The sequence below is a fragment of the Ensifer sp. EB106-03-01-XG145 genome (genome assembly GCF_058792075.1).
The window spans coordinates 1-53,096 of sequence record NZ_JBYTEC010000018.1; the positions used below are offsets into that span (position 1 = coordinate 1).

Annotated in this window: 61 protein-coding genes and 3 pseudogenes; 36 read left to right on the forward strand and 28 right to left on the reverse strand. The window is 62.5% G+C overall.

Features of this window, described 5'->3' with window-relative positions:
* Positions 1–359: 359 nt before the first annotated feature.
* The 3 genes from AC3WWH_RS27945 to AC3WWH_RS27955 all read right to left on the reverse strand — a co-directional run bounded on the left by AC3WWH_RS27945 (position 360) and on the right by AC3WWH_RS27955 (position 2,269).
* A complete protein-coding gene (locus AC3WWH_RS27945) occupies positions 360–581 on the reverse strand; it encodes a hypothetical protein (RefSeq protein ID WP_057253966.1) in 222 nt (73 codons plus the stop codon).
* A gap of 148 nt (positions 582–729) precedes the next feature.
* The gene (locus tag AC3WWH_RS27950) at positions 730–999 is read right to left on the reverse strand and encodes a hypothetical protein (RefSeq protein ID WP_057253968.1); all 270 of its coding nucleotides are present in this window, start codon (positions 997–999) and stop codon (positions 730–732) included.
* Between the two features lie 253 nt (positions 1,000–1,252).
* Positions 1,253–2,269, reverse strand: a complete 1,017-nt coding sequence (locus AC3WWH_RS27955; RefSeq protein WP_058323335.1) for a glycosyltransferase family 2 protein — start codon at positions 2,267–2,269, stop codon at positions 1,253–1,255.
* 216 nt (positions 2,270–2,485) lie between these two features.
* Here AC3WWH_RS27955 and AC3WWH_RS27960 point away from each other — a divergent pair, with 216 nt between their 5' ends.
* The 4 genes and pseudogenes from AC3WWH_RS27960 to AC3WWH_RS27975 form a co-directional block, all read left to right on the forward strand.
* Positions 2,486–3,193, forward strand: a complete 708-nt coding sequence (locus AC3WWH_RS27960; protein WP_058323276.1) for an FkbM family methyltransferase — start codon at positions 2,486–2,488, stop codon at positions 3,191–3,193.
* 130 nt (positions 3,194–3,323) lie between these two features.
* Positions 3,324–3,680 carry a hypothetical protein gene (locus tag AC3WWH_RS27965; protein WP_058323277.1) on the forward strand — a complete coding sequence of 119 codons (357 nt, stop codon included), beginning with the start codon at positions 3,324–3,326 and terminating at the stop codon, positions 3,678–3,680.
* A gap of 242 nt (positions 3,681–3,922) precedes the next feature.
* Positions 3,923–4,339 (forward strand): hypothetical protein, encoded by a 417-nt coding sequence (locus AC3WWH_RS27970; protein ID WP_058323278.1) that lies wholly within the window; start codon positions 3,923–3,925, stop codon positions 4,337–4,339.
* 448 nt (positions 4,340–4,787) lie between these two features.
* A pseudogene (locus AC3WWH_RS27975) lies at positions 4,788–4,910 on the forward strand (entericidin); the annotation flags it as partial.
* Between the two features lie 187 nt (positions 4,911–5,097).
* Here the strand turns inward: AC3WWH_RS27975 and AC3WWH_RS27980 are convergent.
* Genes AC3WWH_RS27980 through AC3WWH_RS27990 form a run of 3 tightly spaced genes read right to left on the reverse strand, consistent with a single transcriptional unit; the run spans position 5,098 to position 6,223 of the window.
* A complete protein-coding gene (locus tag AC3WWH_RS27980) occupies positions 5,098–5,502 on the reverse strand; it encodes a heme-copper oxidase family protein (RefSeq protein WP_058323279.1) in 405 nt (134 codons plus the stop codon).
* Positions 5,503–5,537: 35 nt separating this feature from the next.
* Positions 5,538–5,801, reverse strand: a complete 264-nt coding sequence (locus AC3WWH_RS27985) for a hypothetical protein (RefSeq protein WP_156433152.1) — start codon at positions 5,799–5,801, stop codon at positions 5,538–5,540.
* A complete protein-coding gene (locus AC3WWH_RS27990; protein ID WP_058323281.1) occupies positions 5,798–6,223 on the reverse strand; it encodes a hypothetical protein in 426 nt (141 codons plus the stop codon). Before AC3WWH_RS27990 ends, AC3WWH_RS27985 begins: the two co-directional genes overlap by 4 nt.
* A 248-nt stretch (positions 6,224–6,471) precedes the next feature.
* Between AC3WWH_RS27990 and AC3WWH_RS27995 the strand changes: the two genes are divergently transcribed.
* Positions 6,472–6,720 carry a hypothetical protein gene (locus AC3WWH_RS27995; protein ID WP_057253978.1) on the forward strand — a complete coding sequence of 83 codons (249 nt, stop codon included), beginning with the start codon at positions 6,472–6,474 and terminating at the stop codon, positions 6,718–6,720.
* A gap of 374 nt (positions 6,721–7,094) precedes the next feature.
* Here the strand turns inward: AC3WWH_RS27995 and AC3WWH_RS28000 are convergent, their stop codons facing one another.
* The gene (locus AC3WWH_RS28000; RefSeq protein ID WP_057253980.1) at positions 7,095–7,742 is read right to left on the reverse strand and encodes a S24 family peptidase; all 648 of its coding nucleotides are present in this window, start codon (positions 7,740–7,742) and stop codon (positions 7,095–7,097) included.
* 1,116 nt (positions 7,743–8,858) lie between these two features.
* On the opposite strand from AC3WWH_RS28000, the gene AC3WWH_RS28005 reads away from it, so the two are divergent.
* From AC3WWH_RS28005 to AC3WWH_RS28020, 4 genes are all read left to right on the forward strand, one after another.
* Positions 8,859–9,635, forward strand: a complete 777-nt coding sequence (locus AC3WWH_RS28005; protein ID WP_156433153.1) for a hypothetical protein — start codon at positions 8,859–8,861, stop codon at positions 9,633–9,635.
* On the forward strand, positions 9,556–10,092 hold the full coding sequence (locus AC3WWH_RS28010; RefSeq protein WP_156433154.1) for a hypothetical protein: 537 nt from the start codon (positions 9,556–9,558) through the stop codon (positions 10,090–10,092). Before AC3WWH_RS28005 ends, AC3WWH_RS28010 begins: the two co-directional genes overlap by 80 nt.
* The gene (locus AC3WWH_RS28015) at positions 10,082–10,759 is read left to right on the forward strand and encodes a helix-turn-helix domain-containing protein (protein WP_058323284.1); all 678 of its coding nucleotides are present in this window, start codon (positions 10,082–10,084) and stop codon (positions 10,757–10,759) included. The genes AC3WWH_RS28010 and AC3WWH_RS28015 overlap by 11 nt, the downstream gene beginning before the upstream one ends.
* Before the next feature lie 104 nt (positions 10,760–10,863).
* Positions 10,864–11,466, forward strand: coding sequence for a hypothetical protein (locus AC3WWH_RS28020; RefSeq protein ID WP_058323285.1), 603 nt, complete (start codon positions 10,864–10,866; stop codon positions 11,464–11,466).
* Between the two features lie 159 nt (positions 11,467–11,625).
* On the opposite strand, the gene AC3WWH_RS28025 is transcribed toward AC3WWH_RS28020, so the two are convergent.
* Both AC3WWH_RS28025 and AC3WWH_RS28030 read right to left on the reverse strand, forming a co-directional pair.
* A complete protein-coding gene (locus AC3WWH_RS28025; protein WP_058323286.1) occupies positions 11,626–12,096 on the reverse strand; it encodes a nucleoside deaminase in 471 nt (156 codons plus the stop codon).
* A gap of 235 nt (positions 12,097–12,331) precedes the next feature.
* The gene (locus AC3WWH_RS28030) at positions 12,332–12,796 is read right to left on the reverse strand and encodes a cupin domain-containing protein (RefSeq protein WP_057254440.1); all 465 of its coding nucleotides are present in this window, start codon (positions 12,794–12,796) and stop codon (positions 12,332–12,334) included.
* A gap of 342 nt (positions 12,797–13,138) precedes the next feature.
* On the opposite strand from AC3WWH_RS28030, the gene AC3WWH_RS28035 reads away from it, so the two are divergent.
* Positions 13,139–13,945 carry a class I SAM-dependent methyltransferase gene (locus tag AC3WWH_RS28035; RefSeq protein ID WP_058323287.1) on the forward strand — a complete coding sequence of 269 codons (807 nt, stop codon included), beginning with the start codon at positions 13,139–13,141 and terminating at the stop codon, positions 13,943–13,945.
* Between the two features lie 116 nt (positions 13,946–14,061).
* Here AC3WWH_RS28035 and AC3WWH_RS28040 read toward each other — a convergent pair whose 3' ends face one another.
* The 3 genes from AC3WWH_RS28040 to AC3WWH_RS28050 form a co-directional block, all read right to left on the reverse strand.
* Positions 14,062–14,712: a glutathione S-transferase family protein gene (locus tag AC3WWH_RS28040; RefSeq protein ID WP_057253992.1), complete on the reverse strand. Its 651-nt coding sequence runs from the start codon at positions 14,710–14,712 to the stop codon at positions 14,062–14,064.
* Positions 14,713–14,803: 91 nt separating this feature from the next.
* Positions 14,804–15,187: a nuclear transport factor 2 family protein gene (locus AC3WWH_RS28045; RefSeq protein ID WP_113398947.1), complete on the reverse strand. Its 384-nt coding sequence runs from the start codon at positions 15,185–15,187 to the stop codon at positions 14,804–14,806.
* A 250-nt stretch (positions 15,188–15,437) separates the two neighbouring features.
* Complete coding sequence (locus AC3WWH_RS28050; protein WP_057253994.1) at positions 15,438–15,890, reverse strand: Lrp/AsnC family transcriptional regulator; 453 nt, start codon at positions 15,888–15,890, stop codon at positions 15,438–15,440.
* Positions 15,891–16,001: 111 nt separating this feature from the next.
* Between AC3WWH_RS28050 and AC3WWH_RS28055 the strand changes: the two genes are divergently transcribed.
* Positions 16,002–16,625: a LysE family translocator gene (locus AC3WWH_RS28055; protein ID WP_058323288.1), complete on the forward strand. Its 624-nt coding sequence runs from the start codon at positions 16,002–16,004 to the stop codon at positions 16,623–16,625.
* A gap of 15 nt (positions 16,626–16,640) precedes the next feature.
* On the opposite strand, the gene AC3WWH_RS28060 is transcribed toward AC3WWH_RS28055, so the two are convergent.
* Positions 16,641–17,591: an alpha/beta hydrolase gene (locus tag AC3WWH_RS28060; RefSeq protein ID WP_058323337.1), complete on the reverse strand. Its 951-nt coding sequence runs from the start codon at positions 17,589–17,591 to the stop codon at positions 16,641–16,643.
* 492 nt (positions 17,592–18,083) lie between these two features.
* Between AC3WWH_RS28060 and AC3WWH_RS28065 the strand changes: the two genes are divergently transcribed.
* Positions 18,084–18,542 (forward strand): MarR family winged helix-turn-helix transcriptional regulator, encoded by a 459-nt coding sequence (locus tag AC3WWH_RS28065; protein WP_063891506.1) that lies wholly within the window; start codon positions 18,084–18,086, stop codon positions 18,540–18,542.
* A gap of 111 nt (positions 18,543–18,653) precedes the next feature.
* Complete coding sequence (locus AC3WWH_RS28070; protein ID WP_058323289.1) at positions 18,654–19,547, forward strand: SDR family NAD(P)-dependent oxidoreductase; 894 nt, start codon at positions 18,654–18,656, stop codon at positions 19,545–19,547.
* Between the two features lie 463 nt (positions 19,548–20,010).
* Here the strand turns inward: AC3WWH_RS28070 and AC3WWH_RS28075 are convergent, their stop codons facing one another.
* Both AC3WWH_RS28075 and AC3WWH_RS28080 read right to left on the reverse strand, forming a co-directional pair.
* Positions 20,011–20,592, reverse strand: coding sequence for a dienelactone hydrolase family protein (locus AC3WWH_RS28075; protein ID WP_058323290.1), 582 nt, complete (start codon positions 20,590–20,592; stop codon positions 20,011–20,013).
* Positions 20,593–20,611: 19 nt separating this feature from the next.
* Positions 20,612–20,755 (reverse strand): hypothetical protein, encoded by a 144-nt coding sequence (locus AC3WWH_RS28080; RefSeq protein ID WP_156414718.1) that lies wholly within the window; start codon positions 20,753–20,755, stop codon positions 20,612–20,614.
* Positions 20,756–20,782: 27 nt separating this feature from the next.
* Between AC3WWH_RS28080 and AC3WWH_RS28085 the strand changes: the two genes are divergently transcribed.
* Both AC3WWH_RS28085 and AC3WWH_RS28090 read left to right on the forward strand, forming a co-directional pair.
* Entirely contained in the window at positions 20,783–21,865 is a 1,083-nt protein-coding gene (locus tag AC3WWH_RS28085; RefSeq protein ID WP_058323291.1) for a D-alanine--D-alanine ligase family protein, read from the forward strand.
* Positions 21,866–21,982: 117 nt separating this feature from the next.
* Positions 21,983–22,498, forward strand: coding sequence for a BA14K family protein (locus AC3WWH_RS28090; RefSeq protein ID WP_058323292.1), 516 nt, complete (start codon positions 21,983–21,985; stop codon positions 22,496–22,498).
* Positions 22,499–22,624: 126 nt separating this feature from the next.
* On the opposite strand, the gene AC3WWH_RS28095 is transcribed toward AC3WWH_RS28090, so the two are convergent.
* The 4 genes from AC3WWH_RS28095 to AC3WWH_RS28110 all read right to left on the reverse strand — a co-directional run bounded on the left by AC3WWH_RS28095 (position 22,625) and on the right by AC3WWH_RS28110 (position 24,688).
* Positions 22,625–22,927, reverse strand: coding sequence for a hypothetical protein (locus tag AC3WWH_RS28095; RefSeq protein ID WP_113398944.1), 303 nt, complete (start codon positions 22,925–22,927; stop codon positions 22,625–22,627).
* A gap of 325 nt (positions 22,928–23,252) precedes the next feature.
* The gene (locus tag AC3WWH_RS28100; RefSeq protein WP_255571009.1) at positions 23,253–23,384 is read right to left on the reverse strand and encodes a hypothetical protein; all 132 of its coding nucleotides are present in this window, start codon (positions 23,382–23,384) and stop codon (positions 23,253–23,255) included.
* Positions 23,385–23,718: 334 nt separating this feature from the next.
* Positions 23,719–23,886 carry a hypothetical protein gene (locus AC3WWH_RS28105; protein ID WP_176907390.1) on the reverse strand — a complete coding sequence of 56 codons (168 nt, stop codon included), beginning with the start codon at positions 23,884–23,886 and terminating at the stop codon, positions 23,719–23,721.
* A gap of 433 nt (positions 23,887–24,319) precedes the next feature.
* Positions 24,320–24,688: a tetratricopeptide repeat protein gene (locus AC3WWH_RS28110; RefSeq protein WP_058323293.1), complete on the reverse strand. Its 369-nt coding sequence runs from the start codon at positions 24,686–24,688 to the stop codon at positions 24,320–24,322.
* 413 nt (positions 24,689–25,101) lie between these two features.
* On the opposite strand from AC3WWH_RS28110, the gene AC3WWH_RS28115 reads away from it, so the two are divergent.
* The 17 genes and pseudogenes from AC3WWH_RS28115 to AC3WWH_RS28195 all read left to right on the forward strand — a co-directional run bounded on the left by AC3WWH_RS28115 (position 25,102) and on the right by AC3WWH_RS28195 (position 37,606).
* Positions 25,102–25,491 (forward strand): hypothetical protein, encoded by a 390-nt coding sequence (locus tag AC3WWH_RS28115; RefSeq protein WP_113133112.1) that lies wholly within the window; start codon positions 25,102–25,104, stop codon positions 25,489–25,491.
* On the forward strand, positions 25,376–26,815 hold the full coding sequence (locus AC3WWH_RS28120) for a terminase large subunit domain-containing protein (protein WP_058323294.1): 1,440 nt from the start codon (positions 25,376–25,378) through the stop codon (positions 26,813–26,815). The genes AC3WWH_RS28115 and AC3WWH_RS28120 overlap by 116 nt, the downstream gene beginning before the upstream one ends.
* Before the next feature lie 60 nt (positions 26,816–26,875).
* Positions 26,876–27,292, forward strand: a complete 417-nt coding sequence (locus AC3WWH_RS28125) for a hypothetical protein (protein ID WP_057254011.1) — start codon at positions 26,876–26,878, stop codon at positions 27,290–27,292.
* Between the two features lie 240 nt (positions 27,293–27,532).
* Entirely contained in the window at positions 27,533–29,590 is a 2,058-nt protein-coding gene (locus AC3WWH_RS28130; RefSeq protein ID WP_058323295.1) for a portal protein, read from the forward strand.
* The gene (locus tag AC3WWH_RS28135; protein ID WP_058323296.1) at positions 29,587–30,258 is read left to right on the forward strand and encodes a hypothetical protein; all 672 of its coding nucleotides are present in this window, start codon (positions 29,587–29,589) and stop codon (positions 30,256–30,258) included. The genes AC3WWH_RS28130 and AC3WWH_RS28135 overlap by 4 nt, the downstream gene beginning before the upstream one ends.
* A 103-nt stretch (positions 30,259–30,361) precedes the next feature.
* Entirely contained in the window at positions 30,362–30,787 is a 426-nt protein-coding gene (locus tag AC3WWH_RS28140) for a hypothetical protein (protein WP_156433155.1), read from the forward strand.
* A 108-nt stretch (positions 30,788–30,895) separates the two neighbouring features.
* Entirely contained in the window at positions 30,896–31,300 is a 405-nt protein-coding gene (locus AC3WWH_RS28145; protein ID WP_058323298.1) for a hypothetical protein, read from the forward strand.
* Positions 31,301–31,358: 58 nt separating this feature from the next.
* Positions 31,359–32,164 (forward strand): annotated as a pseudogene (locus AC3WWH_RS28150) (portal protein); the annotation flags it as partial.
* A gap of 666 nt (positions 32,165–32,830) precedes the next feature.
* Positions 32,831–33,238, forward strand: coding sequence for a DUF6258 family protein (locus AC3WWH_RS28155; RefSeq protein WP_058323302.1), 408 nt, complete (start codon positions 32,831–32,833; stop codon positions 33,236–33,238).
* A gap of 29 nt (positions 33,239–33,267) precedes the next feature.
* A pseudogene (locus AC3WWH_RS28160) lies at positions 33,268–33,606 on the forward strand (tail fiber domain-containing protein); the annotation flags it as partial.
* 299 nt (positions 33,607–33,905) lie between these two features.
* Positions 33,906–35,300: a hypothetical protein gene (locus AC3WWH_RS28165; protein WP_245299193.1), complete on the forward strand. Its 1,395-nt coding sequence runs from the start codon at positions 33,906–33,908 to the stop codon at positions 35,298–35,300.
* A 13-nt stretch (positions 35,301–35,313) separates the two neighbouring features.
* Positions 35,314–35,793 (forward strand): hypothetical protein, encoded by a 480-nt coding sequence (locus tag AC3WWH_RS28170; protein WP_058323328.1) that lies wholly within the window; start codon positions 35,314–35,316, stop codon positions 35,791–35,793.
* Between the two features lie 25 nt (positions 35,794–35,818).
* Positions 35,819–36,667, forward strand: a complete 849-nt coding sequence (locus AC3WWH_RS28175; RefSeq protein WP_058323329.1) for a hypothetical protein — start codon at positions 35,819–35,821, stop codon at positions 36,665–36,667.
* Entirely contained in the window at positions 36,664–36,867 is a 204-nt protein-coding gene (locus AC3WWH_RS28180) for a hypothetical protein (protein WP_058323330.1), read from the forward strand. Before AC3WWH_RS28175 ends, AC3WWH_RS28180 begins: the two co-directional genes overlap by 4 nt.
* The gene (locus AC3WWH_RS28185; RefSeq protein WP_058323331.1) at positions 36,864–37,109 is read left to right on the forward strand and encodes a hypothetical protein; all 246 of its coding nucleotides are present in this window, start codon (positions 36,864–36,866) and stop codon (positions 37,107–37,109) included. The genes AC3WWH_RS28180 and AC3WWH_RS28185 overlap by 4 nt, the downstream gene beginning before the upstream one ends.
* Positions 37,042–37,245 (forward strand): hypothetical protein, encoded by a 204-nt coding sequence (locus AC3WWH_RS28190; RefSeq protein WP_245299195.1) that lies wholly within the window; start codon positions 37,042–37,044, stop codon positions 37,243–37,245. The genes AC3WWH_RS28185 and AC3WWH_RS28190 overlap by 68 nt, the downstream gene beginning before the upstream one ends.
* Positions 37,232–37,606, forward strand: coding sequence for a DUF1515 family protein (locus tag AC3WWH_RS28195; protein ID WP_058323332.1), 375 nt, complete (start codon positions 37,232–37,234; stop codon positions 37,604–37,606). Before AC3WWH_RS28190 ends, AC3WWH_RS28195 begins: the two co-directional genes overlap by 14 nt.
* Positions 37,607–37,961: 355 nt before the next feature.
* Here the strand turns inward: AC3WWH_RS28195 and AC3WWH_RS28200 are convergent, their stop codons facing one another.
* Positions 37,962–38,993: a GlxA family transcriptional regulator gene (locus AC3WWH_RS28200; protein ID WP_245299194.1), complete on the reverse strand. Its 1,032-nt coding sequence runs from the start codon at positions 38,991–38,993 to the stop codon at positions 37,962–37,964.
* A 118-nt stretch (positions 38,994–39,111) separates the two neighbouring features.
* Here AC3WWH_RS28200 and AC3WWH_RS28205 point away from each other — a divergent pair, with 118 nt between their 5' ends.
* On the forward strand, positions 39,112–40,128 hold the full coding sequence (locus AC3WWH_RS28205) for an alpha/beta fold hydrolase (RefSeq protein ID WP_492377345.1): 1,017 nt from the start codon (positions 39,112–39,114) through the stop codon (positions 40,126–40,128).
* A 73-nt stretch (positions 40,129–40,201) separates the two neighbouring features.
* Positions 40,202–41,167, forward strand: a complete 966-nt coding sequence (locus tag AC3WWH_RS28210; RefSeq protein ID WP_058323452.1) for an MBL fold metallo-hydrolase — start codon at positions 40,202–40,204, stop codon at positions 41,165–41,167.
* A gap of 75 nt (positions 41,168–41,242) precedes the next feature.
* Here AC3WWH_RS28210 and AC3WWH_RS28215 read toward each other — a convergent pair whose 3' ends face one another.
* Genes AC3WWH_RS28215 through AC3WWH_RS28225 form a run of 3 tightly spaced genes read right to left on the reverse strand, consistent with a single transcriptional unit; the run spans position 41,243 to position 43,183 of the window.
* Positions 41,243–42,355: an NADH:flavin oxidoreductase gene (locus AC3WWH_RS28215; RefSeq protein ID WP_058323453.1), complete on the reverse strand. Its 1,113-nt coding sequence runs from the start codon at positions 42,353–42,355 to the stop codon at positions 41,243–41,245.
* Between the two features lies 1 nt (position 42,356).
* Positions 42,357–42,749 (reverse strand): RidA family protein, encoded by a 393-nt coding sequence (locus tag AC3WWH_RS28220; protein ID WP_058323454.1) that lies wholly within the window; start codon positions 42,747–42,749, stop codon positions 42,357–42,359.
* Positions 42,750–42,790: 41 nt separating this feature from the next.
* Positions 42,791–43,183, reverse strand: a complete 393-nt coding sequence (locus AC3WWH_RS28225) for a RidA family protein (protein WP_058323455.1) — start codon at positions 43,181–43,183, stop codon at positions 42,791–42,793.
* A gap of 126 nt (positions 43,184–43,309) precedes the next feature.
* Here AC3WWH_RS28225 and AC3WWH_RS28230 point away from each other — a divergent pair, with 126 nt between their 5' ends.
* The gene (locus AC3WWH_RS28230) at positions 43,310–44,233 is read left to right on the forward strand and encodes a LysR substrate-binding domain-containing protein (RefSeq protein WP_082640980.1); all 924 of its coding nucleotides are present in this window, start codon (positions 43,310–43,312) and stop codon (positions 44,231–44,233) included.
* A 17-nt stretch (positions 44,234–44,250) separates the two neighbouring features.
* Here AC3WWH_RS28230 and AC3WWH_RS28235 read toward each other — a convergent pair whose 3' ends face one another.
* Positions 44,251–44,547, reverse strand: coding sequence for a hypothetical protein (locus tag AC3WWH_RS28235; protein WP_057254026.1), 297 nt, complete (start codon positions 44,545–44,547; stop codon positions 44,251–44,253).
* Between the two features lie 483 nt (positions 44,548–45,030).
* Here AC3WWH_RS28235 and AC3WWH_RS28240 point away from each other — a divergent pair, with 483 nt between their 5' ends.
* Complete coding sequence (locus tag AC3WWH_RS28240; protein WP_058323457.1) at positions 45,031–46,806, forward strand: SLC13 family permease; 1,776 nt, start codon at positions 45,031–45,033, stop codon at positions 46,804–46,806.
* An 81-nt stretch (positions 46,807–46,887) separates the two neighbouring features.
* Here AC3WWH_RS28240 and aspT (AC3WWH_RS28245) read toward each other — a convergent pair whose 3' ends face one another.
* The 4 genes from aspT (AC3WWH_RS28245) to AC3WWH_RS28260 form a co-directional block, all read right to left on the reverse strand.
* Positions 46,888–48,567 carry an aspartate-alanine antiporter gene (aspT, locus tag AC3WWH_RS28245; protein WP_113398550.1) on the reverse strand — a complete coding sequence of 560 codons (1,680 nt, stop codon included), beginning with the start codon at positions 48,565–48,567 and terminating at the stop codon, positions 46,888–46,890.
* A gap of 267 nt (positions 48,568–48,834) precedes the next feature.
* Positions 48,835–50,487: a bifunctional aspartate transaminase/aspartate 4-decarboxylase gene (locus tag AC3WWH_RS28250; protein WP_058323490.1), complete on the reverse strand. Its 1,653-nt coding sequence runs from the start codon at positions 50,485–50,487 to the stop codon at positions 48,835–48,837.
* Positions 50,488–50,546: 59 nt separating this feature from the next.
* Positions 50,547–52,235, reverse strand: coding sequence for an aspartate-alanine antiporter (aspT, locus tag AC3WWH_RS28255; RefSeq protein WP_245296076.1), 1,689 nt, complete (start codon positions 52,233–52,235; stop codon positions 50,547–50,549).
* Positions 52,236–52,755: 520 nt separating this feature from the next.
* Positions 52,756–53,049 (reverse strand): DUF1330 domain-containing protein, encoded by a 294-nt coding sequence (locus AC3WWH_RS28260; RefSeq protein WP_057254033.1) that lies wholly within the window; start codon positions 53,047–53,049, stop codon positions 52,756–52,758.
* Positions 53,050–53,096: the final 47 nt, after the last annotated feature.

The window sequence follows — 53,096 nt, forward strand, 5'->3', positions numbered from 1 at the left end:
AACCATCGACTTGACCAAACCCAAAACTGTCAGTCATCTCTCCGAACAGGTGTCCGCTATCTCCCCGGACTGAACACTTGTGGCGGGGATGTGAGCGACCCGACGTCCGTCGGGTCGAAAGACCTTTCGGCCCAAGGACTTGGGCTGGTTTCGCAGTTCCAGCGCGCAATTGGGTGGCAGCGCCGGTTGTGTGTGAACGCGGCTGATCCTGCAACGCCGCGCATCTGCTCAGGCGCGCAAAGGTCGCCGTAGCACTTTGAATTGCTGCATGTTTTTGCCCTTTAACGGGCTACGAACAAAGGAAACATGCCGTCGGCAAGTCATCTCTCGTCACCAGCGTGTTGCAGTCGGATCGGAGATCAGGGTGCCAGCGCGGTCGCCGCTGATTGTTGTTCGGCGGCGAGCTTGGCGGCGCAGTCGTGTTTTATCATCGCCGCTGCGAGGTTCGCTCGCCCGGTACCGGTGGCCTTCGCCTTTGCTGCCGCCATGTCCCTGCACCAGTTTGCGTCGAGAACCTCTTCGGGGATGTGCGGCATGCAGGACGAGAGAAGCAACAGCAAACATAGCAACGCGACGCGCATTCAAGGCTCCTTTGCGGGTGCCGGATTCTTATCATCAGCGAACCGAAAGGAAACACGTGCTTGTGCTTGGGGGCTGCCTGATACCCCTTGTTTCATGCGACCACCCGCTGGCCGGCGGTGCGGCAGGGGTGGTCGCGTTTCGTGGCCGTTACGGTGTCGTTGCCGGCTGAGTCGTCGACGGTTGCGTCGTTGACGGTTCGGTCGTGGACGGCTGAGTGGTCGAGGGCTGCGTCGTCGACTGGTCAGTCGTTGCCGGCTGCTGCGTCGTTGCTGGCTTCTGCTCGGTCGTCGCGGGCTCCGTCGTCGTTGTCGCCGGTGCCGTCTCGGTGGCCTGCTTGGCCCCCGGTTTCAGGTACACGACGCCAAGAATGATGAGCACGATCACAACCACGATGCCGATGACTGTGTTTCGATTCATGCAGGCTTCTCCTCAGGTTAAGTGCCTCAGAGGTGTAAATGGAGCGGTCGGTCGAATAATCAACGGCCAAACTCGCGGATCGGTTGAAAAACGATCCATCCGGTCGCGCAGCGACCGGCCGTGCCGTTCATCTTCGGCTTGGAGACATGCCGGAAGCGGGGCGGTGATGGGTTCTCGAGCGTGCCTGTGCCCGGAGAGCCGGCGCTTTTCCGGTGTGTGAAGGCTGACTGCTAAGGGCCCGCGAGCCGCGAGCCTAGCGCTCGCCGCCGGCGGTGGATTTGGGCACGGGGGTGATGAAGCCGAGCCGCAGCAATTGCTTCGAACCGCCGAATTTCACCGAGGAATGGGAAAAGAGCTGCAGCGCGCCGGTGCCGGCGAGGGCTTCCGTCATCTTCGCATAGGCCGCCGAACCGTCGAAGTATTGGCGGTCGGCGACGGCATCCTCGATGACCTTTTCGTAGTCGGCGAAGAACTTGAAATGCAGGAGGGCGCCGAGCACCGAGGAGAAGTTGCGTTGATAGGGCAGCGGCTGATGGATGCTGGCGCCGAAGCGACAGTCCTCGTCCCAGAAGATCAGCGGATACTTGATCAGTTCCAGGTCGGATTCAAACTCGCGGTGGCGCGCGCCGCCCTTGACCGTGATCGCGCGCGTGGTCGTTGCCAGCGAATAGCCACGGCTATCGAAATGATCGGCGACTTCCCACGGGGCTCGGGTTTTCAGCTGATTGACGTCTGCCGTGCGCAGATTGACCGGATACATATCCAGCATCGGTGCGGGCAGCCGTGAAATCTTCAGATCCTCGAGCGTATGGATCACCGACCACAGCGTGCGGTTCTCGCAATCGTCGTAGATCAGGAACTCATCGGAATCGACGTTGACGTACCAGCGGTCGTCGCCATAGCGCGCAAACAGCGCCTCCCTCCAGAGGCGGCCGCGCCGGGCTTCCGCGTAGCGAAGCGCAGACGCCCACAGGTCGACATCGGGCTGGCCCAGCAGATATTCACGCGTCCCATCGGTCGAGGCATCATCCACACAGATGAAACGGGTAACGCCCAACGACCGGTAATGCGCCAGAAAGCCGGGCATCAGCTTCGCGTCATTGCGGCTGAGGAAAACCAGCGGGAGATCATCAGGGTAGAGCGACGTTTGCCCCTGCGGGCTGACGCAGCGCAGGTCGACTTCGCGGCCCTCCGTCCGTTCGCGACGCTCGACCTTGGCCGATTCGTACCAGGTGATGAGGCGATCGAAGAGGTTTCGGTCCGAGATCATCTCGGCGTCGGATTGATCCCTGAAGGGATAGGTAATGTCTTTCATTCCCATTCCGATATGTATTTTTTATGCATAATATAGGGCGGCTTGGATGAAAAACACCGGTGAGGCAATTGCCTGATGGCATCGACCCGGCGATGCCGCGAGTGGCGTATTGCCTGTCTCTGGAGCGCGAAATCGTACTAACTGGCGGTGAAAAGATCCTTGGGGCAGAGCATGAAGCGTCTTCTTCGTTCGATCCGAAAGAGAATTCGTTACTTCACCAATGCGCGCACGGTGACGATCGACGGCATCCGGCTGGTGTCCGACGCGGCGCGCGTTCCGGCCGTCGTGCGCGACTTGATGTACCGCGAAGTCTACGAGGATACGGAACGCAACATCCTGCTTCGGCTGCTGAAGCCCGGCTCGAAGGTGCTGGAAGTCGGCACCGGCGTCGGCTTCATCGCGCTGCTTGCGGCAAGGATCTGCGGCGCTTCGAACGTGCTGACCTATGAGGCCAATGCGTCGCTGGAGCCGCTGATCCGCGAGAACTTCCGGCTGAACGGCATCGAGCCCGCCTTGCGGCTCAGAGCCATGACGGCTGACGGGCGCAGGATCTCCTTCTACCGGAGCGACAACATCATTTCGTCGAGCGCCTACGACCGTCAGCTGCCGGGCGCGAAAGTGGAGATCGAAAGCGACGTCTTCTCCGAGGTACTCCAGACCTATCGCCCCGATGTGTTGATCATGGATGTGGAAGGCAGCGAGGATGAATTGCTGCGTCTTGCCGATTTCGGCTCGGTCAGGGATATCCTGGTGGAACTGCACCCGCATGTCATCGGCGAGGCGAAGGTCGAGGAATTGAAGGCGATCCTGGCGGACATGGGGTTCCGACAGGGCGAGACCGACCGCAAGACCTTCCATTTCCACCGGAACCGCGCTTGAAGGCAGCCGATTTCGCTCGCCATGACGCGACCATCGCAACTTTTTGGCGGGTCGTTGGTTACTCCTGCATTCACGTTCACTGGGCTAGCCTTGAGGTCCTCTCAATGGGTAGCGGGTGGAGGAGACTGATATGACACACAAGATGAGCAAACTTCTGGCCGTGCTCCTGGTCGCCGCAGGCGCCGTCACGGCGCTCCCTTCAGTATCTCCGGCGCAGTCCCTTGATCTCTATCTCGGACCGCGCGGCGACGATGGCGACTGGGATCGGGACTATCGGCGCGAACGCCGCTATGACGACGAATACTACAGCCCGCGGCGCGGCTGCAGCGCCCGCCAGGCCATTCGCCGCGCCTATGGCTACGGCATGCGTGATCCTGAGATCGCCGGAATGAGCCGCAACCGAATCGTCGTCGAGGGCATCGGACGGCGTGGACAATACGCCAGGATCTATCTCGCCAACCGCAGCGGTTGCCCGCGGATCCGCTAAGGCGTCTCCCTGTCCGACCGCGCAATTGGCGCGGCCGGGGGCGCGCGTTCGACGCGCGGTCGAGGGGCGCAGTCGAGAATTGCCTGCGCCGCGCAAGGACACGCGCGGCAAATGCTCCTCGTTCCGTATCCCGCAGTGCGAGGCGGCGGCGCGGTGTTCGTGCCCGGTTCGCTTCGCCGCAATGGGGTGAACGCCGCTGGTCCGTTCCCTTGAGGAAGGGCAATGTGATATAGCGTCCGCCGATGATCATTCCGACCTCTTCGACATCCACACCGCTCGGCGCGCGCGCCTGCGGCAGCTGCACCCTTTGCTGCCGGCTGCCGGATATCGACGCGTTGGAAAAACCGGCAAACGACTGGTGCCGGCATTGCATCGACGGTGAGGGGTGCCGGATCTATGAGCAGCGGCCGCAGCTCTGTCGCGATTTCCTCTGTCTCTGGCGCACGGATGAGGGCCTGGACGACAGCTGGGATCCGGCGCGCTCGCGCATGATGATCTATCGGCAGGGGCCCCAGGTCACCGTTCTCGTCGATCCGGATTATCCGGAAATCTGGAAGCAGACGCCCTATGCCGAGACGCTGCAGCACTGGGCGCGCGCGGGCGAAGGCGGGCAATATGTCATCGTCTTTGTCGGCGACGCCGTATTCAAGCTCGACTGACGCGCGCGACAAACCGCGAAAAAGAAAGAGCCCCGCACGAGGGCGGGGCAAGCGAGCACCCAAAATGGCTCGGGGTGCGGGGAAGCGCAGTCAGAAAGAACGTACTGCGCGGTACGGAAGCTAACGCGCATCCGCCAGTCGGGGGAAGGCCTGATTCGGCGATTCCGGTACGCTCGCCAAAATAAATCCTGAGAAGAGCCGAGCGGCGGGCCATGGCCGCCGCGCCCGTCTTTCGCGGTCCCGGTCTTGAGCAGCGCCGATTGACTTTGCCGCGTTCCGCCTCATTTCCGAAAGGAGAAACTGACGGAGACGATGATGTCAAAGACGATGCTCATGGTCCTCTGCCTACTGCATGTGTCCTTTAATCGTACCCGATTAAAGGACAAGAACATGCAGCAATTCAAAGTGCTACAGCGACCTTTGCGCGTCTGATAAGACGCGCGGCGCTGTAGCGCTTCTTGCCCTTTCGGCCTGTGGCAACACGGCGCGCGGCTTTCGGCAGGATGGAGCCGAGACCGGCCACGCACTCGACGACGCGACGCACCGGGTGCTGAAGTCGACCTCGAAATAGAGCAAATCCAGGAAAAGTGCGAAACGGTTTTCCGTTCGGAATTGCGTAATTTCAAAGACTTAGATCACTTCAGTGTTTCGATGAAACAATGAAATGATCTAGGGCGCAAGAACCCGATGCAGGAAAGGCACTTCGGCCTTTCCTGTGTTCGCGCTCGATGGTGGTGCGGTCGGTGCCCGGACGAGCGTTATCGCGGCCGCAAGGCGTTCGGCTGAGCGACCGTTTCGCTGCTCGAAAAGATGACGACTGCAAACAGGAGCACGCCGACGAAGGCGACGATCGAGGCTGCGGCGACGATGGGTTCGATCTCGGGCCTGCCGGTGACCATCAGATAGAGCGCCGGCACCAGCACGGCGACGCCTGAGGTGTAGACGTAGTATTGGATCATGGCGAGCCGGCGCTCGGCCTTGGCGGGATTGAGCGCATAATAGATGCCGAAAATCGCCATCGTGACCCAGCCGAGCAGGTTTGTATGGGCATGCGCCGGCGTGGCGGCATGGTCCTGGCTGATCGCCATGTGCAGGCCGATACAGAGGCCGATGATCAGGAAAATGATTGCGGTCTTGAAATACAATTGAGCAAGGCGCGGCATCGAATCTCTCCTATTTGTGCTCCCCGCTTACTCTATTAGCATTTTTGCAGATTAATGATGATTGCCAATATTGGGCGCTTTGCGCCGTCGTCATGCCCGCGGGCGGATGTCCGTGCCCGCGCGGTTGCCGCGGCCAATGCGGCGCGCTTGCGCGTGGCCATTTCGTTGAAAGCGGTAAGGTTCTGGCGCTGCAGATAGGCGGATATCGCGGCTTCTACGCCGCGCTCATTGCCGCCTTCGGCTTCCCAGAAGGCTTCCATGGCGGCAAAGAGGGCGGACTTGTCGAGCGTCATGGTCATCTGAGATCGGCACCGAACTGCTGGCGGTGGTTGAGGGTGCCGTGGACGGCCTGGCTGTAGGGCGTGCGTTCCGCGTCGAAATCCGCGCACCATCGCTCCCAGGCGTCGGAGGTGCGGACAAAGACCGGCAGCTTGTGCTCCTCTTGCGGGCTCTGGTCGTAGCCTTCGAGCCAGGCGTCGGCGACCGTCTCAGTCACGTCTTCGCCGTGGAGGACGTCGAGATCGAAGCGGATCAGCTTTGCGACATGCTCGCCATCGTGAACCCGAAGCCAATCGGCAGCGGTGCGGTAGGTGGTGCCGACCGTGTCTGTCTCCTCGCAAAAATAGCCGGTGCCGAGCGTCATGACGGCGAGAATGACCTCGCGCCCGTGAAGGAAGGGGGCGGGCCCCATCACAGCGTCCGCGATCAGCACGTCGGGCATCGTTCACCTCGGCCTGTTCGAGGTGCGCGCTGGCGCGCCCTTTCGGGTGCCATCGGTCCCTCCGGTTTCGTCCTTGTGGCAATATAGGAAAATTCCTATTTATACGTCAATAGGAAAGGCACTGCCGGCAGGAATTTTCTTCGCGTGGCCGCGTTGAGTTGTCGATAGGCGATTATTTGTTCTTGTTTTGTTCGATTGATTGCGCCACCTTGGAGCCGCCATTCCAGGTGGCGGAAAAGGAGCATGGGATGATCACCTATTTCGTGGTTCAGAGCTTCACGCTGGGGAGCCGCGGGGCGCTGCTTGCCGACAATCCGGTGCAGGCGACCGGGGCCGAACATGCGGTGCGGCTGGCCGAAAGGCTGGCAGCGACCAAGGTGGGCGTCGTGGCCTTCAGCCGCTCAGGCGATCTCGCGACCGGGGAGTTCGAGGACGCCACGCTGCTCTTCATGTCGGGCGACCTGCCGATGGAGATCGAGGAGGGGATGGCGGCCTGAGTGTCAAGTGGCAGGAGGCAGCGGACCGAACGCTTTGTGACGGCATGCGGAACGGCGGCGATTGCATGGCGAAGTGTTGAGGACTGCCCCGAGGCGATGCCTTGCCCGCGGCATCCTCGCCTGGCGGTGAGGGGCGAACCAGCCAGTGCCTGTGGCGTGCGGGATTTGTCCCTGGATCGGCTGGCACTTGGTGCAGAATTGACGTGCCTGTGGTCGGGACTCGCTACCCCACTGCCAGTCGTCGAGACAAGCTGGCGCCCATCGCGGCCCTGTTCAGGGGGTGAGCAGCTATGTGGTCGGCATGCTGCATTGAATCAGGTAAGCGATATAGCACGTTGAATATGCAAGGATATCGTCGCTTGGCCCTGCAGGCTCTAGCGGGCGCTGTATTTGCCGACCACCCGGTGGCAGAAGGACCACTCGACCCGGCTCTCGGTGAATTCCAGGAAAGGGTTGTACTGCCGGAGCGTCCATTCGCGGTCGTTGAAGGAGACCAGCCGCTTGATGATCGCTTCGGCGTCGTTGGCGGGCGGCACGTGATAGAGCACCACGTCCTTGTCGCGCGCCGGCGGTAGATGCGGGTGGACGAGCGCCATGTCGCCGGGCTCGTATGCCGGGATCATCGAGCTGCCGGTGAGGTAGATGCCGTAGGCGCCCTTGACGCCCTCAAGCACCGAGGGGCGCTTGACATATTCGACCGCATCGAAGGTGACGATCACGTGGCCGTCGCCGCCTTGCGCGGCGGCGAAGATCGGTAGGTCGCGATGGCCGACGAGCTGTTCGCCGGGCACGATCTGCGGTGCGAAGCCGGGCGCACGTCTCGGTGCCGCTTCGGCGGCGGGGGCGCCCTGAATCAGATCGACGATCGTGCGCGCGTCGCGCTCGCGCAGTTCCCGCGGTGTCTCGCGCTCGACGAATTGCTGGATATAGGCGTGGTTCTTCGCGATCGCGATCGACAGATCCTTGTAGGTCGTCTTCTTCGCGTCGACTGCTTCCCGGATAAGGCGGCGCAATTCGTCCATGGCACTGGCATCCCAGATTCCGTTTCTTACGTCCAATAGGAAATTTCCTCTTGATGAGTGTAGGAAATCCTACTATGAATAGGATGTCAACGGAAATGAGCGGTGCAAATCGCCTGAGTTTCCGGCGGCGGCCGGCATCGCCAGCGTTTTTAAAAGACGCGCGGCGCTGTCAATGGCCCCACAGATCGCTCTCCGCAGCAATTGCGGTGAGCATTTTGAGAAAAGCTGCTGTCTTCCCGATCGGCAACGATTTCGGGGTGCGCAGCGGGCGAGAGGTTCCGCTTCCTCCCCGGAGCCTCTCGCTCTTCGATTACGATGATCTTGGGTCGGCTCGGCCCGGCATCATGAGCGCGATCGAAATTGGCGCGAGCGGAACGCGGGCGGGAAACCGTCAGCACTTTTCCTCCTCTCGCTGCAATTCGTCGCCGGCAAGCCGTCACCGGCGCATGCCTCCGGAACCGGCAATGGTTGCGGCTGGCGGCGTGCGCGGTCCGGGCGCCGGGAGCAGGCGGCTGCGCTCCTTGGGGGTGCGGTGCCGGCTCACGAGCCCGAAGTGGCGCCCGCCGTCCCGCGTGCATTCCTTTGGGATGCGCGGTGCGGACCGAAGGGCCTGACCGGTCCGCCCATCAGGGGCGGATGCTGGAAGCGGCTTGTCGGCGGGGTGGGGAGACAAGCGGATTTGGCGCGCGATGAGCGCGATGGAATGGCCGTGCCAGACGGGGCGGCCAAAGGCGAAGGCATGGGAAAAGGCATGGCGCAGGACAGTCTGACAGGAAGGCCTGGAGCCTCCCGCTTTCAAGTGGAAACGCTGGAGGCGGAAAGATGCTCTGGAATCAAAGTGCTGGAGCCTCCTTTGTGCGTTCAGTTGAACGCACGGCGCTCTAGAGCATCCCGCTCTCAAGTGGAAACACTGGAGGCGGAAAGATGCTCTGGAATCAAAGTGCTGGAGCGTCCTTTGTGCGTTCGGTCGAACGCACGGCGCTCTAGAGGGCAGGCGGAAAGCAAGGGTGCGGGTTTCCTGCCGCCTTTGGTGCGCGTCTGCGGCGGCGCTGTTGCCGCGGCGGCCGGCAAGACCCGGGCCGGGGCCGCGTCCCGGCCGAGCGGGGAGTAGCGGCCATGCGCATCACCGCGATCGTCGAGGCGCTGGTTCAATCCGGTGCGTCGCCGGAGATGATCCTTTGCGCCGTTCGCGCCGCCGAAGCCGGGCAGCAGTCGGAGATCGAGCGGCGCCGGGCAGGCGATCGCGAACGGCAGCAGCGTCACAGGGCGCGCGTGACGTCACGCGATGTCACGGCGACAGCGGCGGGTGTCCTCTCTGATAAAGAAAGCTCCCCCGCACCCCCTAAAGAAACTAACTCTCCCGACACGACTCCGGCCGGGAGCGGCCCTCAGCTCGATCTCCACCTGGGGGCGGAAAATGCAGCGCGGTCGGGGCGCGGCCGCAGGGCCAGCCGGCTGCCCGCGACCTTCGAGCCCGACTGGGCGTTTGCCGCCGGGCTCGGCTTCGGGCCGGCCGAGGCAACAATCGAATTCGACAAGTTTCGCGACTACTGGACCGCCAAATCCGGCCGCAATGCCACCAAGCTCGACTGGGCGGCCACCTGGCGGAACTGGATGCGCAATGCCGGCCGACCAGCCAGGGCTGGCGGCCCCCAAGTCGCGAGCCGATCAACCGCGGCGGGCCGGGCCGGAGACGCCGGACCACCGCGACGCGGACATCGCCAGCAGGCGCCGCCGCACGAGACCGCCTTTGCCCGCCACCAGCGGGAATGCAGGCAAGCGATTGAAAGCGAAATCAAAGGAAACCGAAACAATGACCCTCTTGGAAATGATGAGTTTGCCGGCGCAGGCCCGGCTTTCGACCTTGAGCCGGGAGATTACCGCGCTCACTGAACGGCTGGCGCCGGCAAGCGAGGCGGCGGTGCTGCGCAGCCTCGACGCGATGCAGACGGCCGGCATGACGATGCCGCAGGGGATCGAGCCGAAGAAGATCCTCGCCGTCTACCACTATGCGCTGTCAGGCGTGCCGGCCTGCGGCCTGGCGGCGGCGACGCAGAAGCTGATCCGCGGCGACTATGCGGCCAACGCCAATGTGCTCCTGGGCACGATCCCGAAGCCGCCGGTGCTGGCCGCACTGGCAAAGGCGGAGGCGCAGAGCATGCGGGCGGAGCTTGCCCGCAAGCGCGAGACGATTGCCGCCCTCAAGCCCCGGGATACCGGCCGTTCCGAAGCCAGCCGCGCCCGCGTTCGCGCAAGGCTCGAAGCGTTTCGGAGGACACACGCAGCGGCCAAGGCGGCCGCCCAGAACGTAAGCGCGCTTGCAACCCGGGAGATCCACCATGCAGCCTGAGGCAACGGAATTCATGACAGGACAGACAGCTGCAGGCGGCAGGCCAAGCGGCGTTGCGGCACGGGCGAGGGCCGTGCCCGGGGCTGGCGGTGACGACGATACGGGAAAGGGCCACCGTGGACAGGCGCGCGCGGAAAGCGGCGCAGAGGCTATGGCAATGCGGATGTCGGCAGGCGACGAGGTGAGGCAGAAGGCGGCGGCGCCTGGTCACGCGCAAGCCCAAGGTTCCGTGGGGATGGCCGCGGCTGACCGCGAGGCGGCGCCCGCCGCGACGCTGGAGGATCTGGCGGGCATGGTCGCGGTTCAGGTGCGCACGCAAACGCGGCGGATCGCGGAGCTGGAACTGGCGCTCGCCGATGCGGAGGCGCGGCTTCTGTCGCAGGCGCGGATGATTTGCGGCGCGGCGGATGCGGCAGGCGGCGATCTCTTCAGCCGGCGGCCGGTGCGCGAGATCATCGACGACGTGCTTGGCGCCTATCCCGGCATCACCTGGGAGGAGATCATCGGCGTTGGCCGCGAGCGCCGCCTGGTCGAGCCGCGCCATCGCTGCATGGCGGCAGTCTACGAGGAGCGCAAGGATCTGTCGCTGCCGGCGCTCGGCCGCATCTTCCACCGCGACCATACGTCGGTGCTGCATGCGGTGAACAGGCGCGGCGCCAGCCGATGACGGCAGCCTTTTGATTTTTGGATTGATTTTGCGTCAGCGCGAAGCCGGGGCCGGCGGTACGGCCAAGCAGCGATGACGAATGAATGAAACGAGGAAACGATACGATGACATCCAAGGCAGAACGCATCCGCATCAAGCGCGCCAGCCGGGCCGGCCGGCCGCGCAAGGCCGACGTGGCACGCTATCCCGGTGGGCAGATCAAGCACGGCGAGACCGAACGGGAGGTGCGCTCCGTGGCGCTCGATGCGCGCAAGCGCATGCATTTTTCCGGCAAGCGCGACGTCGATGTTGCGAGCCCCTTTGCCGGCTACACACTCGGCCGCATGTTCCTCGACGGCAAGCTGACGGCGCACGAGCGCGAGGCGGGCGACGAGTACGCCCGGCAAATGGCACGCTATTACAGCCTCACCGGCATTCCCTTTCCAAGTGTCAGGGCGCAGTCGCTCTTCAGCGTCAAGGGCTTTGCCGGCGAGACCAGCGCCGAGCGTGCCAAGAGCGCCCGCCAGGCGGCGAACCGGATGATGGAACTGGAAGGCGTGCTCCTGAAACTGCAGGACGGACCGCAGGTGAAGACGACGGTCTTCAACGTCTGCATCATGGATTACGAGATGCTGCGCACCATGCCGGAACCGCAGCTCGCCTGGCTGAAACGCGGGCTGACCGAGCTGCACTGGCACTTGGGGCTGTCGCGGGAGAAGGAGGGGTGAGGTAGATGGCGCCCATCTTCTGGACCGCTCGTCCGGCCTGCCGGCCACCGTCTCGCCGCAGGCGGGGAGAAGGGACATATGGCGACGCCCCACCTAAATCGCTTCGTCACACCCGGCCGCGGGATACTTTTGCAGTCTAACTCCATCGGGCGCGCCGCATCAGCGGCGCCAGAAGGTCCGGTGGGGGCTGAGTAGTTCGTCCTCGATCTCGGGGAAGGGGCCAAAAACCTCGATCGGCTTCTGGCCGGAGGCAAGCACCGTGCGCGAGGCGAGGTTCATGGTCGGGTTTTCGGGGTGGTCGCCAGTTTCGGCAAGGAGCTTTTCCTGCTCGTAGCCATAGACCAGGCGGCCGATATTGGCCCAATAGAGCGTGCCGGTGCACATGGCGCAGGGCTCGCCGGTTGAAACCAGCGTGCAGGACCACAGGAATTTCGCCGGATAGGCGGTCGCGGCACGCCGGCTAAGCTCGGTCTCGGCGTGGCGTACGGTGTCGATATTGCCCTGGCGCATCAGGATGCTGTCGTCGGGGCCGACCAGGACCGCGCCGAAAGGATGATGGCCGTGCGCGGCGGCCTCGCGCGCGACTTCGTCGGCGGCGCGAAGGTGGGCGAGCATCTGATCGCGGGTCATGGTCTGTCGCTCCCCAACGTCGTGGACGCCACCGATTGGACGGTGCCGTTCGGACGATCGTAGCTCGAAAATCGAATGTCCGATATCGGCGCTGCCCGCAATTTCGCAAGACATCCGCCATGCCAGTGGGTGCTGCGCTTACAAAGGGGAGTGTGTCTCCGCTCTCCTTGCGACAGGTGAGGCGGTCGCATTGCCCGGTCTTTCCCCAACCGCCGCAGCCTGCGCTGGCGGCGGGTCAATCTTGATCCGACCAGTCGGCAAGCAGGGTGATGCCGAACTTCGGCGCGGCCCTCCGAAGCCGATCAAGCTCTTCCGATGTCGGTGGCTTGACCGCTTCGCCCGGCCCAAGTTCACGGCCGGCTTCTTCCAGAAAGCGGTCGAAGATGGCTGGCGTGCCGATCAGGATGTAGCGCGCCGGCCGGCGGCTGACGTTGAGGAGTTGGTGGGGTACGCGGCGCGGGAGAAAGATGCTCTGGCCCACGGTCAACCGGTGCGCAGTCCCGCCGATTACCGCAGTCAGTTCGCCCTCGAGGATGTAGACGGTTTCGTCGTCGCTGGCGTGGACGTGAATTGGCGTCCTGGTGTCGCCGCCGCTGACGTTTTCGAAGAGGCAGAACTGGCCGTCGGTCTGGCTGCCCGACAACAGACGCTTCATGACGACGCCGGCGAGGGCGAATGCTTTCGGTTCTGTGCTGCTCATCGCAAATACCCCATCGAATTTCGCAGGAGCGGTCCTGTCCGCTGCGCTCCCGAGGAAGCGCGGCGGCATGGTTGCATGCGTCGGCGGCGACATCAGGACAAAGGGTGAGGTGCGGCACGGTTCGATCCGGCGCCGATGGAGCCGGGGCGGCGCCCTGCCTGGCTGGCCTGCCGAGAGGATGGCGAAATATCCACCGCGCGCGAATGGCGATCGGTTCCGAATGCCGTGGATCGGTCTCGAACCCGATAAACCGTTCGACACGGCAGTTTGCCAGCACCTATGTTTTGGGTTGCCCAGCCTGTGGTAGAGTTGCGCCCGTTCGGCTGGCTGGAGTGTGCTGTGATGGCTGCATCGACGTTCAATGCCAACACTGGCGACGGATATGAGTTGCAGATGGGGCGCTGGAGCCGAAGGCTGGCCGTGCCTTTCCTGGCATTTGCCGGAGCCGCGGCGGGTGAACGGGTGCTGGATGTCGGCTGCGGCACCGGCAGCCTGACATTCCTGTTGGCCGCGCGGCCCGACCTTTCCGCCGTCTGCGGGGTGGATTGCGCGGCGCCCTACATCGAACACGCCAGCCGCAGCAATCCAGATCCGCGCGTCTCCTTCCAGATTGGCGACGCATGCGCTCTCTCCTTTGAGGATGCGGCGTTCGATCGGGTTCTGTCGCTGCTGATGCTGCATTTCGTTTCTGAGCCGGAACGGGCCGTGGCGGAGATGCGCCGCGTTGCGCGGCCCGGTGCGACGGTCGCTGCCACGGTGTGGGACGGTCGCGGCGGTTTCGTTGCCAGCCGGCTGTTCCTCGACACGGCGGCAGCCCTTGATCCCGTCGCCCGACGGCTTCGCGAGCGCGCCTTCACCCGCCCGATGACCCGGCCTGGCGAACTGGAGGCGGCCTGGCACAGGGCCGGGCTTGTCGAGGTCGAGACGGCAGAGCTTGCGATCCGCATGGAGTACGCTTCCTTCGACGACTACTGGACGCCCTATCTCGGCAAGGATGGCCCGGGTGCCGAATATGTCGCGACACTCGACAAACAGGCGCGCACGCGGCTTCGCGATGCCGTCCGTTTTGCCTATCTCGATGGTGAGGTCGATGGTCCACGGTCCTATGTCGCGGTCGCCTGGGCCGTCAAAGGTGTGGTGCCAGGTTGAATTCATGGCGGCCGCCCATACCATTCTCACCCTGGGATCGCTGGAGACTTGAAGAAAGAGGTCAACCGGGTGATGCGGCTCTGTCAGAGTGACGCAACTCGGTTGCCGCTTCCGGGTTAGCCTGCCGATGCGGAGGTGAAAACCGCCAACTGGGCCTCGAAGGCGCGCTTGTAGGCCGGCCGTGCTTCGCCGCGAGCGACATAGGCAGCAAGGTTCGGGTATTCCTCAAGAATCCCTGATCCATGCAGCCGGCGCAGCACCGTCACCATCAGGAGGTCGCCGGCGCTGAAGGCGCCATCGAGCCAGTCGGCATCGCCAAGGTGATTGGAAAGGCCGCCAAGCCGTCTGCGGATGGTTTCGTCGAGCGCACGCAGGCGGTGCTCGTACCAGGGCTCGTTGCGTTCGAGGATCTGGACGAGATTACGGTCGAAGACCGGCGGCTCGATGGTGTTGAGCGCGGCAAACATCCAGGCGATCGCGCGCGCCCGGGCATTGGCTTCGTCTGGCAACAGGCCGGCATGGCGCTCGGCGATATGGAGCACGATCGCTCCGGACTCGAAGAGGGCGAGATCGCCTTCCTCATAGGTCGGGATCTGGCCGAAGGGCTGAAGGGAGAGATGCGGCGGCTGCTTCATCGCCTTGAACGACAGAAGGCGAACCTCGTAGGGCAGGCCTACTTCCTCGAGCGCCCAACGGACACGCATGTCACGCGCGAGCCCCTTGCCGCGATCCGGCGACCGTTCGAAAGCGGTAATGGTGATCGTCATCGTTGTCCTCCATCGCTTGTCTGTCCTTGAAGACGAATGGCGGCACGCGATCCCGACATGTCATCGCGAAAGTCGCGCTCGGACGGCCCGCTCAGGCCGCTCCCGTCACCGTTCCCTGGTGGAACAGCATCTGCCACCTGGTTCCGTTTCGCTTCCAGACAGAGCTTCTGAGCGCGTGCCGCTCCGATCCATCGCTTTCCCTGCGACGGGTTCTGTAGGTCAAGAGCAACGCTTCCGGCGAAATGGCGGTCAGGCGGTAATCGCTCGCGCGCAGTTCGCCATCGTCTTGCTCCGGCTCCTGCACAAGCAGATCGATGATTTCCGCACGATGATAGATCGTACCGGAAGCCCCGCACTCGACGAAGCCTTCGGCGAGCAGCGCCTCGACGGCTGAACGCGACCGGCGAACCTCCGGGCGGTGCAGTGCTTCTTCAAGCGCACGGATTTCATCGAGAGGGGGCAGAGCGTGCATCATGATTGTTCCGCTGTGGGCGAGGGCTGCCGGTACACTACTGCATGTCTCCTTAATCGACCTCGATTTAAGGACAAAGGCATGCAGAAAATCAAAGTGCTACAGCGACCTTTGCGCGTCTGATAAGACGCGCGGCGCTGTAATCTGCTGAGACCTCGGACGGCAACTGCCAGAGCGCCGTGCGTTCAGATGAACGCAAAGGGCGCTTTAGCCGTGGCGCACCAGTTCATCCGGGGCGCCGCGAGCCAGCCGTTCAAAGAGGAAGCGGCCGGTTCTGGAAGATGCTCTTCATCACAAGGGTAGAGGTCAGGCGCAGCACGCTCGGCAGCGCCAGCAGGCTCTCGTCATAGAGCGCCTGGAAAGCCTTCAGGTCCTCAGTCACCACGTGCAGCATGTAGTCGGGATCGCCAAACAGACGCTCGGCTTGCGTGATTTCCGGTATCGCCCAAAGAGCCTTTTCGAAGGCATGCACGTTCTCGCGGCTGCCTTCCCTGAGCGTCGCAAAGACGATCGCCGAGAAATTGAGGCCGACCTTGGCGGCATCGATATTGGCGCGATAGTCGCTGATCACGCCGGATTGCTCGAGCGCCCTGACCCGGCGATGGCAGGGGGAAAGGCTGAGCCCGATGCGGTCGCCGAGCTCGGTAACCGACAGTCTCCCGTCCTTCTGAAGCTCAGCAAGAATCTTGCGGTCCGTATCATCCATGAGGGAGATATTGCCTCATGATGCCACATTTCGGCAAGAGTTAGGGAGCTAATCCCCGTGATGCAACGCTATTCTTCCTTTGATAGGGTATCCGAAGGAAGGTGGTGCGAGATGGAAATGGGTCTGTTGACGGCGTTTTGGGCGATATCGTTTTCGCTGGTGCTGACACCCGGCGCAGACTGGGCCTATGCGATCTCGGCGGGGTTGCGAGACCGGGCGATCATGCCGGCCGTTTCCGGCATGCTGCTTGGCTATCTTGCGATCACTCTGGTGGTCGCGGCTGGTGTCGGCGCGCTCGTCGCCGGCGTTTCGGCGGTTCTGACGGTGCTTACGGTGCTGGGCGCGGGCTATCTCCTTTGGCTCGGCGTCGGGGTTCTCGCCCATCCGCCTGTTCCGGTGGCCGGCGAAGACCAGGCGGCCAGGAACTGGACCGGATGGATCGTCCGCGGTTTCGCGGTGAGCGGCATCAACCCGAAGGCGCTCCTCCTTTTCCTCGCGTTGCTGCCGCAATTTACCAGCCGCGACGGGAGCTGGACGATCCCGAGCCAGATCGCGGCGCTCGGGGCCGTGCATATGCTCAACTGCGCGCTGATCTACTCGCTTGTCGGCACGGGTTCGAGCATGGTCCTCAGGACGCGCCCGCGCGTGGCTCGTCTGGTGAGCCAGTTCTCAGGCGCGGCGATGATTGCGATCGCGCTGTTCCTGCTCGCCGAGCAGCTTGTCATAATCCGATGAGGCGTGGCTGCCGCCTCAGGAAGCTTTCGCCAGTTTTTCTTCGCGGCCGATGCGGGCGTCGAGGTCCCGCAGGCGAAGCGTGACGGCGGGGTGGCCGGGCAGGAGCGACAGGGCATTCGTCAGCATGTCGCGCGCTGTGACGAGGTTGCCGTCGCGGATATGGCGATTGGCGCGGTGGAAGAGGAAATTGACCTGCTCCGTGGGGGCAAAGCGATCACCGAAGCGGGCGTGCAGGCGATCGGCCCAGGCCGGGTGGCGGGCCATGGCGGCGACGGCGTTCTGGTAGGGCCGCATCGGCGCGTCGATCCGCGCGGAGCGGGCAAGGGCGCGCAGGGCAGCAGGGTCATTGGCGCGGCAGGCATCGATCAGCGAAAGCGCGCGCTGCGTTCCGGTGAAGACCCTGACCGTGCCATGACCGGTCATGTGTACGGGCACGAGATGCGTTTCCGCCTGCAGTTCCGCTATGCGCTCGGCATGCCTGCGATCGATCGCGTGGAACGGGTCGTAGAAGAGATAGGCGCGGCCGGCGGCATGGTCGGGGGCGATGCTCATATTGGCGTGCAGGTCGGGCGAGAAATGCCTGAGAAAGCGATTGTCGTAGGGAACGGCTTTGGGATTGATCGAGATTTGCGGGCAGAAGGCGATGGCTGTCGTGGCGTTGAAACGCCGGCGGTAGCGAAGCGCTGCATAGCCGCCCTGAGAATGCCCGTAGAGGATGCGCTCGGGTGCTGCCTTCAGGATCGGCGCCGCGGCCTCGACCGCCTTGACCACGCTTGCGGCTGGAAACCAGTTGGGACGCTTGCTGATGAAGCCGAGGGCGGCGATATCCGCCTTTTCGCAAAACCGCTGGCCCCAGTAGCGGCTGCCGTTTGCCTGGATTTCCATCTCGTTGAAGGTGATGAGGAGGTAAGGCGAGGCGCCCGGGCGATGGATGACCTCAAGGTTTTCGTCCGAGTAGATAAGCACGGTTGCTCCGAAGTATTTCAAGATTTGCAGTAGTATACTTCCAATTTCCGAAGCTAGTTCGGCGACGTTATATTAGTGTGAATTCGTCTGAGATTTCCAGTGCCTAGGATTTTCTGCAAGAAGATTCCAATATTCAATTCGGTTGACGTCTTCAGTGATAGTCGTTTCGGCAGCTTTCGGCTCAAACCGGACATAGAGGTTCGCATCGCGGACGGCTGCTTTGCGCCCCCATTTGAGCCGTTCAGCGCGCCGATCGCCGAGCCCAGAAGCTGCCATTCATTCACGTAGAGCGGCGCTGAGCGGCAACGGCCTCAATGGGACTCTGCTGCCGTCCTCGGATGATACGGCGAACGGCAGCTTCCAGCGAGAGCGAACGTTCCGGCGTTTATGCAGATCATCGCCCGTGGCATGCGCTGAGACATCAGGGTTTCGTATCCTCCTTGAAACGCGATACTGGTTGACTACATGTTGTAGATGCATCATCGAGAGACTATGAACCTGCGTTCCCTACCCGACGATAGACGAGCAATGCTGCGGGAACTGGAAGATGCCTGCGTAATTTCGCGGGCGCGCCTTATCTCACGCGTTATGACCAACATCTTCGACGAGGAACTGCGGCCGTTCGGCCTAGTGTCCTCGCAACACACCTTACTCGGTTCAATCATGCGGATGGGCGTCGCGACGCGTGCCGAAATCGGCCGAGCCAACTGCCTCGATCGCTCCACCTTGACGAGAAACCTCAAGCTGATGCTGGACGCGGGATGGATCGAAGAGGTCCCCGACAAGGTTCAAGGTCGTCAGCGCCCCCTTCGGCTGAGCAAAGCTGGCGAAGACCTGCTGTTTTCATCCATGCCGGCCTGGCGGGCGGGGCAGGAACGAGCGTCCAAGCTGCTTGGGCAAGCAGGCTTGAGCGCAATCAAGACCGTCGCGGACGACATTCCGCGCGATTAGCCGGAATCTGAAATTATGGTATTGCATATACAACACTGCTTCCCATGTGTTGTATATGCAGCATTAGGACGCCGCGGAGCGCCTGATGCCATTATCGAAAGGAGAAATGCGATGACAACGATTCTGGTGACCGGTGCAACCGGAGATACGGGGCGTCCGACCGTGAAGGAACTGCTGAAGAAAGGCCTAAAGGTCCGCGCCCTCGCTCGTCGGGAGGACGCTCGCTCGCAGGAGCTGGCCAGTCTGGGTGCCGAGATCGTTTATGGGGACATCACCAGCCTGCGCGATATGCGGCTGGCTTTCGACGGCGTCGACCGCGCTTACTTCTGCTATCCCATTGCCGACGGTCTCGTGGAGGCGGCAGTCATCTTCGCACAGGTGGCGAGAGAGCAGGGCGTCGAGCACATCGTCAACCTGTCCCACAAGCAATCCAGGCCCGACGCGCGCAGCAAGGTGACCCAGAACCATTGGCTTTCGGAGCAGGTGTTCAAGTGGTCAGGCATCCCGACGACGAACTTGCGCATCACCTTCTTCGCCGAGTGGCTCCTCTACATCTCGTCATTCATCCAGCGCGGCCGCTACGTCATGCCATTTAACAAGGATGGCCGCTTTGCTCCGCTGGCCGCGGCCGATACGGCGAAGATCATCGCCAACATCCTGGAGAAGCCGGAAGGCCACGGCGGCCAAGCCTACCAGCTGCACGGCCCGAAGGAGTATAGTCACGAGGAGCTCGCAGCAGAGGTTGGTCGGGTCCTCGGAGTCGATCTGCCCTTCGAGCAGCTTACCGTATCGGCCTTTCTGGAGCTCGCGGGGCTCGAGGATGACACCGTCTTGCGGCGGCACTTCGAAGCTGCGGAGCTGGACCAGCAAGAGGGTCTCCTCGCCGGTCTCGATGACATCGGCACGAAGATTATTGGTGGCCCGCTGATGACCGTAGAAGCTTTCGTCAACGCGAACCGGGCGCGCTTCGTCCGTGAAACGCAAACGTCAGTCGACCGAAATTAGAATCCTGTGCGTTTTGGGGCGGATATATCAGGGTGACTAATCCAGGTCGCTAACCGGGGCGATCCGGAACGCATGTTTCGGAGCTGCATCGTCCACCTCGAAAATGCCATGGCTTTGCGATTAATTCACCGGCCACTGAGCTGAATCCTCGAGTGCGTAGCGACTGGCAGCTGCGCACTCGATGGACGATAGCTTTTGGCCGAAGCAGATGCTCACATCCAGGTCAAGGTACGACCTGGAGGGGTCGACAGCAGTCAATGGCCGACCTGCTGATTTAAGCCGATAGCGAATGTCCGCTTTATCAATGCTGCTGCCCGGAACCTGCCGTCCCGCTCTCGGCCCCATATCGGCCACGGCGCCGCGGTCGGCGAATGTCTACTGTTGGCGCAAAGCGGCCAAGGCCACCATGACCGATTGGTGGGATTGCTGAGCAACTCCGAGCTTTTCCTACAATAGGGCAGCCTCAGACCCGCCTGAGAAAAGCAAGCACCCGATCCGTCAGCAGCGCCGTTGCCGTCGCGTCGTAGGACGGCAGCGAGCTGTCGGCGAAATAGTGCTGGTCGCCCGGATAGAGGAAGAGCTCGGCATCGTCGGCCTTCTCGACGAGTTCGCGGGCAGCGTCGATGTCGCCTTCGCCGACGAAGATCGGGTCATTGTCCATGCCGTGGATCTGGACGGGCACGCCATCCGGCCAGGGGCCGAAGGACCACTGACCGCTGATCGGGATGCAGGAGTAAAAGAGCAGGGCGCCGCGGGCGCCGGGCCGGGTCTGGGCGAGCTTCTGTGCCGGCAGGACGCCGAAGGAGAAGCCGGCATAGACGAGACCCTGGGGAAGAGCGTCGGCGAGGCGAACGCCGCGCTCGCGCATCTCATCGAAGCCGACCTCGCCGATATAGGCAAGGCCTTCTTCGATGCTGTTGAAGGTGCGCCCCTCGAAGAGATCGGGCACGTGCACGGTGTGGCCGGCGGCCCGCAGGTCATCGGCGAAAGCGTGCGTGCCCGGGGTCAGCCCCTGGGCGTGATGGAAGAGCAGGACCTCGGCCATGGACGACTTCTCCTTCAAATTATCCTTCGCGTTCCAATTGTGTCTCGCCGCCTGAAGGGTCAAGCGGTGTTGCGGTCGATTGAGAAAATTTTCCTGTCGCAGCGATAGCACGTTTCCTTGACGTCTTGTTGCCATCTTCGACCGCTTCCTTGCGGATCAGCATTGGTCACGATTCTGAAGGAAAGACGTCATGACAGGGAAGTTGCGCATTGCCGTGTTGTTTGGTGGGCGTTCGGCGGAGCATGAGGTTTCGCTGATGTCGGCGCGCAATGTCGTCGCCGCGCTTGACAGAGCACGCTACGAGATCGTGCCGATCGGCATTGCCAAGGATGGGCGCTGGCTGTTGCTCGAGCTTGAAAACGGTGAGCTGCCGCGGGCCATTCCGGCGGCAGGAACGCAAGTTGCGCTGATCCCGGGCGGCAAGGGGCGGGCGGTCACCATTGCCGCCGACGGAACGCAAGGGCTGCTGCCGGCCGTCGACCTGATCTTTCCGGTGCTGCATGGGCCGTTCGGCGAGGACGGGACGGTGCAGGGTTACGCCGAGACGGCCGATGTCGCCTATGTCGGCTGCGGCGTTGCGGCTTCGGCAGCCGCCATGGACAAGGTGCTCGCCAAGCGCCTGCTTGCGGCCGAGGGGTTGCCGGTCGCGCGTGCCATCGCGCTGCATCAGGAGGACGCCTATTCCGGCGAAACCATCCTGGAAACACTGGGATTGCCGGTTTTCGTTAAGCCGGCGCGGCAGGGCTCATCCGTCGGCGTCAGCCGTGTCAATAGCCTCGACGGGCTTGCGGCTGCGCTGGAAGAGGCGTTTCGCCACGACGACAAGGTGCTGATCGAAGAGTTCGTGCAGGCCCGCGAGATCGAGTGCTCGGTGCTGGAAGACGCCAAGGGCAGGCTCACCGTGTCGCGGCCGGGAGAGATCATCCCCGCCGAAAGCCACGGTTTCTACAGCTACGACGCCAAATATGTCGACGCTGGCGGCGCGATCGTGAATGCGCCGGCGGACCTTGCCGAAGAGGTGGGCGCGCGGGCGCAGGAGATGGCCGAGCGGGCCTTCCGGGCACTGGCCTGCGCCGGCATGGCGCGCGTCGATTTCTTCCTGCGGCCGGATGGAAGCCTGGTCATCAACGAGATCAACACCATTCCCGGCTTCACCAATATCAGCATGTATGCCAAGGCGCTTGCGGCAGACGGAATCTCCTATGGCGCGGCGGTGGAAACGCTGATTGCGCATGCGCTCGCGTTGCGTGGGGATGGGGCCGCGCGCGCATGAAACACTGGCCGCGGATGCCGCCTTTGGGTTGTATTACATATTAGATGTATCGCATTCATTGTGGGTTCACGTCATTCCGCGAAACTGCCGCCTGTTTCCAAACGGACAGGTGATGAGATGAAGAAGATTGCCATCGTCATAATGGCGGCGGTTACGGCTCTTTCGGGCATCACGCCGGCGAATGCCGTGCCGGCGGTTGCCATCGAGCGGGTGCAGAAGAGCGACGTCGAGTTGGTGCAGCACCGGGAATGGAACGGCGGCCACTATCGCCGGCGTCCGCCGGGTTGGCATGGCGGCTATCGTCCGCGCCCCGGTTGGGACGGCGGGTATCGTCCGCGTCCGGGCTGGGATGGCGGCTACCGCTATGGACACTATAACGGCTACCGCGGCTATCGCTACGAGCGCTATGGCTATCGCCGCCATAATGACGGCTGGTGGTATCCGCTGGCGGCCTTTGGCACCGGCGTCATCATCGGCGGCGCCATTGCCGCGCCGCCGCGCCGGGCGGATGCCGGCGTGAACCCGCGGCACGTGGACTGGTGCTATGCCCGCTACCGCTCGTACCGCGCTTGGGACAATTCGTTCCAGCCCTATGGCGGCCCGCGCCAGCAGTGCTATTCGCCCTATTTCTGAGCGAAGCGCGTTCCAAAAAAAGGCCCGTCGGTTGTGGTGACCGGCGGGCTTTTCTGTTCATGCTTGCAAGTCAGCTAGCCGCATGTCGTTTATCGCAAAACCGCTGCCCACTTTTGCGCGACATGCCTATCGGCTGCTCTTCGGAAGCTCCTCGTCGAAGCGGGTCTTTTCGCGCGCCGGGTCGTCGTCGAGGATTTTCTCCTCGCCGTCTTCGGGCAGGGCGTCGTCCGGGTTCACATTGGCCTCATCGCGGCTCGGAACCGGCGGCACGCGGCCCTGGTCACCCGGCGGAATGTCATCGCCCTCAGGAACCAGATCGACCGGCAACGGCGGGATCCTGCCGATCGGCACGACGGTCGGTTCTGCGGGTTGCGACAGGTCTTCGGGTGTCTGCCTGAGATCACGTGATTTCGGGTTCGCCTTGCTCATCCTCGCATCTCCTCGGTTGGTCATGTCGAAGGAGTAAGGCGAGGAGGCGGGAAAGGTTCCCGGCTGCCGGGCAAGGGGAACGTCTGTGAGAGGAAGGGAGCCAAAGTGCTCGCTGTCGCCAGTCGACGCTGTCCGCGCTCAAGATGGTGCGGCCCGGCGAACGAGTGGCGCTGCGAAGCGGGCGCTTGCGCGCTTAGCACGTTTCATGGAAGAGCCAGCGGCTCTAAAGCGTCGCGATCTTTCAGATTCGCTCCTTGCGCTTTAAGTTCTTGATATTTCGCATGTCGTTGTCGCAAAACCGCTGCGCACTTTTGCGCGACAGGCTTTAGAACTTCAACCGGGCGTCGTCATGATCGGGAGGACGGTGTGCGTCCTTGCGGCGCATTCCGTAGGCAAGCGCAAGCCCCAGGATGGCGGAGCCGACGACGATGGCGGCGAGTGCGAAGAAATTCTCCATGGCATTTTCCTCCCAAGGGGAAGCTTAACACAGAATGCGCGCAAACAAATGGCGTGGCACCGAGATTGCGCGTCATGGTTACTCAACGCGTTTCGGCGCCGGAGGTTCAATCAGCAAGCGCCGAAGCGAGGCGAACGGTGCCGGCAGGCTCCGTGCATGGCGGTGCTGTCATACGCGGACTGGACAGGCAGCCTGCGGTCGGCGACGCTCGTCACAGGGCCGTTCAGTTTTGGGTTGTCGCAGCAAAACCGCTGCGCACATTTGCGCGACGTGCTTTATTGGTTTGTCGCATGTCGTTATCGCAAAACCGCTACGCACTTTTGCGCGACATGCTTTAGTAGCCGGAGCTTCCGCCGCCCTGGCTCATGCCTTGGCCGCCTTGCGTGCCCTGGTTTCCCTGGCTTGGGGCAGGGGCGGTGCTGCGGCTGGCCTGGTCGGTGGTGCAGCCGGCAAGCGCGACAAGCGCCGCGATAACAGCGGCAAGCAGATATCGTGGGGTCATGGGATCCTCCCGTCGTCGTGGGAACGGCCTTCGACCGCCTCGCCATCGAACCGGACATGGCGCGCTTGGTCATGGCCGGCGCTCCATTGCCGCGGGACCGCGGGGCAAAGGCAGTGTCGCGTGCCGGGCGTAACTATATCACCAAACGATGGGAGCGGGCGGGCGAGACGGCAGGTGGGCGTGAGGCGAGCGACGCAGGCGGCTCGCGAAAAAAGAACAAAACAGAAACAAATTTAGGCAAAGGGGCTTGCCAAACGGCCAGAAGCGGGCTAAGGATATTACAGGCTGGCCGTTTCGTCATTGAAGCGGCCTTTTTGATTCCGGGGTCAGCTAAGGCGAGCGGCCTACAGCGCCGCGCGTCTTATCAGCCGCGCAATGGCCGCCTGACCGTTGCGGATCGTTACGGTGCTTCGCCAAGGCCGGTTGGCGCTTGCTATGCTTCCTGTTTGGCGATCTTGCCGGAAACGGCGCGGGTGGGCTCAATTCGCGCGCGCGGTTGCCCAATGTTGCGAAGCCAGCGCGAGGCCTCTTTCGGATCGCGCTCGACGCCGAGCCCCCTTTGATAGATGGTGACGAGACGGGCCTGCGCGGCGGGATGACCCTGGCGGGCGGCCTGCCGGTTCCAGTGAAGCGAGGCGGCGTAGTGTTCCTCGCCGCCGTCGTTGAAATAGATTTCGGCCAGTTTTGCCTGGGCGTCGACGTTCCCCGAGGTGGCCAGTTCAAGCAACCTGGGCGAGATATTCGTTGCGGAGGGCCGCGGGGTGAAAATGGTCTTCAACTTACTGAACGCGTTGCGGATCATCTGACACCTGTTGCATCCATCGCACGGTTCCCGCAGCGGGCCTGCTAGGCTGATAAATTACTCAAAATCTTGAACTACTTTGGCTTTTCCCTGGCTAGCAGGGCGCTTGCGATGCATTCCGCCAAGAGGACCCGAAACGGGGCAACCCGGTGGGCCGCATTGATGACCGGATACAACCTGAAGTCAAGGTTGCAAGCGTGACATCCGGCGTGACACCCGCAATTTTCTGTGATCGGCTGTCACGCTCGGCGCGCGTTGCGCTGTCCGCGGTGACGGCGCTCGACGATTGGCAGGTGCGCCGAGCCATTCGAGCAAAGACGAGGTGACGGACCGAAGTCGAGGCCGAGTGCCTTTTCTGTCAAAGCCGCGGCTGCCAGCAGGGTCAGCGGCTCAGCCTGCCCGGAGTAATTTCCATGACAAGCAAACCAGCCAAGGACCCGAAAACCGGGCGTTTTTTGCCGCGCGCCGACCGGGCAGGTGCGGTCATCCGGCCGCGCGCCCGCAAGGCGGTACGCACCAAACTCGGCGAGCTTTTCCTCGAAGACATGCTTTCGGCCTGGGAAAGCCGCGGGGCAGCGGCGATCCACGCGCTGATCGAGAAGAACCCGCATGATTTCCTGAAGGCCGTCGCGGCGCTGATGCCGAAGGACGTGACCATCAATGCCAACCAGATCGGCGAGATGACGGATGAACAACTCCTTCAGCGGATCCGCAAGCTCGACCAAACCATCCGGCCTTTCCTTGCTGCTCAAGGAGCGGATGGAGCTGGCGATGGAGATCGGGCGCCGGCAGAACACGAATAGGCTGCTCTATTACCGGCCCTATGCGAAGCAGACGGCATTCCATGAAGCAGGGGCCACGTTCCGCGAGCGGCTGTTCATGGCCGGCAATCAGCTCGGCAAGACGCTGGCCGGTGCTGCGGAAGCGGCGATGCATCTGACAGGCGACTATCCCTCTTGGTGGGCGGGCCGACGGTTCGAGCGGCCGATCACGATGATCGGCGGCTCGGAATCGCACGAGCTGACACGCGATGGCGTGCAGCGGCTGCTCGTCGGCCCGCCGATGAGCGAGGAGGATTGGGGCACCGGCTATATCCCGAAATCGAATATTTCAGGCTGGACCCGGCGTTCCAGCGCTTCCGGCGCGCTCGACAGCGTGACGGTGCGCCATGCTTCGGGCGGCACCTCGACGCTGCTTCTCAAAGCCTATGAGCAGGGCCGGGCGAAATGGCAGGCAAACACGGTGGACTATGTCTGGTTCGACGAGGAGCCGCCGGAGGATGTCTATTTCGAGGGCATCACCCGCACCAATGCGACGGGCGGCTCGGTCGCCGTGACCTTTACGCCGCTGAAAGGCATGAGCTCGGTCGTCAGCCGCTACCTGCTGGAACCCTCCGAAGACCGGACCGTGGTGACGATGACGATCGACGATGCCGAGCATTACACGCCGCAGGAGCGCGCGAAGATCGTTGCGAGCTACCCGGCGCATGAGAAGGAAGCGCGCACCAAGGGTGTGCCGACACTCGGCTCCGGCCGGATTTTCCCGGTGACCGAGGAACAGATCCGCGTCGAGCCGTTCGAGATACCCAGGCATTGGGTGCAGATCGGCGGGCTCGACTTCGGCTGGGACCACCCCTTTGCCGCAGCGCTTTGCGCCTGGGACCGGGAGGCCGATGTCTTCTATGTGACCCGGGTCTACCGCGAGCGCGAGGCGACGCCGATCATCCATGCGGCGGCGCTCAAACCCTGGGGGCCCTGGCTGCCGTGGGCGTGGCCGCATGACGGGCTGCAGCACGACAAGGGCTCGGGCGAGCAGCTGGCGGCGCAATATCGCGGGCAGGGGCTGGCGATGCTTTCCGAGCGCGCAACCTTCGACGACGGCACCAACGGCGTCGAGGCGGGGATCTCCGACATGCTGCAGCGCATGCAGACCGGCCGCTTCAAGGTGTTTTCCACCGCTGGCGACTGGTTCGAGGAGTTCAGGCTCTACCACCGCAAGGATGGCCGGATCGTGAAAGAGCGTGACGACGTGATTTCGGCCTCTCGTTATGCGCTGATGATGAAACGCTTTGCCCGGGTGAAGGCGGACGGCGCCGCCTGGGCCTTTACCGATCGGAAGGTTCTCTGATGGCAGAGAACACCCTTGCCGGAAGCGAACTTTTAACGCGGGCTCGCTACCAGTGCGAGTATGTATTTTTTCTGGGGAAGCAAACGAAGGCTGATTTGGGCGCTGCTTGGCGTGCTGTTGGCGATTTCGATTTCAGCCGACCTACTGCACCAGAGCGGCATCGTAACGGCCAGGAGCGCCACGCTCTCGGTCTATGCCTGGACAATACTGTCTTTCACCTTTATTGCCGCGTTGATACTGTGGCGCGAGCCCGACTACGTTTCCAGGTTCTTCGACGTTATTCCGGTGGCAGAGATGAAGCGAGCCTACCTGGGGCTCGGAGGCTTAGTGACGTTCGCTGCCCTGTCGAGTGGCATGGCGCGGCAAGAGGGGTTCATGCCCATCGCTCAGTTCGTCGCGTCGGCCAGTGGCATATTCGTTCTCCCAGACTGGTTGGCCGCGGTCAGGTCTCATCGAAGGTCTCGCCGCAAGGGGTGATGCAATCGATCGACGGCTGCCCTCCGTTGCCGACCTGTCCAACATTCTGCAACAACAAGCGGTGAGCTGGCGACCTAAGGTTTCTCACCCCGGTGTTCGCCGTCACCAATCCCTCACGACAAACGATGTTCATGCGACATCTTTCCGCTGCCGATCAACCCCAGGGCGCGGCCGCACCCGTTCGGGCCGCGCGTGACAACGGCAGCATCTCAACCATATTCCTCCCTGAAAGGTTCTCTGATGGCAGCGATGACGAAACCGGAACTGACGGAGCTCGTGAGCCAGCTCGTCAGGGATTGCGAGGACTATCGCGACCAGCTTTCGGCCACGCGTGTGCGGGCAATGGAATACTACGACGGCGTGATGGCCGACGTGCCGGCGGAAGCGAACCGCTCGAAGGTGGTTTCGCGCGACGTGCGGGCGGCGGTGAAGAAGGTGCTGCCTTCGCTCATCCGCACCGTGCTTGGCAATGACAAGGTGGTGGAATACCAGCCGGTCAACCAGGGCGACGAGGCAGGCGCCGAGCAGGCGACCGACTACATCAACTACATCGTCTTTCCCGAAAGCGACGGCTATGACGCGGTGCAGGATGCAGCGCATGACGCGCTGAAGCTCGGCAACGGCGTGATCCGCTGGTGGTACGAGAAGAAGAAAAGCGTCGAGGTTTCGACCCATAGCGGGCTCGACGAGGCCGCCCTGGTGCAACTGATCGCCGACGACACGGTGGAGGTGCTGGAACAGGCGCAATCGGTCGAACGGATCGAGCTGCCCACCGGGCCGGTGGAGCAGCCGGTCTTCACCGTCAAGATCCGCCGTACGGCCGAGCGTGGGGCGACAAGGCTTGCCGCCGTGCCGCTCGAGGAATTCCTCGTTCATCCAGATGCGATCTCGATCGATGACAGCCCGATTGCCGGCATCAAGCGGCGGATGCGCCGCTCGGATCTGATCGCCATGGGCTACGACCGTGATCTCGTCGAAGGTTTTGCCATTGCCGGTAATGCCGATGGCGAGGACGAAGAATTTGCCCGCAGGCGCGGCATCTTCGGCGACGGCGAGGAGACCGCGACGGCGCTGCAGGAGGTCGACTATTACGAGCTCTATGTGAAGGTGGATGCGGACGACGACGGCATTGCCGAGCTTCGGCGCCTGGTCTTTGCCGGCGGCACCGGGGCCGACAACCTGCTCGAGGATGCGGAATGGGACGAGGTGCCCTTTGCCGATCTCATCACCGAGCGGCGGCCGCACCAGCGCGAGGGCAATGCGATCACCGACGACATGGCGGAGATCCAGCGGGTGAAGACCGTGCTTCTGCGCCAGACGCTCGACAATCTCTACTGGCAGAACAACCAGCAGCCGATCGTGCAGGAAGGGGTGATCCAAAACCCGGAATCGGTGCTGAACCCGAAGTTCGGCCAGCCGATCCGCGTCGGCCAGGGCGTCGATGTGCGCGGCGCCGTTGGCTACACGGCAGTGCCGTTCGTGGCGCGGGAATCCTTCTCCATGCTCGGCTATCTCGACCAGGAGGCGACCGACCGCACCGGGATATCGGATGCTTCGAGCGGCCTGGCGCCGGATGCGCTGCAGAACATGACGGCGAAGGCGACCGCGCTGGTCGAGCAGGCGGGCATCGGCCAGACGGAGCTGATGGTGCGCACGTTTGCGCAAGGGCTGAGACGCGTGTTCAAGGGGCTGCTCGGTCTCACCATCAAGCACCAGGACCGGCCGCGGGCGGTGCGTCTGCGCGGCAAATGGGTGAGCTTCGACCCGCGCCACTGGAACGCCGGCATGGATGCGACGGTGAATACCGGGCTCGGTGCGGGCACACGCGAGCGCGACATTCTGATGATCCAGATGATCCAGCAATTGCAGGAGAAACTCCTGACGACGCTCGGGGCCGACAATCCTTACGTCTCTCCCGACAACCTCTACAACGGCATCGCCAAGACCGTGGAGGCGGCCGGACTGAAATCGCCCGACCTCTACTTCACCAAGCCGACGCCGGAGGACATCCAGCGTCGGATGCAGGCGGCCCAGCCGCAGCAACAGCCTGACGCAGCCATGCAGCAACTGCAGATGCAGATGCAACTGGCGAACGAGAAGGCGCGCATGGACGGCGAAAACGCCAAGCGCAAGCTGGAGATGGAGCGCGAGCTGAAGCTTGCGGAGATCCAGCAGAACGGGGCGCTCAAACGCTACCAGATCGACGCTGAACTCAACCTGAAACGCGAGCAGAACCTGGCCGAAATGGCCGGCGGAACGACGCTCACCACAGCGCATATTGGGGGAATGCCCGGATGATCAGAATTAACAAGCGGGCTGCGCCGCCATTTAGGGGTGAGCCGGATGACGACCTGTATGAAACCGGTGCAAAGTCGACGACGGCGCTGGAACTGCGCGACTTCGGCGAGGAGGCCAACAGCCGATTGCCGAACTGGGGCAGGGAACGCGGGCGCGATGAGGGCGTGGAGGTTGCGGACACATATGTCATGTCCAACACGAATCCGTCGGGCTGGCCGATTCAAGCACTGCTTGGCAACAACATGCACAGTGGGCTTTTTATCATTCCTGACAATGGCGATGCTGAAGGGCGTTTCCTCTACGATCCGTCGGGTTCTTACATGAGTAAAGAAATGGGCAGTGGGCGGGCTCTATACGGACCGGAAGTGTCTCCTGAGGACTATTTGCAGTATCAGCTTCGTGATGGCCCCAATGTAACCGTGCGCAAATTTGCAACGACGCCCGAAGAGGAGGCGGAGATCATCCGGCGCGCGGACGAGAATGGCGGCGGGGGATGGGCAGATTGCACGACTCTGGTGAGCAAGGCAGTCAGCGGCGTTGGTCCTTTTCGTGGGGTGGACGAGACCGACTGGCCGGTTGTCCTGGATCGGCAGTTGCGCGGTCTGAACAGGCATGTCGACGAGGCCACCGACTTGGAAAGCTTGCGCCGCGTGCTGAAGAAACCGTAGGTCTTTGCTGTAAACTCAGGGTGGCGCAAAAAGGTCGCAATCTCTAGAGTAGAGTCGACTCGATGCCCAACGTTCACCTACACAGCAGCAGATCCGAGCGCCCATGCAATACACGCTATGGAATACCGTCCGTGTTCTCGTTTGCTATGCGGCTATGCTGCTTCTTGCGAAACTGCTCTATGGGCGCTTCTTCCAGTGGTACATGGCGCCCTATGCCACGACCTATTTTCTCGTGGCATTCGTACCGCTTCCGACCGTCTCGCTTCGCAACCGCGTCTTCCTGATCACCGCCTTCATGCTTTTGACGGTCGTTGCGCGCTCGCTCGACTGGGCGTTGGTGGATGGCACTTTTGACAGCGAGACGTTTATGCAGGGCTTGTTTCGGTTTTCCCTGCATAGCTGGATCAGCCCCAACTACCTGGTCTTCGTCCTCACCTATGTTTTTCTAGAGAAGCGCCTTTTGCGGCGGCTTTGTCCGGTCTCCACGTCGCAGATCCCTCAGGAAGAGGCGCAATTAAGGGTTGCGTAACAGCAATGCTGCGTTGTATTCGCGCGCAATTGCGTCGTAATCTAGCGTGACATTAAGCGGTCTGGCGGCGCTGCTGCTTGCCTGACGAGTGGATCTTGCGAGGCTTCCATGCACTATACGTTTCTCAATGCGGTTCGTGTGGTTCTCAGCTATATCGTCATGCTGGCATTTGCGGCTTGGGCCTACCAACGCTTCTTCACGTTCTCGGCGGCAGCTTCCGTTTCGCTCCTCTATATTTTTGCTTTCATTCCCCTTCCGGCGGTGCGCCTTTGGAAGCGCCTTGTGTACATCACGTTGGCGGCACTGCCGTTGATGATTATTCCGATTGGCTACTCCGTCCTTTTCCTCCGGTCCGACAACCTCAATGCCTTTTGGGAGACGGTGCAGATCACATTTCTGGCAGGTCTGCTCGGGCCGCAATGTCTTGTCTTTCTGATAGCTTACAGTTCGCTTGAACCGGTTGTCGGGAAATTGGATGCCCAAAGGAAACTGGTGCCGGCGCGCGAAGCTTAGCCTCTGGCTGGTCGTATTGGATTGGCATCTGTGCGATGGGCAGTAGCGGACCGCTCGGAAGGCGACCGCACGCGTCGAACAGGCGGGCATCGGCCAGACGGAGCTGATGGTGCGCACCTTTGCGCAAGGGCTGAAACGGGTGTTCAAGGGGCTGCTCGGCCTCACCATCAAGCACCAGGACCGGCCGCGGGCAGTCAGGCTTCGCGGCAAATGGGTGACCTTCGGACCCGCGCCACTGGAACGCCGGCATGGATGCGACCGTCAACACCGGGCTCGGTGCGGGCACACGCGAGCGCGACATGCTGATGATCCAGATGATCCAGCAATTGCAGGAAAAGCTGCTACTGCCTGTTTCCTTAAATCCTCGCGGATTTAAGGGCAAAAACATGCAGCACTTCAAAGCGTTACAGCGACCTTTGCGCGTCTTATAAGACGCGCGGCGCTGTAGCGACGCTCGGGTCGGACAACCCTTACGTCTCGCCCGACAACCTCTACAACGGCATCGCGAAGACGGTGGAGGCGGCGGGGCTGAAATCGCCCGACCTCTATTTCACCAAGCCGACGCCGGAGGACATCCAGCGTCGGATGCAGGCGGCGCAGCCCCAGCAACAGCCTGACGTGGGCATGCAGCAACTGCAGATGCAGATGCAGCTGGCGAACGAGAAGGCGCGCATGGACGGTGAAAACGCCAAGCGCAAGCTTGAGATGGAGCGCGAGCTGAAGCTTGCGGAGATCCAGCAGAACGGCGCGCTGAAGCGCTACCAGATCGATGCCGAACTCAACCTGAAACGCGAGCAGAACCTGGCCGAAATGGCCGGTGGAACGGCTCTGACTGCGGCGCATATTGGAGGGATGCCGGGATGAGGCGGATCAGCGATTTCGATGACTTTTACGAAGCCCCAATTGGTCTCGGTGGCGCACTGGAACTTAGCGATTTTGGCGAGGAGGCCAACAGTTGGTTGCCGAACCGGGGGCGGAGTGCCGGCAGCGAGCGCCGGGGCGGCCAAGAGTTTGCCCAGGCTCGGCCCCCGACGCGGCGCGGTCTCCCGGCGAGAAGTCCCGCGCAACAGGTGATCGCGGACCAAATTGTGCGGTATGAGCGAGAAATCCGTCGCCTCAATCCCAACGAGGCGTTTCTGAACCCTCCAGGGGGCTCTCATTCGCCACAGACACTGCAAGCTTTGCAGCAGCGGCTGGAAGAGCTTCAAAGAGAGCGGATCATCGATCCCCGCACCGGTTGGCCCATCCAGCGTTTCATTGGCGACAGCAGAGGCAACCTTATGTTCGAGCCGTTGGGGGGGAGCACGCTTCCCGGACGAAATCCAGTTGACACCCACACGCTTTATCCGAATGGATCAAACTATCAGAGGCTTAATCCGCAGGGACATGGCAGAAATACGACGCCCCACGGGCACGGCCATTTGCCAGGAACAGGACCAGACAGAACCGGACAAGGCTTGTCGCTCGATATTTGGGGTAATGTCGTTCCGTACAATAGCCCGGATGCGCATTGGCTAATAAGGTAAGATCATGAAACCCAACGAATTTCTTGACAGTATCTACGTCGGTGACCGCGCCTGTAAGGGGATCGTGATCGATAGCTGGAGGAAGGAAGTAAAGATCCACATCGACGCGATATCGCGCGTGCGTGGGGAGACTTGGGACTTCTACACCGCCGAGGATGTGGAGGATGGTTTCTTGGTGTTCGAGGGGGTCGATCAGCTAGCCTTCGATCCGCCGGGCAGAATTCCGGACGATGAGATGGGCGATATTGAGTTCGTCGGATACGAGGGCGAACGGTTCACGGTTAACATCGATATTGGCTCTGTCGAGCAGACAGACGGCAAGGTCAGATTTCATAATGTTAAGCTGACGATCCGGGCGAAGGCGGTGGCAATCGAGAAACCGGGCGAGGAAGGCGCGCGGATCAGGGACTAGACAAGGTTCGCACCGGCATTGAGGCACCGGATTATGCCGGGATCGTGCAGCAGGATTACCAGAACCGTGTCGCGGCGTACAATCAGAAGCGAGAAGGCATCAGCAATGTGCTCGGGAGCATTCTTGGGGCCTTGCCAAAACCTTCAGACCGGCGCCTGAAGAAGGACATCAAGAAAGTCGGCAAGCTGGATGGGCATTCGCTTTACGAATACCGCTACAAGGACGAGCCCGGGCACGGCCCGAAACATATCGGTGTGATGGCGCAGGAAGTGGAAAAGACCCGCCCCGATGCCGTCAGCCGCGATGCGGACGGTATGCGCCGTGTCGACTACGGCCGGCTTTTTTCCGCCGGACGGAAGAAGCGTTAGCGCGCACGGAACGCGATCAATGCGGAAACGGGCACCGAAGCCCCGAGCAACGGGGTGCCTGCGCTGGCGGCCCGGTGCCTCGCGTGTTGACCCTCACCGGACGGTGCAAGGGGGAACGACGCAGACGCCGCGGAGCGCAATCACCCTTCCTCTAAGGAGGGGGCACTGCCGGGCGCGCTTGACCAGCATTGCGCGCCGGCGAACGACCCGCGTCGCAAGGTCATAAGTCCAAAAAAGTCCGTCCAACGATCCAAGCAACCCTCAAAGCGTCTTGCAGAACGCCTTTATGGAGAACAGCCATGCCCAGAACAGGGGGAGTCTATTTGCCTCCCGCCGGCACCAAAGGCGTGCCGAACACGACCATCCAGAGCGTGCCATATAACACGCTGATCGACGACTTGACCGCCGATGCCAACGCGCCGCGGCCTGTCACCGCGGGTGGTACCGGCGCGACATCGGCGAGTGCTGCGCGCACCGCACTCGGTCTCGAGATCGGGGCGACCGTCCAGGCATACGACGCCGGGCTGCAATCGATCGCCAGTCTGACGACGGCCGCAGACAGGATGCCTTATACGACTGCGAACGACCTCTATGCGACGACCGCGTTGACGCCGCTTGCACGAAACCTCCTCGATGACGTCGATGCGGCAACGATGAGGACGACCATCGGTGCGGACAATGCGTCGAACCTGACGACCGGCACCGTCGCGGATGCGCGCCTGCCGACGACGATGACGGCAAAAGCCTTCTCAGGAGCCATTACCGGAACCAGTATTCAGCTCTCTGGAAGTTACATCACCTCCGGCCAAGAGATCGTTTTTAACAACAATTCCAATAAGCATATTTGGTTCAGAAATGCTGCCGGGACAAACAGAGCTCTGTTTTACAATGATACGGCTGATAACTCCTTGAGGCTCAACCTCTACAACGCCTCTGGAGCGTTCGTCAGGACGATGTCCTTCAGGGAAAGCGACGGACTGTTGAAGGTTGAGGGGCCAATCGACAATGGGGCAAACACCCTCGTCACTGGCGACATCACCGCCGGCCGTGGCAATGGCACTGGCGTCATTTTCTTGGGCGGCGGCACCAGATACCTCCACTACGATGGCGCCAAGTACAACCTTCCGTCCGCCGGCCTCGCCATCGGCGGCAACCTAACCATCGCCGGGGGTGGCGTCTATCAGGGTGACGGCAACGTCTACATGCCGTGGGCGAGCGATTATCTTTCGAACGTCCTCAACAGCAAGATCACCACCAATGGCCGAGCTTATCCACGCCTCATGGGCGGTGGCGATTTCAACGTCCACTGGAGCGGGCAGGCCGGCCAACCGTCATGGCTCATCGGCGGCAACGACGGCCTCAATTTCTATGTCTACAACCCGTCGAATTTCAGCGTGAATTGGGCGAATAGCGCCGGCAACGCCGACACCGTTGATGGCTATCACGCCATCGATTTGAGTCAGATCTACAAGGGCACCAACCAAGACGAAACGAACTATCCGATCGGTTCGTATCTCTTGGTCTATAATGGTGGGATCGTGGCTCGAAACGTGTCGGTCGGGGTTTGGCTCAACTCGACCTCATCGTTTACGTTGTTTGCTAGTGGAGCGCAGCTCTCTGGCACTTGGCGAGTGAGAGGATGCCTCACCTACAGTGGGTCGAATAACATTCTTTTGGTTCAGCGCGTCGCATAGGAAGGAGACGGGCATGTTTGAAATTATATCTATCAGCCGCGTTGTTCAGGCTGATCCTGTCGACCTGATGCACGTAGATTGCGCGGTGATGATCAACGGTATCGAGGAAACGATCGCTGCACATGCCTATCGCGAGAACGACATCAACGGGCTTAACCCATTGATCAAAGCTTGGCTGGAGGACAACCCCTATTTCCACATCGACCCTTATGTTCCCGTCGATCCGACGCCGGAGGAAACTCGGTACATTATGCCGGATCTTTCAGCCCGGCAGCTTCGTTTAGGGCTTCTTGCTGGCGAAATTCCACCTTCGCAGGTTTCTGCGACCATCGCGGCTATGCCTGCCGGCCCTGACAAGGAGAAGGCACAAATCGAGTGGGAATACGCGGCCACCTTCAACCGAATGCACCCACTGATCGCAACCGTCGGCGCCGCGCTCAATCTCTCTGATGTCCAGATTGACGCCATGTGGTCCGCGGCCGTCAGTCTTTAGCCACTCTCCAACAATCAGGTGATCCATGAACAGAGCAGCGTTTTACGCGGCCCTGCGTCGCAGCACGTCCGGTGTACTCGGAAGATCGCTTTGTCCAAAGCAGATCGAGTGTATCGAGGCCATCCTCGGCGAGGCCCAGCGCAGGGACACAAATCTCCTCCATCTCGCAGCAATCTTCGCCGCGGCATACCACGAGACCGGCGGTGCCATGCGACCTGTCGAGGAAAATTTGAACTACTCCGCGAATCGCCTGACCAAGGTGTGGCCCGCTCGATTCCCGACACTTGCGAGTGCCGAACCCTATGCTGGCAAGCCGCGAAAGCTTGCGAACCGGGTCTATGGCGGGCGGCTCGGGAATGTGGAGGCCGATGACGGGTGGCGCTATCGCGGGCGCGGTTTGGCCCAGATAACCGGCAAGGCGAACTACGCGAAGTTCGGCATTGTAGCCGCACCTGAACAGGCGAGCGAGATGGCGACCGCAGTGAACATCCTGTTCGACGGCATGACGGAGGGGCTTTTTACCGGGAAACGGCTTTCCGACTTCGACACGGACGAGAGCCTTTCCGGGGCGGCAACCGGCTATCGTTATGCGGCATCCCGCGCGATTATCAATGGGGATATCAGGCAAAATGGCCCGACGATCGAGGCTTATGGCCGGGCGTTTGAGGCGGCATTGCGGGAAGCCGGATATGGCCGGAGTGGCCAGCAAATGGCGGGGTCGGCAGAGTCGGGCGTCGTCGTGGTGCTTCGGCCCGGAAAGTCGGGATCGGAGGCAAAAGGCGAGGGCGCCAGCGCTTCGGCCCCGTCTCTTGGCAACATCTTCGAACGCCTTGTCACCGTGATTGTCTCAATTTTCGCGAGGTGGGCGAAATGAGCGCCGTGATGATCCGTATCGTGTTGCGCTATGGCGCCGGCTTGCTTGTTGCGAAGGGCTTGCTGGCGCCTGAAACCGGTCCCGCGATTGCCGATGATCCGGACATCCAGATGCTGTTGGAGGTTGGCGTCGGCCTTGCTGCCGGCGTCCTCTCCGAAACCTGGTACGTGCTCGCGCGCCGCCTTGGCTGGGCCAGATGATGCTGGCCGGGCCGAAGTTGTTGGTCGGCGGCTTGTTACTCGCCGGCATCGTCTGGCTCGTTCACGAAATCCGGGCCGACGGTGCTCGTTCCATCGCCAATGCCATCGAAAGGCAGAACAATGACGCTCAGAGCCGCGCTCGCGAAAAGCGCCTTGATTACGATTCCTGCCTTGATGCAGGCGGGTTGTGGAACTTCGCAACCGGCCAGTGTTCCGGGTCTGCGGGGCGTCGTCGGAACTGATCTCGTCGGCGCGCGCGGCGCGACTGCGGCCGATCAACGCCGGATTGATCGCACGGCCGTTGGCCTCTGTGCTGCGGAAATCTGGACCCGAGCGGAATGCGCCAGACAAGGGGAGCGCGCCGATGTCGGCAGTTGAAATCGATGTTGCCGTTCACCGCCAGCTCGGCGAATTGGTTGCGGGCATGCGCGGTTTGCAGGAATCCATCCGCCGGATCGAGCAGGGCAGCCGCCGTGCCGAGGACAAGTACGCGGCCATTCATGGCAGCGTACATCTACGCATGGAGCAGCTGGTCGATCGCGTGGGTGAGATCGAGGCGTCTGTCACGGCGATCGGTGCGGACGTCGCGGAGATGAAGCCGGTGACCGACGACGTCAGGCGCTGGAAGCTGATGGGGATCGGCGCATTGGGCGTCACCGGCATCGCGGCGATGGCGCTGGGCGTCAGCTTCGCCGAGGCGATCCGCCGCGTCGTCTTTGTCATTATGGGTAGGGGCTGACGGGGCCGTCTGAGATCGGAGGCGCCGCGAGGGCCTGAGCTGGGTCGACGAGATTTGCCGGCCGCGTTCCGAGACAGGTCAGATCTGGATTGACCGATCGTCAAAGGAAGATCGTTCCAAACCTCTTTATTCAATGCACGCCGCGCGCCCCAACGGGCGCGCGGCGGTTTTTGCGTTTTCTATCCCTTCGGGGTCACCAAGACGGCATTGCGGTGGTCCATGATCGGCTTGTTGTCCTTACCGGGGAGCGCCAGGTGGAGGGAACCGACCAGGAGATGCGCTGTGGGCTGTCACTTTGGTCGGGTCTTGAGCGGATGCAGCTTGCTGGCGCGCTCAATCGATGGAGCGCCCTAGGTCACAAAGCCGGCACCGCATTCGGCGCTCCTGCGGCCATTCGCCGGGCGCCATCCGAGACCGAGAAGCGGAGGCGATATTCCTTTGGCGAGAGACCGAGGATCTTGCGGAAGATCTTGCGGTAGGCGTTGGTGTCGTCATAGCCGCTCTGCCAGGCGACCTGCTCGATTGACAGATGCGGGCGCTCCAGCAGATCGCGTGACTTGGCGATCCGCAGCCGCTGGCAGTACTCGGTCGGGTTGAAGCCGGTCGCCTTCTGGAAGCGGCGCAGGAACGTGCGGTCGCCGAGCCCGGCGCGCTCGGCCATCATCTGCAGCGTCACGCCCTTGGTGCTGGTGCCATGCAGCCAGTGCTGGATCTTGAGGATGACGTTGTCGCCGTGATCGAGCTTCGGCGCGAAGACGCTGTAGTAGCTCTGCTCGCGCGCGCCGGGATCGATAATCATGTACCGCGCCGTTGCCAGCATGACGTCGGTTCCGAGGAAGCGGTCGACGAGTTTCAGCCCGAGATCGATCCAGGCCATCATGCCGCCGGCGGTGATGATGTCGCCCTCGTCGATCAGCAGCCTGTCGGTGTCGACGCGGATATTGCCGTAGCGGTTGGCGATCAGGTCCTGGTGCGACCAGTGCGTGGTGATGGTACGGCCAGCAGCGAGGCCCGATTCGGCGAGCAGATAGGCGCCGCCGCAGACCGAACAGATGGTCGTGCCGCGTTGATGCTGCTCGCGCACGAAAGCGGGCAGGGTGCCGATGCGCTCCCCGACCGGCAGATCGGCGAGCGTCGGCGGCAGGATCAGCGCCACCAGGCTCGAGGAGGGATCCTGGTGGGTGTCGCGTGATTTCGCCACCGAGCCGTCTTCCTGCAGCTTCCAATGGCTGATGCGGATCTGGGGAGCGTCTACCCCGCTCTGTTCGACCGATTGCATGCTCGCCACCTGGAACATGTCGGTCAGCCCGTGGATCGCCGACATCAGGGCGCGCGGGTAGACGACGATGCCGATCTCCGCCGGTTCGCTTTCCGCTCGTTTTGTCACTTCTGCCCCCATCGTTGTCAGCTTTGCCGGTCGAGAGGTTAGGCCCCCCGATTTATCAATTCAACCATCGCTTCCACGGGATGGAAGCCGGGCAACAGAGATCAAAGAGGTGAGGACAATGACACAGGCAAAAGCAGTTTCCGCAACCGTTTCCAATGGCCTTTCGCGCCGCAACGTTCTTTCGGCAGCCTTCGGTGCCGCCGCCACCGCCGCCGCGGTCAACGCAATGAATATTCCGGCCAAGGCCGCATCCGCCACCGCATCAACCGCCGGCGCGTCCGGCACCGAGGGAGCAAAGACCATGGGCAGCCGCATCACCACCCGCGATGGCGTCGAGATCTACTACAAGGACTGGGGTCCAAAGGATGGCCCGGTCGTCGTGCTCAGCCACGGCTGGCCGCTGTCGTCGGACAGCTGGGAAGCGCAGGCCTTCCATCTCGCCGCCAATGGCTTCCGCGTCATCACCCATGACCGCCGCGGCCATGGGCGCTCGTCGCAGCCCTGGGACGGCAACGACATGGATCACTACGCCGACGATCTGGCCGATCTGATCAATGCGCTCGATCTGAAGGGCATCTTCCTTGCGGGCTTTTCCACCGGCGGCGGCGAGATCAGCCGTTACATCGGCCGCCACGGCACCAGCCGCGTCGCCAAGGCCGGGTTGATCTCGGCGGTGCCGCCGCTGATGGTCAAGACCGACAAGACCCCCGGCGGCCTGCCGAAGGAGGTGTTCGACGGGCTGCAGGCGGCAAGCCTCAAGGATCGCTCGAAGCTCTACCGCGATATCGCCTCGGGTCCGTTCTTCGGCTTCAACCGCCCGGGCGCGGTCGCCTCTCAAGGCATGATCGACAGTTTCTGGCTGCAGGGCATGACGGGCGGCCACAAGAACACCTACGACTCGATCGTCGCCTTCTCGCAGACCGACTTTACCGAGGACCTGAAGAAGTTTGACGTGCCGACCTTGATCATCCATGGCGACGACGACCAGATCGTGCCGATCGATGCGGCCGCGCGGGCTTCGAAGAAGCTCGTCCCACATGCGGAACTGAAGGTCTATGCCGGCGCGCCGCACGGCATTACCGATACGCACAAGGACCAGCTTAACGCCGACCTGCTCGCGTTTGCCAAGGCCTGATGCTTGCTCGCCGGTGGCGCCCAAGGGGCGCACCGGCACCTTTCCTCAGACGTTTCAGCCAAGGACTAAAGCCATGACCTCTTCCCGCATTTCCACCGACGCATCCGGTCTCGATCGTCGTGAATTCCTTGCCGGTTCCAGCGCGATTGCTGCTTCCGTCCTCCTGCCGAAAGGTGCCTACACCGCTGACATCCATCGCCTTCGGCACGGCAGCTTCGATATTTCCGTCGTCAGCGACGGCTTCATCATGCTGCCGGTGAGCATCGTGCTGCCGGATGCGACGCCTGAAGAGCGGCCGGACATCATGCGCCGCCTCGGCGGCACGCCCGAACGCGCGCCGTTTCATACCAATATCCCCGTCATCCGCACCGGCGGTGATCTGATCGTGGTCGACGACGGCTCCGGCAATCACTTCCAGGAGAGCGCCGGCAAGCTCCGCGCCAATCTGTTGGCCGCTGGCATCGATCCGGGCCTGGTGACGAAGGTGGTACTGACCCACGCCCATCCCGATCATGCCGGAGGCACCCTTGGCGTCGACGGCAAATTGACCTTTCCGAACGCGCAGTATTTCGTTTCGGAGGCCGAGTGGCAGTTCTGGACCGATCCGAACTTCGAAAAGGTGATGCCGCAGGCGTTGCATGGCTTTGCCAAGGGCGCGCAGCGCGACCTCTTTGCCGTTCAGGACCGCCTGACCTTGGTCAAGCCCGGCGACGAGATCGTCAGCGGCATGCAGGTGCTCGATACGCGCGGCCATACGCCCGGCCACATCTCGCTTCAGCTTGCCGGTGGCGACGGGGCGGGACATGACGGCCTGGTGATCACGGGCGATGCGGTGACCAGCAATGTCGTCTTTTTCGAACATCCCGACTGGCATTTCGGCTTCGACACGGATGCCGAACTGGCCTTGAAGAACCGCAAGGCCCTGATCGACAGGGCGGCATCGGAGCGGCTAGCGTTGCTTGGCTATCACTGGGCCTATCCGGGGATCGGGCGCGCCGAGCGGAACGGCTCAGCCTATCGTTTCGTCGCGGCGTTGTAACCGCGACGAGCAGTCCTCAACGAACGCGAGCGACGTTGCCGACGGGCGCCTTCTCAAGCGCCCGTCGATCCATTCTCAGAGTGCGAGCTCGCTGTCCTTGATGTCGCTGATCGGCGCGAGGAACGGCAGGTCGAACGGACGCAGATCGTTGCGTTTGGCGGTCAGCCGCGGCCAGTCGGGATTGACGAGCGCGCCGCGGCCAAGCGCGATCATGTCGGCCCCGGCTTCCATCACCTCCTCTGCGCGTGCGAGATCGTGCAGACTGCCATTGGCGATGAGGAACAGGCGCGGCGCGTGGCGATGGGCAAGCGCCACGAGTGAGGCGTCGCCGTCGTCGAAGGCCGGCTTCCAGGCTTCGAACTCGGTCACGTGAACGAAATCGGCCGGACTTTCGGCCAGCGTCTTGAACACGCGCGCTGCACCCGGTTCGCGTTCGGCCCATTTGTGCCTGAAGTCGTTGACCTTGCCCTGGGAGAGGCGCAGTCCGAGCGGGACGTTGGGGCCTATCGCCGCGCGCACAGCCTTCAGCACCTCGAGCGACAGACCGAGCCGCTGCACGATATCGCCGCCCCAGCGGTCTGTCCGCCGGTTCGAGAAATCGGTGAAGAACTGATCGAGCAGGTAGCCGTTGGCGCCGTGGATCTCGATGCCGTCGAAGCCGGCGACCTCGATAGCCAAGCGAGCGGCATTAGCGAAGCCCTCGATCGCTTCGGCAATCTCGACCTCGCTGATATCGCGCGGCAAAGGATAGGGGCCGTCGCCATGGTAGCCGGTCATCTGGGTGCCCTTCGGACGTATGGCCGAGGGGCCTACCGTATCCGGGCGGTAGGGGTTGCCCTGTGCCAATGCGCCGCCATGCATGAGCTGCGCGAAGATGCGGCCACCAGCGGCGTGGACTGTATCGACGACGCGGCGCCAGGCAGCCGCCTGTTCCCTGTCGGTCAGGCCGGGCTGGTCCCTGTAGGTCTGGGAATAGGCATTGTCGGTGTAGATGCCTTCGGTCGTGATCAGGCTGAAGCCGCCGCGGGCGAAGCGTTCGTAGTAGTGCTGCATGCGTTCGCCTGGAACGCCTGCAGCCGAAGCGCTGATGCGGGTCATCGGCGCGACCGACAGGCGGTTGGTGAAATCGAGCCCCTTGAGGGTGATGCCAGTGAAAACGGGAGATGGAAGGATCTGTGGCGCGTTCATCTCAGCGGTCTCCGTCAAGCGCGATCGCTTCGATCTCGATCAGTGCATCGGGTGAATAGAGAGAAGAAACCTCGATCATGCTTTCAGCCGGGTAGGGTGCCGAAAGCCACTTGCGGCGAAGGTCGACCATCTTTCCCGCGTTCTCGGTGGAACGCAGGAAGATCGTGGTCTTGACGACCTTGTCGAGCCCGGAGCCGGCCGACTTCAAGGCGCGGTCGAGATTGCGAAAAGCCTGGTTGGCCTGGCGGTCGAAATCGCCAATGCCGACGATTTCGCCGTCGTCACCGATTGCCGCCTGGCCGGAGACAAAGACGAAGCCATTGGCCCCGATTGCCTGGGAGAGCAGGAACGGCGCGTAGGGATCCGGCGTGGTGACGACCTGTTCAAGATGCATGGAATGTCCTTTCGATGCCGGAACGATTTCCGGCGCTCATCTCAACGGCCTGCGTCGAGCGCGATCGCCTCGATCTCGATCAGCGCGTCAGGCGAGTAGAGCGAGGAGACCTCGATGATGCTGTCGGCGGGGTAGGGTGCCGAAAACCATTTGCGACGGAGTTCGATGATCTTCCCGAAATTCTCCATGGAGCGCAGGAAGATCGTAACCTTGACGATCTTGTCGAGGCCGGATCCGGCGGCCTTCAAGGCCCGGTCGAGGTTGCGGAAGGCCTGTTCGGCCTGGCGGTCGAAATCGCCTTCGCCGACGAGCTCGCCGTTATCGCCGATCGCTGCCTGGCCTGAGACGAAGATGAAGCCGTTGGCCTTGATCGCCTGGGAAAGCAGGAAGGGCGCGTAGGGATCCGGCTTGGTGATGACCTGTTCGAGAGACATGATTTGTCCTTACATGCTTGAGTTTTTCTCAGCTTGGCGCTGTTGCCTTGGCTGTTGAACTCAATATGTTGCGGAGATAGCAGGTTGACAAAGAGTGATTTCTCAGCTGATAGATGAGATGAATTCATCCATGGGGATGCGATGAGAAAGCTGCCGCCGCTCGGCGCCTTGCGGGTCTTCGAAGCGGCCGCCCGCCGGCTGAGCTTCAAGCATGCGGCGGAAGAGCTGAACGTTTCGGCGACCGCCGTCAGCCACCAAATCCGGCAGCTGGAGGAGATACTGGAGGTCAAGCTCTTCGAGCGCGAGACGCGACAGGTGCATCTGACGGCTGCCGGCAAGGCGCTGTTTCCGGTGCTGCGCGATGGTCTCGATCGCTTCGAGCAGGCGATTGCCGACGTGCGCCGCCAGCAGGGGAGCAAGGTGGCCCGGCTGACCTCGACGGTCGCCTTCGTCGCCAAGCGTCTGGCGCCGCTCGCCGGCTCGTTTCGCGAGGCCTATCCGGACTGGACGCTTAGGCTCGACGCGTCCAACCGCACGATCGACCTGGAGGCGGATGCGGACGCCGCAATCCGTCTCGGCGGCGGACACTACCCGGGTCTGATTACCGAGCCGCTGTTTGCCGATCGTTTCGCGCCGGTCTGTGCGCCGCGACTGGTGCCGGCAAGTGCTGCGGATCTCAAACGCTCAACGCTCATTCATTTCGATTGGGGTGCGGCTCGCCGAGACGAGCCGCGTGCGCCGGTCTGGCGGCAATGGCTGGAGCGGGCTGGCATCGCAGATGTCGATGCGAATGCGGGTCTTTCGTTTACCGATGAAATCCATGCCGTTCAGGCCGCCGTGGCCGGGCAGGGCATCGGCCTTTTGAGCCTGACGCTGGTCGCCGAGGAACTCGCCTCGGGCATTCTCGTCCAGCCTTTTCCTGTGACGCTCGAAAGCGACCGCTACGATCTCGTCTATAGCCCACGGATGGCAGATCGACCGGCGACGCAGTTGTTGCGCGATTGGGTGATCGCGCAATTCGGCAGCGGCGACTGCCGCTCGCTCCCATAGTCGCCCCACGAAATGCGTCAGTCAAAATCGAAAATATCATCCGGCTGCCAGCGCCGGCTGGTGAGGCGCAACGACCGGTCCGGCTCGATGATATAGGTTTCGTAGACCTTGCGGCCGTACTGGTCGATGAACTGGTGCGGCACGATGCTGCCGACAGGCGACTTCGTGAGCTTGGTGCGCGGCTGGCCGCCATAGGTGATGCTGCCGGGGATCGGCTCGAGGTTCGACGAATAGCCGTAATAGCTTGAGCCGCCGCTTGCGGTACAGCCGCTCAGAAGCAGAACGACGGAGAGGGCGGCAAGGGCGTTTTTCATGTCGGCGATCCTCGGTTACGGGTGCGCTTGGTAGGGGAGGCGCAGTCAGGTTCCTCGCCTTCAAATGGACTACGGAACGCGCTGCAACACTTTGATCTATTGTACAATTTCCTGATGCAAATCCAAGGGCTCGCAATTATCTAGGCAAGCCTTACGCTTGCTTCCAGCAAGCCTGGGGCGACGCGGTGGAAGAAGCAGCTGGTCCGCCGACACCGGCGGCAAAAGCGGCGGCCACGGCGCTCCAACACCCTTTGCTAAAGTGTAGGGCGGCAACGGTGTTTTCCAAGTCGGCAACGTCGCGTGAGTGCCTTGCGGTCGCTGGAGAATTTCGCCTTCGTACCAAGATTTGTCGCTGAGCCGGATTCCGGTGCGGAGAAAGATGCGTTACTTCTCACGTGAACGTTCCGGCGGATCGCGCGTTTCGGCCTTGCGCCAACTGCACGTTCCGTCCCGCCCAGTCCTTTCGCCGAACCCGGGTATTGCATGACCGCCGAACAGTCTCTCGCGTTTATCGTCATCGGCGCCATGATGGTTTTCTTCATCTGGGGGCGCTTCCGGTACGACGTGATCGCCTGTTCGGCGCTGATGCTGGCGGTGGCCGTCGGCATCGTGCCTTACGATCATGCCTTCGACGGTTTCAGCGACGACATCGTCATCATCGTCGGCAGTGCCTTGATCGTCAGCGCCGGCGTGGCGCGCTCAGGCGTGGTGGATGCGGCGATCCAGCGCTTCCTGCCCAATATCTCGTCGGTCCGGGCCCAGCTTGCGCTGCTGGTCATCACGGTGACGGTGCTTTCCGCCTTCATCAAGAATATCGGGGCGCTGGCGATCATGCTGCCGGTCGCCTTCCAGTTCGCCCGGCGGTCGAATGTCCAGCCTTCGGTCTTCCTGATGCCGATGGCCTTCGGTTCGCTGATTGGCGGGCTGATGACGCAGGTCGGCACCTCGCCGAATATCGTCGTGTCGCGCGTGCGTCAGGAACTGACCGGCGAGAGTTTTACGATGTTCGACTTCACGCCCGTCGGCGCGACCTTGGCGCTGGTCGGCTGCATCTTCCTGCTCTTTGCCTACAAGCTCGTGCCGCAACGGACCAGCAGCCAAGTTTCGGTTCATTCGGCGATCGAGATTACCGACTATACGTCGGAGGCCGTCGTTGCTGCCGGATCTCCCGCGATCGGCAAGTCGCTCAGCGCTCTGGTCAAGCTCGGCGATGGCGGTGCCGTCGTCATCGCCATTTTTCGCCGCGGCCTGCATCTGGCGCCGCTGCCCGACATCACGCTTGAAGCCGACGACATCCTGCTGCTTGAAGGCGGGCCGGGGGCGCTCGATCGTATTGTCTCGCAGGCCAAGCTGAAGATCGCCGGAGACCGCTCGCCGGGTAGCCGCGAGAAGGCAGGGTCCGAAATCGAGGCGGTGGAGGCGGTCGTCGGCAGCGGTTCGCCGATCGAAGGCATGTCGGCGCAGCGCCTGGCGCTGTTCAACACCCACAATATCAACCTGCTCGCCGTCAGCCGCCAGGGCGAAAGGCTGAAGCAGCGGCTCGGCAGCATTCGTCTGCGCGCCGGCGACGTCATTGTGTTGCAAGGCGCGCGGCGCGAATTGACGTCTTTTCTGCAGGACTTCGGCTGCCTGCCGCTCGCGCAGCGCGAGATCCTGCTCGGCACCACGCGCAAAGCGCCGTTGCCGCTTCTGGTCCTGGCCGCCGCCATGGGCTCGACGGCAGTCGGCCTCGTGCCGGTGCCGATCGCCTTTTTCGCAGCGGCCCTTGCCATGGTCATCTTCCGCATTATTCCGTTGCGCGACGTCTACCGTTCCGTCGACGGGCCGATCCTCGTGATGCTGGCGGCGCTGATCCCGGTCAGTGATTCCCTGCGCACGACCGGGGGGACGGAAGTCATTGCCGGGTGGCTCGGTACGGTTGCCGCCGGCTTGCCGCCGGCAGGCGCGTTGACCATCATCCTGCTTGCGGCAATGGCGGTCACACCGTTCCTCAACAACGCCGCGACCGTGCTGGTCATGGCGCCGATCGCCGCGAGCTTCGCCGGCGCACTCGGCTATCGGCCGGAGGCCTTCCTGATGGCGACCGCCATCGGTGCCGGCTGCGATTTCCTGACGCCGATCGGCCACCAGTGCAACACGCTGGTCATGGGTCCGGGCGGCTACCGGTTCAGCGACTATCCGCGCCTCGGCCTGCCGCTCTCGCTCGTGATTGTCATCGTCAGCATACCGACGCTGATGGTGGTCTGGCCTCTGCGGTAGTTTCCTGACCTAACGTCAGGCCGCTCCGTGCATGACGCAGCAATCGGCCGGCACGGCATGCTGACGTCGGCGGTTTAGACGCTACCCAAGAACCGTGACAAGCACAGCCCCCCAGAGCGCCAGGAGCACGTTGCCGATCGCATAGCCAAGGCCGTAGCCGAGGGTTGGCACCTGGCTGCCGGCAGCCTCCTGCACCGCGGCGAGCGCCGGCGCCGAGGTTCCAGCGCCGCAGCAGGTGCCGGCGAGCACGCCTTCGTTCATGCGGAAGACCCAACGGCCAAGCGCAAGTGCTGCGAGGTGCGAAATCAGGCAGATCAGCAGACTGGCGATCACGAGCGCCGGACCGGACTGAACGAGGCCCGTGACGAAGCTCGGGCCGGCCGAGATGCCGACGCAGGCGATGAAGGCGCAGAGCCCGACGCTGTCGAAGAACCAGAGGGTTGCCTCCGGCACGAAGCCGAAGGTGCGCCGGACCGAGCGCAGCCAGCCGGCGACGAGACCCGCGATCAGGACGCCGACCGCAACGCCGAGGCCGATTTCAAGGGCTCCGAGTTTCAGCGCGGGTATGCCGATGAGGCCGCCGAGGAAAATGAAGACGCCGACATAGACCATGTCGGTCGCCGTCGTCTTGCGATCCGCATAGCCGAGCCGGGCAGCGACATCCTCCACATGGCGCCTGGCACCGGCGATCGACATCACGTCACCCCGGCGGATTGTCAGCCCGGGGAAAATCGGGATCGGCTGGCCGGCACGCAGGATGCCGCGCAGGAAGACCGAGCGCGCCTCGGGCTGCTGCTTGAGCTGCCAAAGGCGTTTGCCGGCGACGTCCTTGTTGGTCACCACCACGTCGAGAATTTCGACCGGAATGTCGAGAAGCTCGCGGTCATCGATCTCGGTGCCGATCCGGCTGGCATATTCCACCAGGAAACCGCGAAGCCCGGCGACCGCAATGATGTCCCCGGCCTGCAGTCGCTCTTGCGGGGCGGGGGAGATGATCTCATTGCCCCTGCGAATCTGCTCGATATAGGCCTTCTGATGCTCAGGGACTCGCGCCTCCGCTTTCGCCACGGTCAGGCCGACCAGATTATCGGCGATCTCAAAGGCGCGCGCTTCGATCTCGCGGCGGGCGGTATCGCCGCTGTTCTCCGGGGCGATGTTGAGTTCGGCTTCGAGCTCGGCGCAGGCTTCCTTCAGGCTGCGGCCGAACATGCGCGGTGCGAGCTGCGACTGGACGAGGATCGCGGTGACGACGCCGACGAGATAGGCGACCGCAAAGCCGGTGGCCACGGCGGATTCGAATTGGCTGGTGGCTTCGGGTGTTGGCGCCGTCTTGCGGAAGGTGTCGATGGCGACGCCGACGGTCGCCGATTCCGTTGCCCCGCCCGCAAGGACGCCTGCGGCCGTGCCGAGATCGAAACCGAACAGGATCGAAAGAAGGATCGCCGCCGCGAGCGCCGCGACGCAGAGCGTCACCGTGACGGCGATCTGGGGCAGGGCATCGGCATTGAGGCTCTGGAAGAATTGCGGGCCGGTGCGGTAGCCGATGGCGAAGAGGAACAGCAGGAAGAACGCCTGTTTCACGTCGTTCGAAAGCTCGGCGCCCGTCTGGCCGATCAGCACGCCCGCCAGCAGGCAACCGGTGACGGCGCCGATGGTCACGCCGAAGATGGTGATCTTGCCGACGGCGTAGCCGATGCCGAGCGCGAGGAACAGGGCAAGCTCCGGATGCGCCCTGAGGATGCCGAACAGGTGATCGATCACGCCGCTTTACTCCCAACTCCATGCCGAAGGAGCGCCTTCAGCCTGATGATGCGCTGCTCACTTGCCGGCAGGACCCTGCCGGAAAATCCGGGGTGGCTGGGTAACAGGACGTCTGCTCACGCCCTACCGCATGTTTCCTTCAATTGTCGCCGATTGAAGGACAAAAACATGCAGCAATTCAAAGTGCTACAGCGACCTTTGCGCGTCTAACTGAACGCGGCGCTGTAGGGGGAGGCGGCCGACGGGTTTGCCGGCCGCCTTGCTCGACTAGCTGATCTTCAGGCCCTTGGCCGCCTGGTAGGTCTGCACGTAGCCACGCGCCACGGAGCGCACGGCACGGCCGATCTGCGAATAGGCGTCGTCATTGAGGTTGGCGAAGGAAACGCGCGCCGACCAGTTTGGCGCGTCGAAGCCGGAGCCGTTCAAGAGAACGATGCCGTGGTCCTCGGCCAGTCGGAAGGGAATGTCGAGCGGATGGATGTTGTCCTTCACCCATTCGACAACATCCTGCCCGACATATTTGCGCAGCCAGAACTCGAAATCGATGATGCCGTAATAGTGGTCGAAATAGATGCCCGGGTTGGACTCGACGCCCATGCCGTTTACGAGGTTCCAGAACCGCTTCGTGCAGATGGCGATGCAGGCCTTCTGGTAGGCCTTCTCGACATCCATCAGCTCGACCAGGCTGAAGAGCGACATCATGACCTGCTGGGGAAGCGACAGGCCGGCGGTGTGGTTCAGCGCCACGTCGCGGCTGTCGGCGACGATGCGGTCGATGAACTTCACCTCGCGCGGCTTCGGCGTCATCGCCTTGTAGCGCTTTTCCAGAAGCTTTTGGATCGGCTCGGGATGCGCCTTGATCCTCTCGTCGAAGATATTGTCCTGGGCAACGGCCACCACGCCGAGGCGCCAGCCGGTGCAGCCGAAGTACTTCGAATAGGAATAGACGCCGATGGTGTTGCGCGGCAGATGGCCGAGCAATGACTGGAACCCCGGGACGAAGGTGCCGTAGACGTCATCGGTAAGGATGATCAGATCGGGTCGCTTGTTGTTTACGAGATCGACAAGGCGCTTGATCGAATCCGGATCCATCGCGACGGCGGACGGGTTGCCGGGGTTGACCAGGAACAGCGCCTTCACCTCGGGGTTTTCCAGCGCCTTGATGTCATCGTCGGTGAACTGGAAGCGGTCTTCCTGCTCGGCGCTGACATTGATGGTCTTCAGCGTGTAATCCTCGAGCTGCGGCATCTCGAGATAGGGCGTGAAGATCGGCGTTCCGAGCGCGATCGTGTCGCCGGCGTTGAGGATGCGGGCGTTCTTCAAGGCCTTGAAGATGTAGCACATGGCGGCGGTGCCGCCTTCGACCGGGTAGAGGTCGAATTTCACGCTTGGCCGGTGGCCGGCGCACATCGCCCACATCAGATATTCGTGGGTGATGATCTCGTTGTGATGCAGCGCCCGATCGGGGACCGGATAGTTGTCGCCGATGATCGAGTCGGTCAGCTCATGCACGAATCCATCCGGGTCGAAGCCGAAGGTGTTGATGGCATAGGCGACGGCGTCACCGAGGGTTTTGGCGGCCGGGACGCCTTCGTCGTCCTCGTCCACGGTTTCCGTGCTTTGAAGCTGTTTCTTGATCCACTTCTGGAACCGCGCATGCGCGCCGTCCTGGGGCGGCATGCCGGCGACGCCCGCCTTCGGATCGTAGTAGGCGCGTTTAGCCTCCGTCAGGGCGAACTGGCCGAGCAGGAAGAAGGCTTCGCGGGCGCGCGTTGCCGTCCAGTTCGGGTTGCCGCGGCCGGCATTGAGGAAGGCCTTGGCGGATTTCTGCGAGCTCGTCTTGGCGAGCTTGATCAGTTCGTCCTTGATTTCGAACGGGCTGAGATCGGAAATGCTGTCGTAGAATTTTCTGTCCAACATGATCCACACTCCCTGTGATCTATGAAATTGGAACAATGGTCTCGGTTCGCCGGCGCGCCTCAGGCGAGCATGATGACGATGACGAGGCCGAAGATGGTGAGCAGCGTGTTGCCGATGGCGTAGGGCATGCCGTAGCCAAGCGCCGGCACCTTGCTCTTGGCCGCCTCCTGGATCATGCCGAGCGCTGCGGTCGTGGTCCTGACGCCGGCGCAGGCGCCAAACAGGATCGCCGGGTGGAACTTGAAGACATAGTGGCCGATCAGCACCGAGGCGATCATCGGGATGGAGGTTGCAACGACTCCCCAGATGAACAGCGAAATGCCAACCTCCTGGAGGCCTGCGACGAAGCCCGGTCCGGCGCCGATACCGACCACGGCGATGAAGATGTTGAGGCCGAGCGTGTTCAACAGCCACAGCGCCGGCGACGGGATGCGGCCGAAGGCGGGGTAGGTGGTGCGCAGCCAGCCGAGCACGAGACCGGCAAGCAGGGCGCCGCCGGAGGTGGAAAGCCCGATCGGAATACCGCCGATCGTTATCGTCAGCGCCCCGATCATCGCGCCGATGAAGAGACCCCAGCCGAGGAAGGCGATGTCGGTGGTTTCGACCGGGCGATCGGCAAAGCCGAGAGCCTTGATCGCCGCTTCGACGTGCCTCCTTGCGCCGCCGATGGTGACGATGTCGCCACGCTCGACGGTCGTGCCGGGAAGGACCGGGATCTCGACCAGCGAGCGCACGATCTTGCGGGCATAAACGCCGCGCGCCCAATCCATCGTGCTGACTTCGGCGAGTGTCTTTCCGGCCAGCGCCTTGCTGGTCACGTAGACGTCGACGATCTCGGCCTCCGCGTTCAAAAGCTCCTTGTCCTCGACCTCCGTCAGCTTGCTGTCCAGGTTTTCGACGAGCAGGGCGCGCCGGCCGGAGAAGGCGACGACGTCGCCCGGCTGCAGCACGGTGTTGCCGTCTGCTTCGATGATCTGATCCCCACGGCGCAGGCGCTCGACGAAGACGCGAATGCCGGGAAGCAGGTTCTTGACCGGCGTTCCGGTTAGCCCGCTTGCTTCGTCGATCCGATAGGCCCGAAGGCCGAAGTCGTGATAGGCGCGGGTGATGCCGGGTTCGCTGCTCTCGGTGCCGCCGCCGAGCTTGGCCTCATACTCCTTGCAGGCCGCCGGAAGATCGATGCCTAGAAGTTTTGGGCCAAGCTGGGCGAGGATGATGGCAGAGCCGATCGTGCCCCAGATGTAGGTGACCGCATAGGCAATCGGAATCTGGTCGGCAAAGGTCTTGGCCTGCTCCGGCGTCAGCCCGAGCGAATTGATCTGGTCGGTCGCAACGCCGATCGCCGCCGAGATCGTCTGCGAGCCGGCATACATGCCGGCGCCGTAGCCAAGCGGAAGCCCAGCGATCAGCGCGCAGAGATAGGGAACGATGAGGCACAGCACCAGGACAGACAGCGCAAACGCGATCTGTTTCGGCCCATCGGTGCTCAAGCCGCGCACGAATTGCGGGCCGACACCGTAGCCGACGGCGAACAGGAAGATCAGGAACAAGGTGGACTTCAGATCACCGGAAACCTGGATGCCCAGCTGCCCGATGAGAACACCCGCCAGAAGCGTAGCGGTGACGTTTCCGAGATTGAACCCCGCGACCTTGATGGGCCCGATCAGGAAACCGATGCCGAGGGCGAGGAAGACGGCGACCGGCGGATAGGTCCGAAGCGTCTCGACGAAGAAGTCAATTGGATTCACTGCCATCCCCTGTAGAAAGTTGCGTTGCCATCACTTCATTTCGGGACTTGCGCGGCTAAGTTGATTTTATCGGTGGCTTGTCGATGCCCAATCCTAGCTTTGGCAATTGTCGCTTCGGCTGCTGATTTTCTCAACGGCCTTGGGGTTACGTGAGCGTAACGTACGTTAAATTTCTGGCTTTTGCGCCCAGTGGGGGCTGATGAGCGCTGCGCGGCATCGGTCCGAAAGCGTCGGGTCGGGCGGTCGTGCGAAGGCAAGTTCGGGAGGGCGGCGGCGCGCCGGTCCCGATGAAGGCACACGGTCCCACTACGGCGGATTTCGCCGGCTATTCAACTCTGGCGTTGTATTTTTATGTTATCGCATAACGGATGGACATGACGAAACGCCGCATGTCGATGGACCCGGAGCACATGCCCCGCAGTTGCTTCATCCGCGCGCCGCGAAGCTTGAAGTGACGGGGGCGCTCATCCGTTCGTTTCACGAGCAAGGCCGGCAATTGCGGCCAGTCTTGCGCTCCGCTTCAGATGGCGACGCCTTCGAGTGCTATGATCCGTGTCCTGGCACAGCGCTCACGGATCGTCTTCAGGCGCTGATACTCCGGTGATTGGTACCAGGAGAGCAAGGCTTGCATGTCCGGGAACTCGAGGATGACGAGCCGGTGCGGTTCCCAGTCGCCTTCAAGCACCCGGGTTGCGCCACCGCGGCCGAGATAACGCCCGCCATAGCGGGCCTCCGTCGCCGGCACCTCTCTTTTGTATTCCTCGAAGGTCGCTGCATCGGTGATATCGACATCGGCGATCAAATAGGCAGCCATGGCAGAGCTCCTTTCCCGACAAGCCAAGGAGCAAGGATACGCCGGTC

Coding starts and splice junctions, on each gene's coding strand:
- AC3WWH_RS27945 (WP_057253966.1), bottom strand. CDS start 581: ATGCGCGTCGCGTTGCTATGTTTGCTGTTGCTTCTCTCGTCCTGCATG.
- AC3WWH_RS27950 (WP_057253968.1), bottom strand. CDS start 999: ATGAATCGAAACACAGTCATCGGCATCGTGGTTGTGATCGTGCTCATC.
- AC3WWH_RS27955 (WP_058323335.1), bottom strand. CDS start 2,269: ATGATCTCGGACCGAAACCTCTTCGATCGCCTCATCACCTGGTACGAA.
- AC3WWH_RS27960 (WP_058323276.1), top strand. CDS start 2,486: ATGAAGCGTCTTCTTCGTTCGATCCGAAAGAGAATTCGTTACTTCACC.
- AC3WWH_RS27965 (WP_058323277.1), top strand. CDS start 3,324: ATGACACACAAGATGAGCAAACTTCTGGCCGTGCTCCTGGTCGCCGCA.
- AC3WWH_RS27970 (WP_058323278.1), top strand. CDS start 3,923: ATGATCATTCCGACCTCTTCGACATCCACACCGCTCGGCGCGCGCGCC.
- AC3WWH_RS27980 (WP_058323279.1), bottom strand. CDS start 5,502: ATGCCGCGCCTTGCTCAATTGTATTTCAAGACCGCAATCATTTTCCTG.
- AC3WWH_RS27985 (WP_156433152.1), bottom strand. CDS start 5,801: ATGACCATGACGCTCGACAAGTCCGCCCTCTTTGCCGCCATGGAAGCC.
- AC3WWH_RS27990 (WP_058323281.1), bottom strand. CDS start 6,223: ATGCCCGACGTGCTGATCGCGGACGCTGTGATGGGGCCCGCCCCCTTC.
- AC3WWH_RS27995 (WP_057253978.1), top strand. CDS start 6,472: ATGATCACCTATTTCGTGGTTCAGAGCTTCACGCTGGGGAGCCGCGGG.
- AC3WWH_RS28000 (WP_057253980.1), bottom strand. CDS start 7,742: ATGGACGAATTGCGCCGCCTTATCCGGGAAGCAGTCGACGCGAAGAAG.
- AC3WWH_RS28005 (WP_156433153.1), top strand. CDS start 8,859: ATGCGCATCACCGCGATCGTCGAGGCGCTGGTTCAATCCGGTGCGTCG.
- AC3WWH_RS28010 (WP_156433154.1), top strand. CDS start 9,556: ATGACCCTCTTGGAAATGATGAGTTTGCCGGCGCAGGCCCGGCTTTCG.
- AC3WWH_RS28015 (WP_058323284.1), top strand. CDS start 10,082: ATGCAGCCTGAGGCAACGGAATTCATGACAGGACAGACAGCTGCAGGC.
- AC3WWH_RS28020 (WP_058323285.1), top strand. CDS start 10,864: ATGACATCCAAGGCAGAACGCATCCGCATCAAGCGCGCCAGCCGGGCC.
- AC3WWH_RS28025 (WP_058323286.1), bottom strand. CDS start 12,096: ATGACCCGCGATCAGATGCTCGCCCACCTTCGCGCCGCCGACGAAGTC.
- AC3WWH_RS28030 (WP_057254440.1), bottom strand. CDS start 12,796: ATGAGCAGCACAGAACCGAAAGCATTCGCCCTCGCCGGCGTCGTCATG.
- AC3WWH_RS28035 (WP_058323287.1), top strand. CDS start 13,139: ATGGCTGCATCGACGTTCAATGCCAACACTGGCGACGGATATGAGTTG.
- AC3WWH_RS28040 (WP_057253992.1), bottom strand. CDS start 14,712: ATGACGATCACCATTACCGCTTTCGAACGGTCGCCGGATCGCGGCAAG.
- AC3WWH_RS28045 (WP_113398947.1), bottom strand. CDS start 15,187: ATGATGCACGCTCTGCCCCCTCTCGATGAAATCCGTGCGCTTGAAGAA.
- AC3WWH_RS28050 (WP_057253994.1), bottom strand. CDS start 15,890: ATGGATGATACGGACCGCAAGATTCTTGCTGAGCTTCAGAAGGACGGG.
- AC3WWH_RS28055 (WP_058323288.1), top strand. CDS start 16,002: ATGGAAATGGGTCTGTTGACGGCGTTTTGGGCGATATCGTTTTCGCTG.
- AC3WWH_RS28065 (WP_063891506.1), top strand. CDS start 18,084: ATGAACCTGCGTTCCCTACCCGACGATAGACGAGCAATGCTGCGGGAA.
- AC3WWH_RS28070 (WP_058323289.1), top strand. CDS start 18,654: ATGACAACGATTCTGGTGACCGGTGCAACCGGAGATACGGGGCGTCCG.
- AC3WWH_RS28075 (WP_058323290.1), bottom strand. CDS start 20,592: ATGGCCGAGGTCCTGCTCTTCCATCACGCCCAGGGGCTGACCCCGGGC.
- AC3WWH_RS28080 (WP_156414718.1), bottom strand. CDS start 20,755: ATGCTGATCCGCAAGGAAGCGGTCGAAGATGGCAACAAGACGTCAAGG.
- AC3WWH_RS28085 (WP_058323291.1), top strand. CDS start 20,783: ATGACAGGGAAGTTGCGCATTGCCGTGTTGTTTGGTGGGCGTTCGGCG.
- AC3WWH_RS28090 (WP_058323292.1), top strand. CDS start 21,983: ATGAAGAAGATTGCCATCGTCATAATGGCGGCGGTTACGGCTCTTTCG.
- AC3WWH_RS28095 (WP_113398944.1), bottom strand. CDS start 22,927: ATGAGCAAGGCGAACCCGAAATCACGTGATCTCAGGCAGACACCCGAA.
- AC3WWH_RS28100 (WP_255571009.1), bottom strand. CDS start 23,384: ATGGAGAATTTCTTCGCACTCGCCGCCATCGTCGTCGGCTCCGCCATC.
- AC3WWH_RS28105 (WP_176907390.1), bottom strand. CDS start 23,886: ATGACCCCACGATATCTGCTTGCCGCTGTTATCGCGGCGCTTGTCGCG.
- AC3WWH_RS28110 (WP_058323293.1), bottom strand. CDS start 24,688: ATGATCCGCAACGCGTTCAGTAAGTTGAAGACCATTTTCACCCCGCGG.
- AC3WWH_RS28115 (WP_113133112.1), top strand. CDS start 25,102: ATGACAAGCAAACCAGCCAAGGACCCGAAAACCGGGCGTTTTTTGCCG.
- AC3WWH_RS28120 (WP_058323294.1), top strand. CDS start 25,376: ATGAACAACTCCTTCAGCGGATCCGCAAGCTCGACCAAACCATCCGGC.
- AC3WWH_RS28125 (WP_057254011.1), top strand. CDS start 26,876: ATGTATTTTTTCTGGGGAAGCAAACGAAGGCTGATTTGGGCGCTGCTT.
- AC3WWH_RS28130 (WP_058323295.1), top strand. CDS start 27,533: ATGGCAGCGATGACGAAACCGGAACTGACGGAGCTCGTGAGCCAGCTC.
- AC3WWH_RS28135 (WP_058323296.1), top strand. CDS start 29,587: ATGATCAGAATTAACAAGCGGGCTGCGCCGCCATTTAGGGGTGAGCCG.
- AC3WWH_RS28140 (WP_156433155.1), top strand. CDS start 30,362: ATGCAATACACGCTATGGAATACCGTCCGTGTTCTCGTTTGCTATGCG.
- AC3WWH_RS28145 (WP_058323298.1), top strand. CDS start 30,896: ATGCACTATACGTTTCTCAATGCGGTTCGTGTGGTTCTCAGCTATATC.
- AC3WWH_RS28155 (WP_058323302.1), top strand. CDS start 32,831: ATGAAACCCAACGAATTTCTTGACAGTATCTACGTCGGTGACCGCGCC.
- AC3WWH_RS28165 (WP_245299193.1), top strand. CDS start 33,906: ATGCCCAGAACAGGGGGAGTCTATTTGCCTCCCGCCGGCACCAAAGGC.
- AC3WWH_RS28170 (WP_058323328.1), top strand. CDS start 35,314: ATGTTTGAAATTATATCTATCAGCCGCGTTGTTCAGGCTGATCCTGTC.
- AC3WWH_RS28175 (WP_058323329.1), top strand. CDS start 35,819: ATGAACAGAGCAGCGTTTTACGCGGCCCTGCGTCGCAGCACGTCCGGT.
- AC3WWH_RS28180 (WP_058323330.1), top strand. CDS start 36,664: ATGAGCGCCGTGATGATCCGTATCGTGTTGCGCTATGGCGCCGGCTTG.
- AC3WWH_RS28185 (WP_058323331.1), top strand. CDS start 36,864: ATGATGCTGGCCGGGCCGAAGTTGTTGGTCGGCGGCTTGTTACTCGCC.
- AC3WWH_RS28190 (WP_245299195.1), top strand. CDS start 37,042: ATGCAGGCGGGTTGTGGAACTTCGCAACCGGCCAGTGTTCCGGGTCTG.
- AC3WWH_RS28195 (WP_058323332.1), top strand. CDS start 37,232: ATGTCGGCAGTTGAAATCGATGTTGCCGTTCACCGCCAGCTCGGCGAA.
- AC3WWH_RS28205 (WP_492377345.1), top strand. CDS start 39,112: ATGACACAGGCAAAAGCAGTTTCCGCAACCGTTTCCAATGGCCTTTCG.
- AC3WWH_RS28210 (WP_058323452.1), top strand. CDS start 40,202: ATGACCTCTTCCCGCATTTCCACCGACGCATCCGGTCTCGATCGTCGT.
- AC3WWH_RS28215 (WP_058323453.1), bottom strand. CDS start 42,355: ATGAACGCGCCACAGATCCTTCCATCTCCCGTTTTCACTGGCATCACC.
- AC3WWH_RS28220 (WP_058323454.1), bottom strand. CDS start 42,749: ATGCATCTTGAACAGGTCGTCACCACGCCGGATCCCTACGCGCCGTTC.
- AC3WWH_RS28225 (WP_058323455.1), bottom strand. CDS start 43,183: ATGTCTCTCGAACAGGTCATCACCAAGCCGGATCCCTACGCGCCCTTC.
- AC3WWH_RS28235 (WP_057254026.1), bottom strand. CDS start 44,547: ATGAAAAACGCCCTTGCCGCCCTCTCCGTCGTTCTGCTTCTGAGCGGC.
- AC3WWH_RS28240 (WP_058323457.1), top strand. CDS start 45,031: ATGACCGCCGAACAGTCTCTCGCGTTTATCGTCATCGGCGCCATGATG.
- AC3WWH_RS28250 (WP_058323490.1), bottom strand. CDS start 50,487: ATGTTGGACAGAAAATTCTACGACAGCATTTCCGATCTCAGCCCGTTC.
- AC3WWH_RS28260 (WP_057254033.1), bottom strand. CDS start 53,049: ATGGCTGCCTATTTGATCGCCGATGTCGATATCACCGATGCAGCGACC.